The 53,196-nt window shown below is 70.2% G+C and carries 61 protein-coding genes (2 of these 61 cut by a window edge); 29 read left to right on the top strand and 32 right to left on the bottom strand.

Annotation, left to right across the window (positions count from 1 at the left end):
- The 6 genes in view from ACWDNU_RS11960 to ACWDNU_RS11985 are tightly spaced (at most 47 nt apart) and all read right to left on the bottom strand, a layout consistent with a single transcriptional unit that may run on beyond the window.
- Nucleotides 1–960, bottom strand: the 5' portion of a protein-coding gene (locus ACWDNU_RS11960) for an ROK family protein (RefSeq protein WP_449668802.1). The gene continues 207 nt to the left of window position 1, outside the view; the window shows 960 of its 1,167 coding nt (coding positions 1–960); it begins with the start codon at nucleotides 958–960; its stop codon lies beyond the left edge, outside the window.
- A gap of 47 nt (nucleotides 961–1,007) precedes the next feature.
- Nucleotides 1,008–1,361, bottom strand: a complete 354-nt coding sequence (locus ACWDNU_RS11965; RefSeq protein ID WP_449668803.1) for a 4Fe-4S dicluster domain-containing protein — start codon at nucleotides 1,359–1,361, stop codon at nucleotides 1,008–1,010.
- The gene (locus ACWDNU_RS11970) at nucleotides 1,358–2,935 is read right to left on the bottom strand and encodes an FAD-dependent oxidoreductase (RefSeq protein WP_449668804.1); all 1,578 of its coding nucleotides are present in this window, start codon (nucleotides 2,933–2,935) and stop codon (nucleotides 1,358–1,360) included. Before ACWDNU_RS11970 ends, ACWDNU_RS11965 begins: the two co-directional genes overlap by 4 nt.
- Nucleotides 2,935–3,774, bottom strand: coding sequence for an ABC transporter permease (locus ACWDNU_RS11975; RefSeq protein WP_370937727.1), 840 nt, complete (start codon nucleotides 3,772–3,774; stop codon nucleotides 2,935–2,937). The genes ACWDNU_RS11970 and ACWDNU_RS11975 overlap by 1 nt, the downstream gene beginning before the upstream one ends.
- Nucleotides 3,771–4,589 (bottom strand): ABC transporter ATP-binding protein, encoded by an 819-nt coding sequence (locus tag ACWDNU_RS11980; protein WP_449668805.1) that lies wholly within the window; start codon nucleotides 4,587–4,589, stop codon nucleotides 3,771–3,773. Before ACWDNU_RS11980 ends, ACWDNU_RS11975 begins: the two co-directional genes overlap by 4 nt.
- Nucleotides 4,589–5,593 carry an ABC transporter substrate-binding protein gene (locus ACWDNU_RS11985; protein ID WP_370937729.1) on the bottom strand — a complete coding sequence of 335 codons (1,005 nt, stop codon included), beginning with the start codon at nucleotides 5,591–5,593 and terminating at the stop codon, nucleotides 4,589–4,591. Before ACWDNU_RS11985 ends, ACWDNU_RS11980 begins: the two co-directional genes overlap by 1 nt.
- A 234-nt stretch (nucleotides 5,594–5,827) precedes the next feature.
- Here ACWDNU_RS11985 and ACWDNU_RS11990 point away from each other — a divergent pair, with 234 nt between their 5' ends.
- Nucleotides 5,828–6,754 carry a TauD/TfdA dioxygenase family protein gene (locus ACWDNU_RS11990; protein WP_370937730.1) on the top strand — a complete coding sequence of 309 codons (927 nt, stop codon included), beginning with the start codon at nucleotides 5,828–5,830 and terminating at the stop codon, nucleotides 6,752–6,754.
- 50 nt (nucleotides 6,755–6,804) lie between these two features.
- On the opposite strand, the gene ACWDNU_RS11995 is transcribed toward ACWDNU_RS11990, so the two are convergent.
- A complete protein-coding gene (locus ACWDNU_RS11995; RefSeq protein WP_449668806.1) occupies nucleotides 6,805–7,746 on the bottom strand; it encodes an amidohydrolase family protein in 942 nt (313 codons plus the stop codon).
- Between the two features lie 71 nt (nucleotides 7,747–7,817).
- Between ACWDNU_RS11995 and ACWDNU_RS12000 the strand changes: the two genes are divergently transcribed.
- Nucleotides 7,818–8,582 (top strand): helix-turn-helix domain-containing protein, encoded by a 765-nt coding sequence (locus tag ACWDNU_RS12000; RefSeq protein ID WP_449668807.1) that lies wholly within the window; start codon nucleotides 7,818–7,820, stop codon nucleotides 8,580–8,582.
- Here ACWDNU_RS12000 and ACWDNU_RS12005 read toward each other — a convergent pair.
- The 6 genes from ACWDNU_RS12005 to ACWDNU_RS12030 are packed head-to-tail and all read right to left on the bottom strand — an operon-like array spanning nucleotide 8,549 to nucleotide 14,559.
- Nucleotides 8,549–9,439: an acyl-CoA dehydrogenase family protein gene (locus ACWDNU_RS12005; RefSeq protein ID WP_449668808.1), complete on the bottom strand. Its 891-nt coding sequence runs from the start codon at nucleotides 9,437–9,439 to the stop codon at nucleotides 8,549–8,551. The genes ACWDNU_RS12000 and ACWDNU_RS12005 overlap by 34 nt on opposite strands.
- The gene (locus tag ACWDNU_RS12010) at nucleotides 9,439–10,506 is read right to left on the bottom strand and encodes an acyl-CoA dehydrogenase family protein (RefSeq protein ID WP_449668809.1); all 1,068 of its coding nucleotides are present in this window, start codon (nucleotides 10,504–10,506) and stop codon (nucleotides 9,439–9,441) included. Before ACWDNU_RS12010 ends, ACWDNU_RS12005 begins: the two co-directional genes overlap by 1 nt.
- Before the next feature lie 5 nt (nucleotides 10,507–10,511).
- A complete protein-coding gene (locus ACWDNU_RS12015; protein WP_449668810.1) occupies nucleotides 10,512–11,300 on the bottom strand; it encodes an enoyl-CoA hydratase/isomerase family protein in 789 nt (262 codons plus the stop codon).
- The gene (locus ACWDNU_RS12020; protein ID WP_449668811.1) at nucleotides 11,297–12,067 is read right to left on the bottom strand and encodes an enoyl-CoA hydratase family protein; all 771 of its coding nucleotides are present in this window, start codon (nucleotides 12,065–12,067) and stop codon (nucleotides 11,297–11,299) included. The genes ACWDNU_RS12015 and ACWDNU_RS12020 overlap by 4 nt, the downstream gene beginning before the upstream one ends.
- On the bottom strand, nucleotides 12,064–13,338 hold the full coding sequence (locus tag ACWDNU_RS12025; RefSeq protein ID WP_449668812.1) for an MFS transporter: 1,275 nt from the start codon (nucleotides 13,336–13,338) through the stop codon (nucleotides 12,064–12,066). Before ACWDNU_RS12025 ends, ACWDNU_RS12020 begins: the two co-directional genes overlap by 4 nt.
- Nucleotides 13,339–13,383: 45 nt before the next feature.
- Nucleotides 13,384–14,559 carry a CaiB/BaiF CoA transferase family protein gene (locus tag ACWDNU_RS12030; RefSeq protein ID WP_449668813.1) on the bottom strand — a complete coding sequence of 392 codons (1,176 nt, stop codon included), beginning with the start codon at nucleotides 14,557–14,559 and terminating at the stop codon, nucleotides 13,384–13,386.
- 97 nt (nucleotides 14,560–14,656) lie between these two features.
- Here ACWDNU_RS12030 and ACWDNU_RS12035 point away from each other — a divergent pair, with 97 nt between their 5' ends.
- Nucleotides 14,657–15,562 (top strand): LysR substrate-binding domain-containing protein, encoded by a 906-nt coding sequence (locus ACWDNU_RS12035; protein WP_449668814.1) that lies wholly within the window; start codon nucleotides 14,657–14,659, stop codon nucleotides 15,560–15,562.
- A gap of 12 nt (nucleotides 15,563–15,574) precedes the next feature.
- Here the strand turns inward: ACWDNU_RS12035 and ACWDNU_RS12040 are convergent, their stop codons facing one another.
- The gene (locus ACWDNU_RS12040; RefSeq protein ID WP_449668875.1) at nucleotides 15,575–16,399 is read right to left on the bottom strand and encodes a DUF72 domain-containing protein; all 825 of its coding nucleotides are present in this window, start codon (nucleotides 16,397–16,399) and stop codon (nucleotides 15,575–15,577) included.
- 76 nt (nucleotides 16,400–16,475) lie between these two features.
- Nucleotides 16,476–16,775 carry a hypothetical protein gene (locus ACWDNU_RS12045; protein WP_370937740.1) on the bottom strand — a complete coding sequence of 100 codons (300 nt, stop codon included), beginning with the start codon at nucleotides 16,773–16,775 and terminating at the stop codon, nucleotides 16,476–16,478.
- Nucleotides 16,776–17,046: 271 nt separating this feature from the next.
- Between ACWDNU_RS12045 and ACWDNU_RS12050 the strand changes: the two genes are divergently transcribed.
- From ACWDNU_RS12050 to ACWDNU_RS12065, 4 genes are read left to right on the top strand one after another with little or no spacing between them, the layout of a single operon-like run.
- The gene (locus tag ACWDNU_RS12050) at nucleotides 17,047–17,481 is read left to right on the top strand and encodes a hypothetical protein (RefSeq protein WP_449668815.1); all 435 of its coding nucleotides are present in this window, start codon (nucleotides 17,047–17,049) and stop codon (nucleotides 17,479–17,481) included.
- Between the two features lie 52 nt (nucleotides 17,482–17,533).
- A complete protein-coding gene (locus tag ACWDNU_RS12055; protein ID WP_449668816.1) occupies nucleotides 17,534–17,737 on the top strand; it encodes a hypothetical protein in 204 nt (67 codons plus the stop codon).
- 44 nt (nucleotides 17,738–17,781) lie between these two features.
- Nucleotides 17,782–18,852 carry an NAD-dependent epimerase/dehydratase family protein gene (locus tag ACWDNU_RS12060; protein ID WP_449668817.1) on the top strand — a complete coding sequence of 357 codons (1,071 nt, stop codon included), beginning with the start codon at nucleotides 17,782–17,784 and terminating at the stop codon, nucleotides 18,850–18,852.
- Nucleotides 18,853–18,856: 4 nt separating this feature from the next.
- Entirely contained in the window at nucleotides 18,857–20,437 is a 1,581-nt protein-coding gene (locus tag ACWDNU_RS12065; RefSeq protein WP_449668818.1) for a phytoene desaturase family protein, read from the top strand.
- A gap of 154 nt (nucleotides 20,438–20,591) precedes the next feature.
- Here the strand turns inward: ACWDNU_RS12065 and ACWDNU_RS12070 are convergent, their stop codons facing one another.
- Entirely contained in the window at nucleotides 20,592–21,059 is a 468-nt protein-coding gene (locus ACWDNU_RS12070) for an SRPBCC family protein (protein WP_449668819.1), read from the bottom strand.
- 133 nt (nucleotides 21,060–21,192) lie between these two features.
- Here ACWDNU_RS12070 and ACWDNU_RS12075 point away from each other — a divergent pair, with 133 nt between their 5' ends.
- A complete protein-coding gene (locus ACWDNU_RS12075) occupies nucleotides 21,193–21,939 on the top strand; it encodes a GAF and ANTAR domain-containing protein (protein ID WP_449668820.1) in 747 nt (248 codons plus the stop codon).
- The gene (locus ACWDNU_RS12080) at nucleotides 21,936–22,709 is read left to right on the top strand and encodes a GAF domain-containing protein (RefSeq protein ID WP_449668821.1); all 774 of its coding nucleotides are present in this window, start codon (nucleotides 21,936–21,938) and stop codon (nucleotides 22,707–22,709) included. The genes ACWDNU_RS12075 and ACWDNU_RS12080 overlap by 4 nt, the downstream gene beginning before the upstream one ends.
- Here the strand turns inward: ACWDNU_RS12080 and ACWDNU_RS12085 are convergent.
- The gene (locus tag ACWDNU_RS12085) at nucleotides 22,706–22,966 is read right to left on the bottom strand and encodes an ANTAR domain-containing protein (RefSeq protein WP_449668822.1); all 261 of its coding nucleotides are present in this window, start codon (nucleotides 22,964–22,966) and stop codon (nucleotides 22,706–22,708) included. The two genes, ACWDNU_RS12080 and ACWDNU_RS12085, sit on opposite strands and share 4 nt — an antisense overlap.
- A gap of 249 nt (nucleotides 22,967–23,215) precedes the next feature.
- Between ACWDNU_RS12085 and ACWDNU_RS12090 the strand changes: the two genes are divergently transcribed.
- Together ACWDNU_RS12090 and ACWDNU_RS12095 are read left to right on the top strand one after the other, a co-directional pair.
- Nucleotides 23,216–24,163 (top strand): Acg family FMN-binding oxidoreductase, encoded by a 948-nt coding sequence (locus ACWDNU_RS12090; RefSeq protein ID WP_449668823.1) that lies wholly within the window; start codon nucleotides 23,216–23,218, stop codon nucleotides 24,161–24,163.
- A gap of 81 nt (nucleotides 24,164–24,244) precedes the next feature.
- Nucleotides 24,245–25,294, top strand: a complete 1,050-nt coding sequence (locus tag ACWDNU_RS12095) for a LacI family DNA-binding transcriptional regulator (RefSeq protein WP_449668824.1) — start codon at nucleotides 24,245–24,247, stop codon at nucleotides 25,292–25,294.
- Between the two features lie 38 nt (nucleotides 25,295–25,332).
- Here the strand turns inward: ACWDNU_RS12095 and ACWDNU_RS12100 are convergent, their stop codons facing one another.
- Complete coding sequence (locus ACWDNU_RS12100; RefSeq protein WP_370937751.1) at nucleotides 25,333–25,800, bottom strand: hypothetical protein; 468 nt, start codon at nucleotides 25,798–25,800, stop codon at nucleotides 25,333–25,335.
- 170 nt (nucleotides 25,801–25,970) lie between these two features.
- Between ACWDNU_RS12100 and ACWDNU_RS12105 the strand changes: the two genes are divergently transcribed.
- The 4 genes from ACWDNU_RS12105 to ACWDNU_RS12120 are packed head-to-tail and all read left to right on the top strand — an operon-like array spanning nucleotide 25,971 to nucleotide 31,000.
- Nucleotides 25,971–27,479 carry an ABC transporter substrate-binding protein gene (locus tag ACWDNU_RS12105; protein WP_449668825.1) on the top strand — a complete coding sequence of 503 codons (1,509 nt, stop codon included), beginning with the start codon at nucleotides 25,971–25,973 and terminating at the stop codon, nucleotides 27,477–27,479.
- On the top strand, nucleotides 27,476–28,414 hold the full coding sequence (locus tag ACWDNU_RS12110) for an ABC transporter permease (RefSeq protein ID WP_449668826.1): 939 nt from the start codon (nucleotides 27,476–27,478) through the stop codon (nucleotides 28,412–28,414). The genes ACWDNU_RS12105 and ACWDNU_RS12110 overlap by 4 nt, the downstream gene beginning before the upstream one ends.
- Nucleotides 28,411–29,244 carry an ABC transporter permease gene (locus tag ACWDNU_RS12115; protein ID WP_449668827.1) on the top strand — a complete coding sequence of 278 codons (834 nt, stop codon included), beginning with the start codon at nucleotides 28,411–28,413 and terminating at the stop codon, nucleotides 29,242–29,244. The genes ACWDNU_RS12110 and ACWDNU_RS12115 overlap by 4 nt, the downstream gene beginning before the upstream one ends.
- 1 nt (nucleotide 29,245) lies before the next feature.
- Nucleotides 29,246–31,000: a dipeptide ABC transporter ATP-binding protein gene (locus ACWDNU_RS12120; RefSeq protein WP_449668828.1), complete on the top strand. Its 1,755-nt coding sequence runs from the start codon at nucleotides 29,246–29,248 to the stop codon at nucleotides 30,998–31,000.
- Here the strand turns inward: ACWDNU_RS12120 and ACWDNU_RS12125 are convergent.
- The 6 genes from ACWDNU_RS12125 to ACWDNU_RS12150 form a co-directional block, all read right to left on the bottom strand.
- Nucleotides 30,987–31,577 (bottom strand): dihydrofolate reductase family protein, encoded by a 591-nt coding sequence (locus ACWDNU_RS12125; protein ID WP_449668876.1) that lies wholly within the window; start codon nucleotides 31,575–31,577, stop codon nucleotides 30,987–30,989. The genes ACWDNU_RS12120 and ACWDNU_RS12125 overlap by 14 nt on opposite strands.
- A gap of 115 nt (nucleotides 31,578–31,692) precedes the next feature.
- Nucleotides 31,693–32,910: a hypothetical protein gene (locus ACWDNU_RS12130; protein ID WP_449668829.1), complete on the bottom strand. Its 1,218-nt coding sequence runs from the start codon at nucleotides 32,908–32,910 to the stop codon at nucleotides 31,693–31,695.
- Between the two features lie 35 nt (nucleotides 32,911–32,945).
- Entirely contained in the window at nucleotides 32,946–33,425 is a 480-nt protein-coding gene (locus ACWDNU_RS12135) for a DoxX family membrane protein (RefSeq protein ID WP_370937757.1), read from the bottom strand.
- A 109-nt stretch (nucleotides 33,426–33,534) separates the two neighbouring features.
- Nucleotides 33,535–34,002 (bottom strand): DUF3291 domain-containing protein, encoded by a 468-nt coding sequence (locus tag ACWDNU_RS12140; RefSeq protein WP_449668830.1) that lies wholly within the window; start codon nucleotides 34,000–34,002, stop codon nucleotides 33,535–33,537.
- A 32-nt stretch (nucleotides 34,003–34,034) separates the two neighbouring features.
- The gene (locus ACWDNU_RS12145) at nucleotides 34,035–34,679 is read right to left on the bottom strand and encodes a helix-turn-helix transcriptional regulator (protein WP_449668831.1); all 645 of its coding nucleotides are present in this window, start codon (nucleotides 34,677–34,679) and stop codon (nucleotides 34,035–34,037) included.
- Nucleotides 34,680–34,710: 31 nt separating this feature from the next.
- Nucleotides 34,711–35,211 (bottom strand): MarR family winged helix-turn-helix transcriptional regulator, encoded by a 501-nt coding sequence (locus ACWDNU_RS12150; RefSeq protein WP_449668832.1) that lies wholly within the window; start codon nucleotides 35,209–35,211, stop codon nucleotides 34,711–34,713.
- A gap of 128 nt (nucleotides 35,212–35,339) precedes the next feature.
- On the opposite strand from ACWDNU_RS12150, the gene ACWDNU_RS12155 reads away from it, so the two are divergent.
- Nucleotides 35,340–36,269 (top strand): NADP-dependent oxidoreductase, encoded by a 930-nt coding sequence (locus tag ACWDNU_RS12155; RefSeq protein WP_449668833.1) that lies wholly within the window; start codon nucleotides 35,340–35,342, stop codon nucleotides 36,267–36,269.
- A 38-nt stretch (nucleotides 36,270–36,307) separates the two neighbouring features.
- Here ACWDNU_RS12155 and ACWDNU_RS12160 read toward each other — a convergent pair whose 3' ends face one another.
- Entirely contained in the window at nucleotides 36,308–37,564 is a 1,257-nt protein-coding gene (locus ACWDNU_RS12160; protein ID WP_449668834.1) for an alpha/beta hydrolase family protein, read from the bottom strand.
- A gap of 95 nt (nucleotides 37,565–37,659) precedes the next feature.
- On the opposite strand from ACWDNU_RS12160, the gene ACWDNU_RS12165 reads away from it, so the two are divergent.
- The 4 genes from ACWDNU_RS12165 to ACWDNU_RS12180 are packed head-to-tail and all read left to right on the top strand — an operon-like array spanning nucleotide 37,660 to nucleotide 39,838.
- On the top strand, nucleotides 37,660–38,097 hold the full coding sequence (locus ACWDNU_RS12165) for a MarR family winged helix-turn-helix transcriptional regulator (protein WP_449668835.1): 438 nt from the start codon (nucleotides 37,660–37,662) through the stop codon (nucleotides 38,095–38,097).
- Nucleotides 38,098–38,146: 49 nt separating this feature from the next.
- Nucleotides 38,147–38,803, top strand: a complete 657-nt coding sequence (locus ACWDNU_RS12170) for a TetR/AcrR family transcriptional regulator (protein WP_449668836.1) — start codon at nucleotides 38,147–38,149, stop codon at nucleotides 38,801–38,803.
- Nucleotides 38,804–38,810: 7 nt separating this feature from the next.
- On the top strand, nucleotides 38,811–39,317 hold the full coding sequence (locus tag ACWDNU_RS12175) for a pyridoxamine 5'-phosphate oxidase family protein (RefSeq protein WP_449668837.1): 507 nt from the start codon (nucleotides 38,811–38,813) through the stop codon (nucleotides 39,315–39,317).
- A gap of 26 nt (nucleotides 39,318–39,343) precedes the next feature.
- The gene (locus tag ACWDNU_RS12180; protein ID WP_449668838.1) at nucleotides 39,344–39,838 is read left to right on the top strand and encodes a nitroreductase family deazaflavin-dependent oxidoreductase; all 495 of its coding nucleotides are present in this window, start codon (nucleotides 39,344–39,346) and stop codon (nucleotides 39,836–39,838) included.
- 21 nt (nucleotides 39,839–39,859) lie between these two features.
- Here the strand turns inward: ACWDNU_RS12180 and ACWDNU_RS12185 are convergent, their stop codons facing one another.
- Nucleotides 39,860–40,321 (bottom strand): Asp23/Gls24 family envelope stress response protein, encoded by a 462-nt coding sequence (locus ACWDNU_RS12185; protein ID WP_449668839.1) that lies wholly within the window; start codon nucleotides 40,319–40,321, stop codon nucleotides 39,860–39,862.
- Between the two features lie 184 nt (nucleotides 40,322–40,505).
- On the opposite strand from ACWDNU_RS12185, the gene ACWDNU_RS12190 reads away from it, so the two are divergent.
- Nucleotides 40,506–40,715 carry a CsbD family protein gene (locus tag ACWDNU_RS12190; protein WP_037812879.1) on the top strand — a complete coding sequence of 70 codons (210 nt, stop codon included), beginning with the start codon at nucleotides 40,506–40,508 and terminating at the stop codon, nucleotides 40,713–40,715.
- Nucleotides 40,716–40,772: 57 nt separating this feature from the next.
- On the opposite strand, the gene ACWDNU_RS12195 is transcribed toward ACWDNU_RS12190, so the two are convergent.
- The 5 genes from ACWDNU_RS12195 to ACWDNU_RS12215 form a co-directional block, all read right to left on the bottom strand.
- Entirely contained in the window at nucleotides 40,773–41,645 is an 873-nt protein-coding gene (locus ACWDNU_RS12195) for an alpha/beta fold hydrolase (protein ID WP_449668840.1), read from the bottom strand.
- Between the two features lie 149 nt (nucleotides 41,646–41,794).
- Nucleotides 41,795–43,186: a glycoside-pentoside-hexuronide (GPH):cation symporter gene (locus ACWDNU_RS12200; RefSeq protein WP_449668841.1), complete on the bottom strand. Its 1,392-nt coding sequence runs from the start codon at nucleotides 43,184–43,186 to the stop codon at nucleotides 41,795–41,797.
- A gap of 37 nt (nucleotides 43,187–43,223) precedes the next feature.
- Nucleotides 43,224–44,246: an ADP-ribosylglycohydrolase family protein gene (locus tag ACWDNU_RS12205; RefSeq protein WP_370940475.1), complete on the bottom strand. Its 1,023-nt coding sequence runs from the start codon at nucleotides 44,244–44,246 to the stop codon at nucleotides 43,224–43,226.
- Between the two features lie 14 nt (nucleotides 44,247–44,260).
- Entirely contained in the window at nucleotides 44,261–45,190 is a 930-nt protein-coding gene (locus tag ACWDNU_RS12210; protein ID WP_449668843.1) for a carbohydrate kinase family protein, read from the bottom strand.
- The gene (locus ACWDNU_RS12215; RefSeq protein ID WP_370937771.1) at nucleotides 45,187–45,906 is read right to left on the bottom strand and encodes a GntR family transcriptional regulator; all 720 of its coding nucleotides are present in this window, start codon (nucleotides 45,904–45,906) and stop codon (nucleotides 45,187–45,189) included. Before ACWDNU_RS12215 ends, ACWDNU_RS12210 begins: the two co-directional genes overlap by 4 nt.
- Nucleotides 45,907–46,094: 188 nt before the next feature.
- Here ACWDNU_RS12215 and ACWDNU_RS12220 point away from each other — a divergent pair, with 188 nt between their 5' ends.
- Nucleotides 46,095–46,568, top strand: a complete 474-nt coding sequence (locus ACWDNU_RS12220; protein ID WP_449668844.1) for a hypothetical protein — start codon at nucleotides 46,095–46,097, stop codon at nucleotides 46,566–46,568.
- Nucleotides 46,569–46,686: 118 nt separating this feature from the next.
- Nucleotides 46,687–47,271, top strand: coding sequence for a helix-turn-helix domain-containing protein (locus ACWDNU_RS12225; protein WP_449668845.1), 585 nt, complete (start codon nucleotides 46,687–46,689; stop codon nucleotides 47,269–47,271).
- A gap of 43 nt (nucleotides 47,272–47,314) precedes the next feature.
- Here the strand turns inward: ACWDNU_RS12225 and ACWDNU_RS12230 are convergent, their stop codons facing one another.
- On the bottom strand, nucleotides 47,315–48,481 hold the full coding sequence (locus tag ACWDNU_RS12230) for an LLM class flavin-dependent oxidoreductase (RefSeq protein ID WP_449668846.1): 1,167 nt from the start codon (nucleotides 48,479–48,481) through the stop codon (nucleotides 47,315–47,317).
- Between the two features lie 208 nt (nucleotides 48,482–48,689).
- Here ACWDNU_RS12230 and ACWDNU_RS12235 point away from each other — a divergent pair, with 208 nt between their 5' ends.
- From ACWDNU_RS12235 to ACWDNU_RS12260, 6 genes are all read left to right on the top strand, one after another.
- The gene (locus ACWDNU_RS12235) at nucleotides 48,690–50,057 is read left to right on the top strand and encodes a purine-cytosine permease family protein (RefSeq protein WP_449668847.1); all 1,368 of its coding nucleotides are present in this window, start codon (nucleotides 48,690–48,692) and stop codon (nucleotides 50,055–50,057) included.
- Nucleotides 50,054–50,461, top strand: coding sequence for a RidA family protein (locus ACWDNU_RS12240; RefSeq protein WP_449668848.1), 408 nt, complete (start codon nucleotides 50,054–50,056; stop codon nucleotides 50,459–50,461). Before ACWDNU_RS12235 ends, ACWDNU_RS12240 begins: the two co-directional genes overlap by 4 nt.
- A gap of 23 nt (nucleotides 50,462–50,484) precedes the next feature.
- Nucleotides 50,485–51,273: a creatininase family protein gene (locus ACWDNU_RS12245; protein WP_449668849.1), complete on the top strand. Its 789-nt coding sequence runs from the start codon at nucleotides 50,485–50,487 to the stop codon at nucleotides 51,271–51,273.
- 33 nt (nucleotides 51,274–51,306) lie between these two features.
- A complete protein-coding gene (locus tag ACWDNU_RS12250) occupies nucleotides 51,307–51,879 on the top strand; it encodes an NADPH-dependent FMN reductase (protein WP_449668850.1) in 573 nt (190 codons plus the stop codon).
- Nucleotides 51,876–52,490: a 3,4-dihydroxy-2-butanone-4-phosphate synthase gene (locus ACWDNU_RS12255; protein ID WP_370937779.1), complete on the top strand. Its 615-nt coding sequence runs from the start codon at nucleotides 51,876–51,878 to the stop codon at nucleotides 52,488–52,490. Before ACWDNU_RS12250 ends, ACWDNU_RS12255 begins: the two co-directional genes overlap by 4 nt.
- Nucleotides 52,491–52,814: 324 nt before the next feature.
- On the top strand, nucleotides 52,815–53,196 hold the 5' portion of the coding sequence (locus tag ACWDNU_RS12260) for a twin-arginine translocation signal domain-containing protein (protein WP_370937780.1). It continues 350 nt past the right edge of the window; only the first 382 of its 732 coding nucleotides appear in the window; the start codon lies at nucleotides 52,815–52,817; its stop codon lies off the right edge, out of view.

Consider the following 53,196-nt stretch of genomic DNA (forward strand, 5'->3'; position numbering starts at 1 on the left):
CACCTCGGGGTTGACCACGTCGAACAACAGCGCCGCGGCCCGGCCGATCGTGCGGGCGCGGCCGAGCAGGACGTCGAGCGCGACCCGATCGCCGGACCCGGCCGCCTCGACCAAGTCCACAATGGACACTCGCCCGGCGCGAGCGGTGACCGCCCATTCGGCCGCGTCGGCCTCGAAACAACCGGACCGGCCGCAGGCGCACCGCGTGCCCGGCGCGCCGAGCGGGAGGTGCGCGACGGTGCCCGCCGCCGAGCCCGGGCCGCGGTACAGCCGGCCGCCGGACACGATCGCGGCGTCGACCACGTTGCCGACGAACAGGTGCACCAGCGATCCGCACCCGCGCGCGGCGCCGAACATCGCCTCCGCCGAGGCCAGCGCGCGGGCGTGCCCGTCGACCCGGGTGGGCAGGCCGGACAGCTCCGCCAGGATCGGCCCGGCGGGCACGTCGTACCAGCCGAGCGAGGAATGCTCGACCAGCACGCCGGTGTCCGGGTCGACCCACCCGCCGCTGGCCACGCCGAGCCCCACCGGGATCCGGCCCTTCTCGTGGTGCTGCCGGAATTCCCGCAGCCGCGCCGCTGTCCCGGCGAGGATCCGCCCGGGTTCGCCGCCGGGATGCGGCACCTGCTCCGAGGCCAAGACCCGCCCGCGCAGGTCCAGTGCGGCGAGGGTGGCGAAGTGGTGGGCGATGTGGACTCCGAACACCACGTGCCGGTCGGCGGCGATGTCGAGTTCAGTCCGGGGCCGGCCGGCCCGGCGGTCCGGAGGCTGAGCTGCCGGGCGCGCGGCGAGGAGGCCGAGGCCGGCGAGGCTCGCGCACTGCCTGCTGACTCCGGCCGGGCTGAGGCCGGTCAGTTCCGCGATGGCGTCGCGGGCCAGCGGGCCGCGCGCGAGCACGGTCCGGAGCACGGCCGCGGCGGAGGTGCTGCCGTGGTCGCGCGCTAGAACACTCGTCGTCATCGGTCAGCTCCCGGCTCGCTCTTCACGTCCGGCGCCGGTCTCGCCGGTCAGCTTGTGATCGGATCCGCGCCCGGGTGCAGCGGCGGCCCGATCGCCAGGCTGGACGCCGGAGCCCGTCCCTTCCCCCACCCGAGCCGTTCCCGGTAGCTGCCCAGCAAGCCGCCGTCCGTCAGCAGATCGGCGTCCTTCGCCAGCGCCCCCTCCGGTTCCGGGGACGTCCGCGGCGAGACGAACAACGCGTCGACCGGGCAGTTCGCCTCGCAGTGGAAGCACGTCTGGCAATCGTCGTGCCTGCTGATCACCGGAATGCCGTCCGCACCGCGATCGAAGACGTTCGTCGGGCAGACCGTGATGCACTTGTCGCACGCGATGCAGCGCTCCGCGGACACCAGTTCGATCACGACACCGCCTCCACGACTGTCCTTTCCGGACGAACCCAAACCGTGTCGAGACCGCCGGTGTGCAGCCGATGCTGCTGCGCCGGGTCCTGCGAACGGAAATCGAGCCGCTTCGCCATCCCCCGCGTCTCCGTACGAGCCAGCGCCGACCGGTACATCCAGCGCGCGTGCGCGGCCATCGCCGCCGCCTGCCGGGTGCGGACGGACAGTTCGCCGGTGCCGCCCAGCGACGTTCGCAGCCGCGTCCAGATGTCGTCCAGCGAGGCGAGCGCCGGGGTCAGGACATTCCCGTGGCGCAGGTAATTCTTCTCGTAGGGCAGGACTTCGCGCTGAATCGCGGCGATCACCTCGCGATGGTCGCCGTCGCCTCGCCCGCCCGGCCGAAGCCCGGCCTCGCCGAGGGCGAGCGTCCGGCGGCCGTGCGCGCGGGAACCGAGCGACCGGGCGTAACGGGCGGCTCCCCGTCCGGCCCAGGTGCCCGACGACATCGCCCAGGCGGCGTTGTGGCTGCCGCCGCCGGTGAAACCGCCGCAGATCAGTTCGCGAGTGGCCGCGTCGCCCGCGGCGTACAGGCCGGGAACTGTGGTGGCGCAGTCGTCCGAGACAATGCGGATGCCGCCGGTTCCGCGGACCGTGCCCTCGGCGATCAGGGTGATCGGGAACTTCTCGGCGAACGGGTCGATGCCCATCCGGTCGAAGGCGAGGAAGAAGTTCGGCTGGGCCAGCCGCATCGCCGCGCGGGACTGCTCGTCGGCCCGGTCCAGACGGCAGTACACCTTGCCGCGCAGCAGTTCCCGCGCGATCGGCGAGCGCCGGACGCCGCTGGCTCCCTCGAGCACGCTGCCGTCGGCCCGGAAGAACGTGGCGAAATGGTAGAACGCGGTCTTGGTGACCGACGTGCCTTCCGGCGCGATGCCGTAGGCGTTGGAGAACTCCATGCCGGACAGGTCGGCCCCGGCCTCGGCGGCGAACAGCGCGCCGTCCCCGGTGTTGACGTCGCAGCCCAGCGCCTTGGACAGGAACGCGCAGCCGCCGGTGGCCAGCACGACCGCGCCGGCCCGCACCCGGTAGTCCTGCCTGCCGTGGCGCTGGTAGCCGGCCGCGCCCGCGACCGCCCCGGAGGGATCGGCGAGCAGTTCGGTCACCGGGCTGTGGTCGAGGATCCGCACCCCGGCGCGCCGGACGAGCGCCCGCATGCGGCGCAGGTATTCCGGGCCGTGCAGCCCGTTGCGGAGCTGGCGTCCGTCCGGGCTGACGGGGAACGGGAACCGGGCGGCGACCGCGAGTTCGTTGACCCGTTCGTAGGTCTCGTCCAGCACCCGGGCCGCCCACCGCCGGTCGGCGAGCCTGCCGCCGAGCTCCTCGCGGGAGTCCATCGCCGCCTCCCGCGCGGCCGGGTCCGGGGGCACGTACCAGACGCCGGTGCCCGCGGCGGCCGTCGCGCCGCTGGTTCCGCAGTAGCCTTTGTCCGCCAGTACGACATCCGCGCCGTCGCGGGCCGCGTGCAGCGCCGCCCACGTCGCGGCCGGGCCGCCGCCCGCCACGAACACGTCGGCGGTCAAGTCGAGCGTTTCCATCAGACGGTCCCTTCCGTGCGCCAGGACGTGAACCGCCGTTCGACGGTCACGAGCAGCTGGTTGAACGCGACGCCGAGAACGGAGATCGCGACGATTCCGGCGTACATCTGCGGGATGGCGAAGTTGTACTGCGAGAAGTTGATCAGGTAGCCGAGCCCGGCCTTCGCGCCGACCATCTCCGCGGCGATCACGACGACGATCGCCGCCGCGCCTGCGAGCCGGATCCCGGTGAAAATCGTGGGCACCGACGCGGGCAGCACCACCCGGGCGAACAGCCGCGGCGCGGACAGGTCCAGCGAACGCGCCAGCTTGAGCAGGGTCGGGTCGACCGAGCGCACCGCGCTGATGGTGTTGAGCAGGATCGGCCAGGTGCAGGCGTAGAAGACGATGGCGATCTTCGACGTCTCGCCGATGCCGAGGATCAGCACGAACACCGGCAACAGCGCCAGCGCCGCGGTGTTGAGGAACACCTGCACCAGCGGGGTCAGCACGTCCGAAACCGGTTTGTACCAGCCGATCAGGACGCCGAGCGGCACCGCAGTCACGACGGCGAGGGCGAATCCGGCCAGCGACCGGGTGAGGCTGGCCCCGGCGTTGGCGGCGAGCTGCCCGTTGCCCGCCAAATCCGCCAGCGCGCCGAGGACGGTGTGGAACGGCGGCAGGAAAACCGGGTCCACCAGGCCCGTGCGCGGGGCGATCTCCCACGCCGCGAGCAGCAGGATCAACGCGATGCTCTTCACGAAGACGGCTTGGAAACGGCCGCGTCCGGCGCGGGGCCGGGTTGCCGCGGGCTCAGTCCGCTCGGTTCTCGTGGTCTCCGGGACAGTAGTGACGCTCATGCTCCGACGGCCTCCTTCTCCAGTTCGTGCGCCCGGGCCACCTCGTCGTGCAGCAGTTCCCAGATCGCGTGCCGGTACCGGGCGAACTCGCCGGTCGAGCGGACGTCCGCCACTTCGTCGCGCCTCGGCAGATCGATCTCGACCACGCTCTTCACCTGGCCCGGCCGCGACGTCAGGACCACGACGCGCTGTCCTAAATAGACGGCCTCGTCGATGCTGTGGGTGATGAACAGGACAGTTTTCCCGGTACGCCGCCAGATCCGCAGCAGCTCGTCCTGCAGCGACTCCCGGGTCTGGGCGTCCAGCGCGGCGAACGGCTCGTCCATCAGCAGCACGTCCGGGTCGTAGGCGAGGCTGCGCGCGATGGCGACGCGCTGTTTCATGCCGCCGGACAGTTCGTGCGGATGCCGGTCGGCGAATTCCAGCAGCCCGACGAGATCGAGGTACTCCCTCGCCCGCCGCGCCCGGTCGGCCCGGCGCACCCCGGTCGCCTCCAGGCCGAATTCGACGTTGCCCTGCGCGGTGCGCCACGGCAGCAACGCGTACTGCTGGAACACGATCCCCCGGTCCCGCCCGGGTCCGCGCACCGGCGCCCCGTCGAGCTGGATCAGCCCGGTGTCCGGTTCGGCGAGCCCGCCGAGCAGGTCCAGTAGCGTCGATTTGCCGCAGCCGCTCGGCCCGACGATCACCGCGAACTCGCCCGCTCCGATCTCCAGGTCGATCCCGGCGAGCGCGGTCAGCTCGCCGCCGGATCCCCGTGCCGGAAAGGTTTTGCCGACGTCGGCGAACCTGATTCCGCTGTGCACCCCGCTCATCACTGGCCCTTCGCGTACGAGTTGAACTTGTTGGTGTAGAGGTCGCCCGCCTTGACCGAGCCCGGCCGGATGTCGCCGCGCCCGCCCAGCCAGTCGATCCAGAGCTGCAGTTCCTTGTCGGTGATCACGCCGCCGTTGTCCGCGACGCCCCAGGAATCCCAATACTTCAGCGGGTCGGTGTCTTCGTTCCGGTTGCGGCCCTTGACGATCTTCGTGAAGCGTTCGATCACCTTCTCGCGCGGCGTGGTCTTGCTCCATTCGATGGCCTTGGCCACTCCGCTGACGAACGTGCGCACGGTGTCCGGATTGCGTTCGATGAAGTCCTTTCGCAGCACGTAGGTCCCGGCGGTGAACGCGCCGAGCAGCTCGTAATCGGTGAACAACGGCCGGATGCCGCCGCGGGCGAGCGCCTTGTCGCGCAGGATGCCGTCCAGCACGGCCACCTCGATGTTGCCTTGGCGCAGCGATTGTTCGGTGTTCACCGGGGGCAGCGCGACCGGTTCCGCCTTCGCGATGTCCTCTTTGGACACTCCGTGGCGCTGGAGGTAGATGTCGAGCATCGCCTCGGAGTGCGCGCCGAGGGTGTTCATGCCGATCTTCTTGCCCGCCAGGTCGCGCGGGCCGCGGATCGGGCTGTTTTCCAGCACGTAGAAGCCGTTGAACTCCAGCTTGTCCACGCCGTAGTAGCCGAGCACCGAGGTGATCGGGGCCCCGGCCGCGGCGAGTTTGACGACCGCTCCGTTGAACGCGCCGCCGAAGTCCACCTGGCCGGTCGCCGCGGACTGGATGTCCTGCGGCCCGCTGATCGTGTCGCCCACCCACTGCAGCGTCACGTCGCCGAGGTAGCCCAGGTCGGCGGCGAGTTCGGGCGGCGTGACCTGGCCCGCCCAGCCCTGGTAGCGCAGGGTTTTCGTGGTGCCGCCGCTCGCCGCGGCGCAGCCGGCCGCCGTCGCCGCGAGCCCCGCGAGGGCAAGTCCCAGAAAGTTCCTTCGGCTCGTGGTCACGGTGGCACGTCCTTTTTTCGACCAGGGGAAAAGGGAGCACGGAATTGCCGGAAGCGGCGTGCGGATCAGGCTGGCAGCAGGATTTCCGGCAGGCAACGACGTCCCACATCCCGGACTCGGGCCCGCTGCCCGGATTCTGGGACGAATTTGTTTCACCCTGAGCGCAATCTTGCTTTCCGGGCTCGCGGCCGCCCAGTCTTGAAGGCAGCCGAGCACACCGAATGGGAGTACCTGATGACCCTCGCCGACGCAGTGGACACGCGCCTCGCCGTGCACAAGATCGGCGCCGACATCGGCGCCCGCATCGACGGAATCCGGCTCGGCGGCGATCTGCCCGCCGACACCGTCGCGCAGATCCGTGCCGCTTTGCTCGCGAACAAAGTGATCTTTTTCCGCGAGCAGCACCATCTCGACGACGAAGGGCAGCAGGCGTTCGCCCGGCTGCTCGGCGGGCTCACGCAGCCGCATCCGACCGTCCGCAGCACCGGGCTGGGGAACATCCTGCCGATCGACGCGCAGCACGGAAAAGCCAACAGCTGGCATTCCGACGTCACGTTCGTCGACCGGATCCCGGCGATCAGCCTGCTGCGCGCGGTCACTCTCCCCGCCTACGGCGGCAGCACGACGTGGGCGAACACCGCGAACGCGTACGCCAAGCTGCCCGCGTCGCTGCGGGCGCTGGCGGAACGGCTGTGGGCGGTGCACACCAACGCCCACGACTACGCCGGCCGCGCGGACGAATACCGCGTCGGCGGGGTCGACGTGAAGGAACAGTCCTATCGCGACGAATTCCGGTCCGAGATCTACGAAACCGAACACCCGGTCGTCCGCGTGCACCCGGAAACGGGCGAGCGGGTCCTGCTGCTGGGGCACTTCGTGAAGCGCCTGGTCGGCTTGTCCAGCACCGAATCGGCGGCGATCTTCGAACTCCTCCAAGCCCGCGTGACCCGGCTGGAGAACACCGTGCGCTGGCACTGGGCGCCGGGCGATGTCGCGATCTGGGACAACCGCGCGAGCCAGCATTACGGGGTCGCGGATTACGACGATCTTCCGCGCCGCCTGCACCGGGTCACCGTGTCCGGCGACGTGCCGGTCAGTGTCGACGGGGTCCGCAGTACCGCGCGGGTCGGCGACGCGACGGCGTATTCACCGGTGGCCTGAACAGACGTCCGGCCGTGCTGTGGTTCAGCACGGCCGGAAGCGTTCGTTTTTCAGCCCAGTCGCGGGAAAAGCGAGCGGGCGTTGCCGAAGTCGATCGCGCGGGATTGCTCCGGAGCCAACCCGCTTTCCTCGTCCAGGATCTCAGTGAACCTCGTGCCCACTTGCGGTGGCGCGTAAGGAAAGTCGCTCCCGTAGAGAATCCGCCCAGGATCGGCGAACCGGGCAAGCGCCCCGAACGCGTACTCCCCCGACGACAACGCCGTGTCCCAGCAGAAGCTCCGGAACCGCGCCAGGAAGTCCTCGGCCGTAGGCCCGGCAGGCTCCAGCGCGGCCTGGATCTGGCAGAACCGCAACGCCGCGAACGGCACGAAACCGCCCGCGTGCGAAAGGATGATCCGCACGTTCGGGTAGCGCTCGGTGATCCCGTGGAACACCATGTGCACCGCGTTGCGGGTGGTGTCGAAGGGATAGTCCACCAGCGGCCCCGGAATCCCGGGCAGCAGCGGGACGAGCGGATGCGCGGGATGGATGAAGACCACCGCGCGCTGCCGGTCCAGTGCTTCCCACAGCGGCGTGTAACGGTCGTCGCCCAGGTAGACGCCGTCGTAGTTGGACAGCAGCACCACGCCGTCGGCCTGGAGCGCTCCATACGCGTGGTCGACCTCCGCGACCGCGCCGTCCGCATCGGGCAGCGGGACCGTGGCGAACAACCCGAACCGGTCGGGGCGTTCCCGCACCAGGTCGGCGGTGTATTCGTTGACGCGGCGGGCCGTCTCGCGACGCGCCGCGCCCGCCCAGCCCGTCACGCTCGGGGCGGTGAGCGACAGTAGGCTCGTGGCGATGCCGTTGGCGTCCATGAATTTCAGGTGGTCGTCCGGCGTCCACGGCGGCAGCGTCCAGCCTGACGGGTCGCCGCCGTGCTGTGCGAGGGCCTCGCCCCAGAACGGAGGGACCAGGTGGGTGTGGACGTCGATGCGTGCGCGGTCGGTCATGCCTCCACCGTGCGCCGCGAGCGCCGGGTCCGGGAGGGGAAGGATCCGATCCCCCTCCCCCGGAGCCGCTGATGGCGCGCGACCCCCGGCTTACCCAGCTCGGAGCGTTCCTGCACGCCCGCCGCGACGAGGCCTCGCCGCCCGCCTCAGCCGATCCGAAGCGGCGGCAGGTGCCGGGCCTCCGGCGTGCCGAGGTCGCGGCGCTGGCCTTCGTCAGCGACGAGTACTACACGAGGATCGAACAGGGCCGGGTCCTGCCGAGCACCGACGTGATCCGCCGCGTCGCCGCCGCGCTCGGGCTCGACGCCGACCAGACCCGGTACGCCCTGGACCTCGTCGCCGCCCCCGACGCCCCGCCGGCGAATCCCGAGCCGAGCGATCCGCTGCGCCGCCTCGTCGACCGGATGGGCGAGGTGCCCGCGCTCCTCGTCGGACCGGCGACGACGGTCCTGGCCTGGAACGCCGCCGCGGTCCGGCTGCTGACCGATTTCGGCGCGGTCCCGCCGGAGCGCCGCCGGTACGTGCAGATGCTGTACTCCGATCCGGTGCTCCAGTGCCGGTTCGCGGACCTGGAAGCGATGCGGCGCACCGTGATCGGCATCGTGCGCGCGAGCACCTCGGCGGGGCCGCCGACCGGAGAGTGGCTCGACGAGTTGCTCCGCACGGATCCCGGTTTCAAGACCCTCTGGGAACGCAACGACGTCGTACTGCCGCACACCCGCCTCCGGGTGCGACTCCGCCTGCCGGACGGCGTCGAAGAGACGCTGGACCAGATCGTGCTGCAGGTGGTCGACGATCCTCATCAGCGGCTGATCGCGTTCGTCCCGGCTGAGTAGGGAGCGGTCAGCGACCACAGGGCCGTCTCCTCGACCGGCACCGCGTCGGCACCGTCGTCGCCCCAGCGCGCGCCCTCGTCGCAATCCGCCCAGAGCAGCCTGGTCCGCCAATGCAGTGCGGCTTCGTACGTGACACCCATCGCGCCGTGCAGCTGGTGCGCGGTTTGGGCGATGCGCGGCACCACAGTCGCGGCGACCTCGCGGGCGGTGGCCAGCGCGAAGGCAAGTGCGCGGCTGTCGCCGGAAAGGCGGAGCCTGACCTCGTGCGTAACCGTTTCCAGTTGCCGGACATCGACTTTCAGCTGTCCCAGCGTCGTCCGCACCGCGGGGATGGCGGCGAGCGGCTTGCCGAACTGGACGCGTTCGGTCACGTACCGCCGGGCTTCGGCGACCGCGCCCTGGGCCGCGCCGAGCATCTCCTGGAGCCGGAGGACTTCGGACAATGCGGTGCGCCGCAACGGGACTTCCGCCGGTGGCACCAGGGAATACGGCCGGTCCGCGAGGTCTCGTCCGGCTTCTTCGAACGCGCCGGCGTCCGCGATCGGCGCCCAGATGCCCTGTGCGGCCGAGTGCACGGCGATGGCGTCCACTGTGGACAGCGGCGTCCCGGCACGGGCGACCAGCGTCTGGCGGAGCGGGAGCGCGATCCCGCCGCGCCCGAGGGCGGTGACCGCACCGCAGGCCGCGTCGATGAGGTCCTGCTCCGGTGCGTCGGCGCGGAGGTCGTCCAGAATGGTCGTCCAGCCGAGCTCCGCAGCGATCCGCCACTGCTCGCGCAGGTCGCCGGGTCGTTCCCAGCCCGCGATCACCTCGCTGACCGAGGCGTCCAGGTCGGCTTCCAGGGTGGGTGTGGCCATCAGTTGTCCCTAGCGATCATCGACAGCATGACTGGGGCGGCGCCGCCCCGGATGCCTGAGGCGGGTGAAGCGGCGAGCGCCTGGTCGTAAAGCGCGCGGACGGTGGGAGTGGCTCTAGGCATGAGCGGCCGCGCCCAGTCGATGACGCTCAGCTCGAACTGGTGGCCGAGGTATTTGCTCGTCGCGGCGGGCACGACCGGGGAGCCGCCCGCGTCGAGCACCTGCGCGGTCTCCAGCACCCAGGCTCGCAAGATCTGCAACCGCGCGGCCAGCGCGCGCAGTCCCCGCCGGGCAGTGTCGTCGACGAGTCCCGCGTCGAGCACGGCGGACAGCAGTGGATAGGTCGAGAGGAACCGTTCCGGGCCGCCCCGTTCGAAGGCGAGCTGCCCGACGACCTGCCGCCAGCCCTCGCCGACGCGGCCGATCGCCCACCGGCCCGGAACAGCCACCTCGTCCAGGACCACCTCGTTGAAGTGGTGCTCGCCGCGCAGGTCCAGGATCGGCGTGACGGTGATCCCTGGGGAATCCAGCGCGACAACGAACTCCGTGAGCCCGTCGTGGCGGTCGGCTTCCCGGGAGGTGCGGGCGAGGACGTACAGGTGGCTCGCCCGGTGCGCACCGCTGGTCCAGATCTTGCGTCCGGTGATGCGCCAGCCGTCGCCGTCCCGGACGGCGGACGTGCGCAGCGACGCCAGGTCCGAACCGGCGTCCGGCTCGCTCATCCCCAGCGCGAAGGTGCACTCCGCGCGCGCCAGCGGCGGGCAGAATTCCTCTTGCAGCTCGGGGCTGCCGTGCCGGAGCAGGGTCGGTCCGATCTGCCGTTCGCCGACCCAGTGCGCGGCCAGCGGGGCGCCGGCGCGCAGCAGTTCTTCGGTGACGACGAGCCGGTCGACAGCCGTACCGCCACCGCCGCCGAGGCGCTCGGGCCAGGAAACGGCCAGCAGCCCGGCTTTGCCGAGTTCGCGGCTGAAGTCCAGGTCGTAGGAGCCCGCCCAGGAATCGCAACGCGGGGTGAACGGGTGCGCGGCGAGGAAATCCCGCACCCGGCGGCGAAGGTCTTCGGTCATCTGGCTCACTCTCCGAGGTACTGCGCCGAACGCTTGCCGACGAACGCCGCGAGCGCTTCGGCGGAGTCGGCGGTCGACTGGACGACGGCTTGGTGCGAGGCGATCAGGTCCAGCGAGGTCCGCAGGTCCGCGTGTTCTCCCGCCCGCACCGCGCGCTTGATCAGCTCGACGGCGACGGGCGGCCGGGACGCCAGTGTCGCGGCGAATTCCCTGGCCCGCGCCGGAAGCTCGTCGTGCGGGCAGGTCTCGTCCGCCAGCCCCCAGGCCAGCGCCTGGTCCGCGTCGACGAACTCGCCGGTCCACAGCAGCCGCAGCGCCCGAGACCGGCCGACGATCCGCGGCAGGTAATGGCAGCCGCCGTCGCCGGGGACGAGGCCGACCCGCACGTACCCTTCCGAAAACCGCGCGCGCTCGGAGGCGATCCGGTAATCGCACATCAGGGCCATGTCCATGCCCGCGCCGACCGCGGCCCCGTTGACGGCGGCGATCAGCGGTTTGGCGAGGTCTTCCGCGGCCATGGCCACCGGGTGCACGTGCTCGGTCATCAGCCGCCTGCTGCCCAGCGGGGTGCGTGGCTGGCCGAGGTCACCGAGGTCGGCTCCCGCACAGAAGGCGTCGCCGGTTCCGGTGACGACTACGGCGCGAACCTGGTCGTCGGCTTGGAAAGCGCGGTACGACTCGGCCCAAACACGCAGCATTTCGCCGGTGAAGGCGTTCTTCTGCCGCGGCCGGTCCAGGACGATCCAGCCGACATGGTCTTCGACGCGGACGTCGAGACCAGGTGTGGACGTCATCGCGACTCCTTCCTGATGGTGAAACGGGTTTCCGCCCAAGCAGGGCTTCGGCGTTCGAGAAAGGACGCGATCCCTTCTTTGGCCTCGGCACCGTCGCCGAGCCGCGCGGCGAGCGCGGCCAGCTCGCTCGCGTGGGTGCCGAAGAACTGCCGAGCGGCTGTCGTGGTCAGGTGCTTGGCGGCGGCGAGTGCCCCGGGTGCGGCGGCGCGCAGCCCGGCGAGTACCGGGTCGAGCGCCTCGTCGACGTCGTCCGCGGCCAGCGTGATCAAGCCGATGCGGGCGGCCTCGGCGGCGTCGAAGCGTTCTCCGGTCAGGTAATAGCGAGAAGCGGCCCGCGGATCCAAGCGCGGGAGCACGGTGGTCGACAGGACGGCCGGGGCGAGCCCGATGCGCACTTCGGTGAACGCGAAACTCGCGGCCGGGCTCGCCGCGACGATGTCGCACGCGCCGAGCAGCCCGAGCCCGCCCGCCCTGGTGTGCCCGGTCACGCGAGCAACCACCGGTTTCGGCATCTCGACCACCGTGCGCAGCAGACCGGTCAGCTGCTCGGTGCTGAGCCCGGTGCCGGCGCGGGCTTCGGCCAGGTCGATGCCTGAGCAGAACGTCTCGCCGGTGTGAGTGAGCAACACCGCGCGGACCGCCGGATCCTCGGCGGCGCGGCTCAGCTGCGCAGTGAGTTCGCCGACCAGCCGGACCGACAGGGCGTTGCGGTTGTGCGGCGAGTCGAGGACAAGGGTGGCGATTCCATCTTCGTCGGTACGCTTCATGCGGCACTGACACTTTCCCGGGACAGCGCAGGCAGCCGCCGCTGGTCTCGTTCCGGATTGATCAGCACCGTGCCCACGACCGCTCCCGCCAGCAACAGCGCGCCGCACACCCCGAACCCCGCCGCATAACCGTTTCGCGCGGTGAGGAAACCGCCCATCACCAGCGGCGCGAACACCCCGGCCGAGGTGGCGATGGCGGTCGTCGCGGCGGTCACGGCGAGACGGCGTTCGGGCGGAACCAGCTCTCCGATCAGCAGCCACACCATCGGATAAAACGCGCTCGGCAGACCGAACGCGACCGCGATCAGCACGATCGCCGTGGCCTTTTCCGTGTGCGGAAAGAGAATCATGGCGACTCCTGAGACGGCGAGCAGCGCCATCCCGGGCAGGCAGTACGCGCGGCGACTGCCCGCTCCCCGGCGGCGGAACCGCGTGGAAACCGCGCCCATCACCAGGATCACGACGGTCGCGAACAAGGACGGCAGCGCGGAGAGCGTGCCCGCCTGCTGAGGCCCGATCCCGAGCCCGGACGACAGGTAGCGGGGCAGGAAACCCAACGCGGTGGTAGTCGCCCAGAACGCGACGAAACCCGCGAGGACCGCGCCGAGCACCGTTCCCGACCGGAAAAACACGCGGTACGGCACCGGTTCGCGGCTCACGCCGGAGGACACAGTGGACTTGGCGTAAGGACCGTCGTTCGCGAATAACAGCCACGCGCCAGCCCACACCACCGACAGCGCGAACAGGACGCCGAACGCGGTCCGGTAGCCGAAGTCCGCGATGATCCAGCTGAGCAGCGGCGCGCTCGCCACGACGCCGAGGGTTGGTCCAATGTGGACCAAAGCGTTGGGCAGCGCCCGGTCGCGGGTGGCGAACCAGCCGTAGACGGTGTGCGTCGCCGCGGGCACCGCGGGCCCTTCCGCCGCGCCGAGCGCGATCCGCGAAGCGAGCAAGGCGCCGAAGCCGAGCCCGGCCGCCATGGGCAGCGCGGTCAGTCCCCAGACGAGGGCGAGCACGGCCATGACCCGGGTTGTGCGGCGCTTGGCGGCGGCGAACCCGACGACGATGCCGGAAACGCTGAACAGGAAATAGAAACTGGACTGGACGAGGGCGTAATGCTCCTCGCCGAGGCCGAGGTCTTTCATGATCGGCTCGGCGGCGAGCCCGACCACGGTCTTGTCCGCGTAGTTGATCAGCAGGAACAGCAGCACGAGCGCGGTGACGGTCCACGCCCTCCCGGGGCGCGGGGCGAGAGGTTCGGACGGTGCCATGGGTTCTCCTCGGGACGACGGCGTTGTCGCTGGGACAGAACAGGTTCAGTCGAGCCGGGCCGGGTCGAAACCCGCTTCGGCCAGCACTTCGGCGGTGTCCGCGCCGACGGGCGGGAACTGTCGGTAGATCCCCGGCGGGGTGCGGGAGTAGCGCACCGGCGGGGCCACGAGACGGCAGGCGCCCTCGGTCGGATGCTGAACCGTCCGGACGAGACCGCCTTGCCGGGCGTACTCGCTCTCGGCCGCCTCCTGGAGGCTGTACACGGGATGCGCGGGAATGCTGACGCGGTCGCAGAACTCCTGCCACTGCGCGGAAGTGAACTGCGGGGTGAGTTCGCGGACCTGGCTATACAGCTCGTCGGCGTGCGCGACGCGGGCAGGCATGTCCGCGAAGCGCGGGTCGGCAGAAAGCTCGGGACGGCCCGCGCGGGCGAAAAAGTCGCGCCAGTTGCGGTCGTTATAGGGCAGGATGCACATCCACCCGTCGGCCGTGCGGCACGCCCGCCGCTGCTTGCTCAGGACGCGCGGGTAGCCGTATCCGGGCTCCTCCGCCGGTTCCAGCGAGGCTCCGGCGAGGTGCTCGACGAGGTTGAACGCGATCATGGTGTCGGCCATCGGCACCTCGACGTGCTGGCCCTCGCCGGTGCGGTCGCGATGGCGCAGCGCGGCCAGCACGGACTGGACGATGAACAGGCCGCACACCTTGTCCGCCAGCACGGTCGGCACGTAATAGGCCTCGCCGGTGACCTGTTCGTTCAGCCAGACCAGCCCGGAGGCGGCCTGGAGGATGTCGTCGTAGGCGGCGTTGTCGCCGAGCGCGGAATCGCTCCGGAAACCCTGCGCGTTCACGTAGACGAGCCCGGGGCGGTCGGCTGCCAGGTCGTCGTAGGCCAGCCCGAGCCTGCGCAGCGCGCCCGGCCGGACATTGGTGACGAACGCGTCGGCAGTGTCCAGAAGCGCGAGCAACGCGTCCCGCCCGGCTCCGGTCTTCAGGTCGAGGCACACGCTGCGCTTGTTGCGGTTGAAGTTCAGCGCCGCGCCCGCCATCCCGTCGTGCCGGCGCGGTTCGAAGTGCCGGGTCGGATCCCCGCCGGGCGCCTCGACCTTGACGACCTCCGCGCCGAGGTCGGCCAGCTGCGCGCCCGCGTACGGGCCCATGATCACCGTCGCCAGCTCGACGATCCGCAATCCGGTCAGCGGCCCGGTGGGCGTCCCGTCCATCCCTCGTACCTCCTGCGTCCTCGGCTGCACTCAGTCAAGTCGAGGTCATTCATCTGCCGCCAATACTTCTTGACCCGTTATCCATATGCTTGGGGATATGGATCTGACGACTCGCCTGCTGGAGCAGTTCGTCGTGCTGGCCGAGGAGGAGCACTTCGGCCGGGCCGCCGAACGCCTTTCGATCAGCCAGCCGCCGCTGAGCCAGGCGATCCAGCGCCTCGAACGCGGCCTCGGCGTGCGGCTGCTGGAGCGCAGCACCCGCGCCGTGCGGCTGACCGCGGCCGGCGCCGCGTTCGCCCGGGACGCCCGGCATCTGCTCGAAGCCCAGCAGGCCGCCGTCGGCCGCGCGCGGCGGATCGCCGACGGCGCCGAGGGCGAACTGCACCTCGGGTTCATCAGCGGCATTTCCTACACGTTCCTGCCGCGCGTGCTCCGGCTGACGCGGGACCGTTTTCCCGGGCTGCGCCTGCACCTGCACCAGAACACCTCGGCCGAACTGGCGTCGATGGTCCGTTCCGGGAGACTCGACCTCGCCTTCGTGCGCGGCCCGCTCGCCGACCCGGACGGCCTGGACCTACGCACGGTGGCGGCCGAACGGCTCGCCGTCGCGCTGCCCGCCGGACATCCGCTGGCCGAGCGCGCCACCCTGCGGCTGACCGACCTCGCGGGCGAAAACTTCTCGCTGCCCTCGCTGACCGCGCTGGCCGGGCTCGCCGAACAGGTCGCCGCCGCGTGCCGCGCAGCCGGTTTCGCCCCGCGCGACGGCGCCCGCGCGGACAGCCTCCCCGGCTTGACCAGCCACGTCGCCGCGGGAAGCTGCGTGTGCCTGGTGCCCGAACAGGTGCCTGCCGGAGCGCTGCCCGGGGTGGTGTTCCGGACGCTGGAAACCACCCGCCGGGACGACGACCTGGCATTGACCGTCGTCGCGGCCGTCCGTGCGGGACAACGGGATCCGGCCGTGGAACGGGTTCTGGCAGTGGCACGGGATTCCGCGCCGGGCTGATTCCGCCCTCGCTCAGAACAACGTCGCGGGCTCGATCGGCTCCGGTTCGGGCAAGGCGTCCAGCTCAGGCGCCAGCGCGCGGACGTCGTCGTGGAACCGGCGGGCGAGCGCCGGTGCTTCGTCGTTGTCGGGCGTGTGCAGGAAAACCGTCGGCGAACGACCTTCGCGCAGCCAGCCCGCGACCACCTCGGCCCACGGCCGCCATCCCTCGACGGTCTCCTCCACCGAGTCCCGGCCCAGGTAGCGGACGACCGGCCGGTCGGTCAACGCCCGCGTCCGGCGCGGCAGCCGCGGCTTCTTGGCCCAGGCGTCCTGTTCGGCCTCGCTGGCCGGCGGGCGCTGGAAGAAGACGGTGGTGTCGAACGGCACCCACTCGGCGTCCGCCGTGGCGAGCGTCCCCTCCAGCGCCGACGTCGCGCTGGCGTCGGCGAAGAACTCCGGGTGCCGCACTTCCACCGCGCGCCGGAGATTGGCGGGAAGACGGCGCAGGAACCGGCCGAGCGCGTCGACGTCCGAAGGGCCGAACGAGCCGGGCACCTGGGTCCACAGCACCGCCCGCTCGCCGAGGGGCTCGATCGCGTCCAGGAACGCCCGCATCTCGGTCTCGACCCCGGCGAACCGCCGCTCGTGCGTGACGGTCTTGGGCACTTTGACGACGAACCGGAAATCCGGGCCGGTCTGCTCCGCCCAGGTCTCGACGGTGGTCCGGGCGGGAGTCGCGTAGAAGGTGGTGTTGCCTTCGACCGCGTTGCACCAGCCGGCGTAGGCCCGCAGGCGTTCCTTGGCGGGCAGCGACTGCGGCAGGAACCGCCCCGGCCACGCCTTGTGCGTCCACATCGCGCAGCCGACATGAAGACGTGCCACTTCTCGTCCGCTCCCCTCGCTCGCAAGGGAAATTACTACCCGCGTGCGGTCACCCGTGGGTCCGGGGCCGGTAGTCGCCGTACTGCTGCCGGCGCGCGGGCCCGCGGCGGCGAAGCAGGTGCGCGGGCACGTAGTGGCTGACCGGCCGCGACCACTGGTCGTCGGCGGTGACGAGCTGGTAGGTGACCCAGCCGAGCAGCCCGCCGTCCTCGCGACGCGCCCATTCGAACAGCAGCCCCGGATGCTCGGTCTCGATCCGCAGCCCGGCCCGGTTCCGCGGCGCGAGGAGGTCGGTGCCGAGCACGAGCAGCTTGCGCACGCCCACCCACACCGGAATCGGCGGATCCACTCTCCGCACGGTCGACGGCCACTCGCTCACCTCAGGTCACTCGCTTCCACGTTCCCGGGCCGCCCCGGTTCCCGGCGACCCGAGACGGGAGTCGAACATGTGTTCGGGTGAGAAGTCAAATGGGACTGGACGACCTGTGACGGGCGTCTTAACGCGCGCGGTTTCTGCCGCCGCGCCGAACCACGAACCCTGACCGCGTTCCTTGCCCCTGTAACCCTGTCGCGTATCGACAGGAGCAGCCAATAAATTGCTGAGAACAGGGAGGATTCCCTTGCGGTACAAGCACATTGCGGCGACCACGGTCGTCGCTGGTTTGCTCAGCCTTGTCGTCACCGGGAACGCCGAGGCCAGCCGGCGGTGCGGTCCCACCTCGGAGGCCGACGGCGCCGGGAGCATGGGAACGTCGTGGACGCTGAAGTCCAAGCACGACGACGACGGGCCCGGCGGGAGCTTCGTCGTCGGCGAGGAGTTCGAGATCCACACCAACGTTCCCGGCCAGGTGTGGTCGATCACGTTCGCCGACAACGGGCAGATCTTCTTCACCGGTGACGACGTCTCGACCGCCACCGGGATCAGGGAGCAGCACCCGACCGCCAACCACCCGGGCACCAACCAGCACATGACCGCGCACGCGGTCAACCACACCACGGGCGAGGTCATCGACGCCGCCGTGGACGTCGCCCCAGTTCCCGCCTGCGGCGGCTGACCGGGGGTCCCTGCCGCCACCGTCCCCTCAGCGGCAACCCGCTCCGGGGACGGTGGCGGCCGCCCTTCGCACGCTCCGGCAGATCGGCGCCGACGAGGCGTTGGCCGTGCTCGTCGAGCCGTCGCAGCGGGAAAACGTCAAGGTCCGCGCCCTCTCGGCCCGATCCCTCGCCTACGCGACCGGCGCCTCTCCCCAGGCCAGCACCGAAGCCGCGCTCGACGTCGCGCCTCCCGAGGCAGGCTCAGCCGGGCGGTGACCAGCGCCGCGTTTCCGCCGGTGCGGAGCGGGTAAACGGCCCGCATGCGGATCGTGATCACAGGCGCCAGCGGCAACGTCGGCACGGCACTGCTGCGCGCCCTCGGCCCCGGCCACGAGATCACCGGCGTCGCCCGCCGGACGCCGGATCGCGCCGCGGAACCGTACTCGCGCGCGGAGTGGCATTCACTCGACATCGGCGCGCCGGGCGCCGCGGAGTCGTTGACGAAGGTTTTCACCGGCGCGGACGCGGTCGTGCATCTCGCCTGGGCCATCTCCCCCGCCTGGAGCGACCCGCCGATGGCGCGCACCAACGAAGGCGGCACCGCGAACGTGCTGAAAGCCGTCGGCGACGCAGGCGTCGAGCGTCTGCTGTGCGCGTCCTCGGCGGCGGCCTACGCACCGGAACCGAACGACGAAAAAGTCACCGAGGAATGGCCGTGCCGCGGGATCGCGGAAAGCGCGTACAGCCGGGGCAAAGCGGATCTGGAAGAGGCGCTGGACCTGTTCTCCTCCGCGCATCCGGACGTCGCCGTCGCGCGGATGCGGCCGTGCGCGATCCTGCAGCGGCGCGCTGCGGGGGAATTCACCCGGTGGCTGCTCCCGCCGGTGCTGCCGCCGAACCTGATCGGCGGCCGGTTCTCGCCGATCCCGCTGTGGCGGGGACTGCGACTGCAGGCCGTGCACACCGACGACGTCGCCGAAGCGTTCCGGCTGGCTCTCGAACAGCGGGCGGTGGGCCCGTTCAATCTCGCCGCCGACGACGTGCTGGACGCGTCGGCGTTCGCGCACGCGGTCGGCGGCACCCGCGTGCCGGTTCCGAAGGCGGCCGCGCGGACCGTCGCTCGCGCGGCGTGGCTCGCCGGGCTTCAGCCGCTGCACCCGGGCTGGCTCGAACTGGCCGACCGCGCCGCGCTGGTCGACACCTCGCGGGCACAGCTCGTGCTCGGCTGGACGCCCCGGTACAGCTCGGCCGAAACCGTCGAGGACCTGGTCGCCGGGATGCGCCGGAAGGAGGGCGCGGCGTCGGCTCCGCTCGCCTCGTCGCGACCCGGTCCGCTCGACCGCGCGCGGGCGCTGGGCCGGGGCCGGCCGACCCGCCAGTCGCAGGCCTGAGCCCGTGCACACCGCCGACGCGATCGTCGTCGGGGCCGGGCACAACGGCCTCGTCGCGGCCAACCTCCTCGCCGACCGGGGCTGGGATGTCGTCGTCCTGGAAGAACAACCCGCCCCGGGCGGGGCCTTGCGCACCGAGGAGATCACCGCCCCCGGCTTCCGCTCGGACCTGTGCGCCGCCTTTTTCCCGCTCGGCGCGGCGTCCCCGGTGCTCCGCGGACTCGGCCTGACCGAGCACGGCCTGCGCTGGCGGCACGCGCCGGACGCGCTCGCGCACGTCTTCCCGGACGACCGCTGCGCCGTCCTCTCCCGCAACCTCGACCGCACCGCGGAATCGATCGCCCGGTTCGCCCCCGCGGACGCGGCATCGTGGCGAGAGCTTTTCGCGCAATGGCAAGGGTTCCGCGACGAGTTCCTGGACGCGTTGTTCACTCCGTTCCCGCCGGTCCGGGCCGGCGCCCGGTTCCTGCGGCGCACCGGAACCGCCGAACTGCTGCGGCTCGCGCGGATGCTCACGGCTCCCGCCCGCCGGTTCGCCCGCGAACGTTTCGCCGGCGAGGGCGCGCGGCTGCTGCTGTCCGGAAACGCCGCGCACAGCGACCTTTCCGTCGACAACGCCGGAAGCGCGGTGTTCGGCTGGCTGCTGGGGATGCTCGCCCAGGACGTCGGATTCCCGGTGCCCGAGGGCGGCGCGAGCGAACTGGCGGCCGCGTTGGCACGCCGGCTCCGCGCCAACGGCGGTTCTGTCCATTGTGGAGTCTCGGTGACCGAGGTGCTCGTGGCGCGCGGCAAGGCGGTCGGCGTGCGCTGCGCGGACGGCGAGCCGATCCGGGCCCGCAAGGCGGTGCTGGCCGACGTCGCCGCGGACACGTTGTACGGCAACCTCGTCGCGCCGGAATGGCTGCCCTCGCGGTTGCTGGCGGATCTCCAGAAGTTCGAATGGGACAGTGCGACGGTGAAGGTCGATTGGGCGCTGTCCGAACCGATCCCGTGGACCGCGAAGGACGCACGCGGCGCGGGCACCGTCCACTTAGGCTGCGACGAGGACGGACTATCCGCTTTCGGCGCGGACCTGGCCCGAGACCGCGTGCCCGAACAGCCGTTTCTCCTGCTGGGCCAGATGACGACCGCGGATCCGAGCCGCTCTCCCGCCGGGACGGAATCCGTCTGGGCCTACACGCACATCCCGCGCGGCAGCGACCGCGACACGGTGCGGCGGCAGGCCGAACGCATCGAGGAGACAGTGGAGCGCAACGCACCCGGGTTCCGGGACCTGATCCTCGCCCGCCGCGTGCAGGGCCCGGCGGAGCTGGCCGGCCACGACGCGAACCTCGTCGGCGGCGCGGTCAACGGCGGCACGACGGCGATCCACCAGCAGCTGTTCTTCCGCCCGGTGCCGGGCCTCGGCCGGTCCGACACGCCCGTCGACCGGCTGTACCTCGCCGGCGCCGCGGCCCATCCCGGCGGCGCGGTCCACGGCGGGCCGGGCGCGAACGCCGCCCGCGCCGCGCTGGCCCGCGACCACGCGCTGGGCCCGGGATACGCCGCGGTGATCCGCGCGGCGAACCGTGCCGTCTACGGCTGATCCGGCTCGGCCCCGGCACGACGGCAATCCCTCGGCCGCCGTGCCCCGGCCCCCGGCCGAGCCGACTCCGTCCGGCGGAGCAGGCCGCAACGGGAACGCCGCCCCACGCCGCAATCGCCCGCTCAGGCCCGGGATACTCGGCGAACCGGCCCGGCTACGGCTGCCCCGGCGCCTGCCCGGTCCCCCGCCAGCGCCCGAGCGCCAACGCCGACAGCCGCGCCAGCGACTCCTTGTTGCGCGGCCCGAGCACCAGCGCCTGCAAGCTTTCCGGCAGCAATGCACCCGCCCCGCCGGTCACCCGCTCGGCCATCCGGACCGTCGTCTCCCCCGCCCCGTTCGGCGCCAGCGAAAGCTCGATCTTCGCGGTGCCGAGCACGCCGCCGCGAGCCTCCAATTGCAGGGACGCCCCCGGTTCGACCGCCAGCACCGCCGTCGTGTCCTCCAGCTGCAGCGGCCATCCGCCGACGCTGTGGTGGATGCGCGCGCCGACCTGGGGCCAGCTCGCGTCGACGTCGCGGATGTGGCAGCTGCCCACGACCCAGCCGGAGTAGGACCAGCCGTCCGCCAGGACCTCGAACACCGCTTCCGGCGGCGCGGGCACCGTCCGGCTCACCTCGACCATGCGTCTCCTCCTCGCGTCCCCGCCGGATTTCCCTCGTACGGGGCGGGCAAACTCCCGGCCGCCGACAAGGTTCCGCGAGGCGGCCCGCCGGGCTGCCCGCGCGCGAGGCGTCTCGTAGGGTGGAGGGTCTGGGATGTCCGGCGGCGCGAAGGGGGCCACGAGGGTGGAGGGCCAGCACCGGCAGCCGCTGTGGAAGGCGATCGCCGCCGCGCCCGGGGCTCCGACCAGCCGCGACAGCTGGGCGCAGCGGGTGTGCCTCGCCTGCGTGGAGACGATGGACCAGGTCGACGCGGCGATCCTGTCGCTGCGGGCGGACCCGCGGTCGGAGGAAGTGCTGGGAGCGAGCGACCCATGGGCGGCGAGATTGGCGGAACTGGAGTACACGGCCGGGGAAGGACCCGGTGCGGAAGCCTTCGACACCGGGAGCCCGGTGCTGGTCGCGGACCTGACCGCCGACCAGGTGCGCTGGCCGGGATTCGCCCAGACCGCGCTCGCGGCGGGGCTCGGCGCGGTGTTCGCCTTCCCGCTGCAGTTCGGCGGCATCCGGCTCGGCACCCTCGAGCTCGTCCGGCGCCGTCCCGGAGGACTGACCAGCGAGGAGACGAGAGACGCCGCTCTCGCCGCCGACCTGGCGACGGCGGCGCTGCTGCGGCAGTCCCGCGAGGCCGAACGCGCCGGCCTCGAATTCGCCCCGCGCACGGTGATCTCCTACCAGGACGTCCACATCGCCACCGGCATGCTCGCGGCCCAGCTGCGGATCAGCCTCGACGACGCGTTCGCCCGCCTGCGCGCCCACGCCTACAGCACGAACCGGTCGCTCCTCGACGTGGCCAAAGACGTGCTGGAGCGCCGCATCACCCTTGAGGAGTCGTCCGAATGAGCCATCCCACCGACGAAAACGCCGGCCGCCGGACGACGGACAGACACGTCGGCCTCCTGCCCGCGGCGGTCCCCTCGGCGCTGGCCGCGATCACCTCCCGCCTGGTCGGCAATCCGGACAACGCCGCGGTGCTGCGCCTGATCACCGAGGTCGGCACCGGGCTGCTCGGCGCGCAAGGCACCGGGGTGCTGCTGAAGGACCCGCGCGGCGAGCCCGTCGTCGTGGCGGCCTCGGACGAGACCGCGCAGTTCGTGGAGCTGCTGCAGACCGACCTGCGCCAGGGACCGTGCGTCGACTGCATCGCGACCGCGGCCGTGGTCGTCGCGCCCGACCTGAACCGCGAGCGGGACCGCTGGCCGGGCTTCACGACGGCGGCGCTGTCGGCCGGGTACCAGGCCGTGGTCGCGGTGCCGCTGAAGCTGGACGGCGAAGCGGTGGGCGGGTTCAACCTGCTGTTCGCCGCGCCGACCGAACCGCAGCCGTGGCAGTCGGCGCTGGCGCAGGTGGTGTCGGACCTCGCGGTGCTGGCCCTGGTCCAGGAAACCGGCCCGCGGCGTTCGGACCGGCTGTTCGAGGCGACCCTCGCGTCGCTGAACGACCGGGTCCAGCTGAGCCAGGCCGTCGGGATGGTCGCCGGAACCCTCGGCACCGCCCCGGAAACGGCCCGCTCCCTGGTGAACGACTACGCGACCCGGCACGACCGGCCGCTGCGCGAAGTCACCCGCGCGCTGATCGACCGCACCCTCGACCCGGCCGACCTCGCCAGCTAGGCCCAGCCCCCGTAGTCCGGATCGGCGCGTCCGTCGGCGGCGGCGTCGGCGACCTCCGCCAGCCGCGCGGCTTCGGCCCCCGCTCCGTGCGCGCCCGCGTCGCCGGTGAGGACGCGCAACGCCTCCTCGGCGCCGCATCCGTGCGTGCCCTGGAGAATGCCCACCGCCTCGTCGATCGTCGTCCGTCCCGCCACCGCCGCGCGCAGCAGCCAAGCCGCCGCGATGCTCGCGGCGTCGTCCGGACGCTGAGGGGACATGCTCCTACCGTCCTCTCCCGTTCCGGCGCACGCCAGTGCCGCGCTGTGCTGAGACGGCGGGCGAATTCGCCCGAGATCGGCGGCAGGCTTCCGAATGCCACGAATGCGAGGACCGCGAGCTTCGCGCAACGGGACCGCAGGTTGCTCCGAAGTGATGAACCTTGGCCCCTATCGCCTGACTGCGCGGGGGCGCACCATGGAGCCTGGCACCGACCGGACGCACTCCCCCGACTCCAGCGGGAAGCAACCATGCCGAATTCGCGGGTTCCCAGCCCCGCCGCCGTCGAGGCGGCGGTGGCAGCGGCACTTCTCGCCCCAGGCGCCTCCGACGCCCCGCTCTGGCAGTGGCGCATCGGCTACCGCACGCTGCACCTGTGCGCGGGGCGAGCCGCCGACGACCCCGCCGGGCAATGGCAGACGTTCAGCAGCGGCGCGGCACTGCACCATCTCCGGGTCGCCTTCGCCGGTCTCGGCTGGGCCTGCGCGGTGGACCGGCTGCCGTCCCCTGGCCAGCCGGACTGCCTTGCCGTGGTGACGCCGCGGCCGGGCGAACCGCGTTCCGGGGAAGTCGCGCTGGCGACGTCGATCTCCCGGCGCCGGGAGGACCTGCGGCCGTGCGGCGGCCGACCGGTGCCGTCCGATTGCCTTGACCGGCTTTCGCACGCGGCGGCGCGCGAAGGCGCGGTACTGCACCCGGTGGAAGACCGCGCGGTCCGCGGATACCTGATGACCGCGGTCGGCGACGGCACCAGGGTTCCCGCGCAGATGCGCCGCGAAGGGGCGTACGCACGCAGCGCATCTCTCGTCGCTTCGCAGGGTGTTCTCGTTCGTACGGCCGTGGGAAACCAGCCGCCGCTCGCGCGAAGCGAAGCGGAATCTCGCCGCGACGGCGCTTCGCTGCTGGTGCTCAGCACGCCCGGCGACGATCGCCTTGACTGGCTGCGCGCGGGAGAAGCGCTGAGCTCGGTGCTGCTGACCGCGACGGGGTACGGATTGTCGTCCGGACGGCTGCGCCGAACCGGGCCGCGGCTGCGCGAGACTCTCGCGGAACGCGTCACGCTCGGCAGGGCCCCGCAAGCGGTGTTGTGGGTGGGACGGCCGCCTGTCGGTGTGAAGCGGCTTCAGATGACGAGGCCGCACGCGACCGTCGACGATGTGCTGGAACCGCTTCAGGCACCGGCGAAACATGGCTTCTGACCGGCGGCGCTGACTCGTCGGCGCGGTCGTCCACTTCCCACAGTGCCGAATGGACGCCGTCCGGTGCTTTAGAGTGGCACCGTGGCAGCGGAAACCGGGGAAGTTCGTAACGGCGGGCGCCGGCCGGTCCTTTCCGATGTCGCGCGGCTGGCCGGAACCTCCACCGCGGTGGTCAGCTACGTCCTCAACGACGGGCCGCGTCCGGTGGCCGACAAGACGCGGCGCAAGGTCGAGGACGCCATCCGGATGCTCGGCTACCGGCGCAATCCGCTCGCCGGGGCGTTGAGCGGCGGCCGGTCCAATTTGGTCGGACTGCTGGTGCCGGACACCGCGAACGCGTTCTACGGCGAGATGTCGCGCTGCCTCGAAGCGGAGGGCCGCCGCCGGGGATTGCTGACGCTGCTCGGCAACACCGATTACCGGCCGGGGCTCGCCGACGAATACGGCGAGGCCTTCTCCGAACTGCGCCCGCGCGGGATTTTCGTGACGACCGGCGAAAAACCGCGCTTGTCCGCCGAAACGCCGTGCGTGTTCCTGCAGTGGGCCGCGCCGGACGACAGTTCGCCCAGCGTGGTGTTCAACGACTTCGACGGCGCGCGGCTCGTCACCGAGCATCTGCTCGGGCACGGGTACGAAGACATCTTTTGCGTGGCAGGCGAAATCGCGGTGGGGCCGGCCGAAGGCCGCGAAGGCGGCTGGCGCGAGGCGATGGCGGACGCCGGTCTGCCCGCCGAGGGCAGGCTCGTCCGGACGTCCTTCGACAAGGTCGAGGCGGGCCGCGCGGTGCGCGACGTGCTGACGAGCGGCCGCCGGATCCGCGCCGTTTACGCGACCACCGACGAACAGGCGCTGGTGACCATCCGCATCGCGCACAGCCTGGGTCTGCGCGTGCCGGAAGACCTCGCCGTCGTCGGCTTCGACGGAACGAGAGAAGCCCGCCTCGGCAACGTCCCGCTCACCACGGTCCACCTGCCGCTGGAGGAATTCGCGGTGCGCGCCTTCGCCGCCCTGGACGGCCGAGCCGATTCTTCGACCGTCCTGGACGGAACCCTCAGCATCGGCGTGACGTGCGGCTGCGAACCCGGAACCGCCGAGGAAGCCGCGCACGCCGCAGCAGCCGTCAGCGGATAACCGCCCCGCCACGGCGAATCCGCGACGGGGCGGTCTCGCTACCGCGCGAGAGTGTTGTGCTCGTCCGAGGCGTACTCCGAATTCAGCGACAGCGCGCTGAACCGGAACGGCCGGTCCACCCGCGTGAAGCCGAGCGGGCAATGCCGGGTGCCCGCGGGCAGGTAGACCGAGCCGCTCGTGGTGATCGCATGCCGGACGCCCTCGACGTCGAGGTAGATCTCCGCGCCGAGGTCGTCCGGGTCCGCCGGGTTGTTCCCGTGCCAGATCAGGACCTCGTCGTAGTCGTGCTGATGCTCCTTCACCCACTGCACCGGAGTGTCGCATTCGCTGATCCACGTGTAGGTGAGGTGGATCTTGCTCTCCGGCACCTCCTTCGCGCGCATGAGGGCGAGCGATTCGCCGACGTTGGGCGGTTCCACGACGCCTGCCGCGGCGCCCTCGTTGACGAGGTCGTCGAGACAGTTCGGCATTTTCCTCACGAACAGGTGCTCGTACGGACTGGTCATGCGGCTGCTTCCTCCTCTGCTCCCGGACGGGGCCGAGCCGGTCGCCGCTCACTCTAAACGATTAGCTTCTCCACTTGTAGACTCTTCCCTCGTGCCGGAACTGGCCGTACCCTGTGGCGACGCCGGGCAGATCTAACGGCTTAGATTTCTGGCTTCCCTGGAGGTTCCCAGTGTCGCGCAGACCCCGATGCCTGCCAACCCTCCTGCTCGCCGCCGCGCTGCTCGCCGGCTGCGGCCGTCCCGACGACGCGGCCGCGGGCGCAGGTGCGGGCGGCACGCTCCGCATCTCCGTCTCGACCGACGCGGGCGAGGTCCTCAACCCCTACGCCAGCAACCAGGGCCCGATCCAGGAGCTGCGCAGTTCCCTGGTCTTCGAGGGGCTCACCGCGCTCGGCCCGGACGGCCGGACCGAGTGGCGGCTGGCGACCGGCATGACGCCGAACGCCGACCGGACACAGTGGACGATCACCCTGCGCCCCGGCGTGAAGTTCAGCGACGGCACCGAGTTCACCTCCGCCGACGTCGTCTCGAGCATCAAGTACCTGCGCGATCCCGCCCACGCCGCGCAGGGCCTGGCGCTGATCCAGATGATCGACCCGGCCACCGTCCAGGCGGTGGACAAGCTCACCGTCCGGGCAGGGCTGACCGAACCGTTCAGCCCGTTCAAGGACATCTGGACGAGCGTGCTGCTGCCGATGACCAAAACCGGGTCGGCCCCGGCGAAGCCGATCGGCACCGGGCCGTTCGCGGTCAAGTCGTTCGCCGCGGGCCGGGAGTCGACAGTGGAGCGATTCGACGGCTACTGGGGCAGGAAACCGAAGCTCGCCGCCGTGCGGCTGATCGAATACCAGAGCCAGCAGGCGCAGGCGAACGCGCTGCTGTCCGGCCGGGTCGACATCGCGTCGAACACGACCCCGACGATCGCGAAGTCTCTCGTCGGCCGCAGCGGCATCCAGTTGCTCGACAGCAAAGGGACTTTCAGCCTGCAGATCGGGCTCGACACGGCCGTCGCGCCGTTCCGCGACGTCCGGGTGCGCCAGGCCCTGCGGCTGCTGGTGGACCGGCAGCAGATCGTGTCCAATGTGTTCAGCGGCTACGCCCGGATCGCGAACGACTACGAGACCACCACTCCGCAGTGCGCCGCGCCGAACCTCCCGCAGCGAGCCCCGGACATCGCCGCCGCGAAACGGCTGCTGGCCGAGGCCGGGCAAAGCGACCTGTCGTTCGCGATCACCACCGACGGCCTGCTGCCCGGCATGTCGGAGCTGGCGCAGGTCTTCGCGCAGAACGCCGCGCTGGCGGGCGTCAAGGTGACCGTCAACGTGGTCCCGACGCCGGAACTGCTAGCGAAATGGGGCCAGTGGCCTGCTTTCGTCGACTACAACCCGGTCCCCTACCTGCCGTCCGTGCTCGGTGGGCTGCTGCCGGACCGGGTCGGCAACGCCGCGCACTGGAACGACGCTGCTTTCACGGGCCTGGCCGGTGAACTGTTCCGGTCGCCCGAGCAGCAGCAATGCCCGCTCATGAACCGGATGCACGAAATCGAGTACACGAACGGCCCGTACATCATCCCCGCGTTCTCCGACGTGCTCCTGCCGCACCGCGCGGCAGTGCAGGGTCTGGTGCCGGATGTGAACGGCCGTCCGCTGTCGTTCCTGACCGACGTGACCGTCGGATGACCGCGCGCTGGCTCGTGCGGCGGCTCGCGCTCGGCGTGCTCGTGCTGTTTCTGGTCTCGGTGCTGGTTTTCCTGGTGACCCAAGCCTTGCCGGGCGACGTGGCGCGCATCGTCCTCGGCAAGGACGCCACCGTCGAGCAGGTGGCGGACCTGCGTCACCAGCTCGGGCTCGACCAGCCGCTCCTGGAGCAGTACGGCCGCTGGCTGGGTGGACTGCTCACCGGGCATCCGGGAGTGTCGCTGCAGAACAAGGAACCCGTCGCGGAAATCCTCGGGCCGCGGATCGTGAACTCGTTCACCCTCGGCTTCGTCTCGATGGTGCTGATCCTGCCGCTCTCGGTGGTCGCCGGGGTTCTGAGCGCCGCGCGCCGCGACAGTTTCGCGGACAAGGCGTTCGTCGCGGTCACGTCGCTGAGCATGGCGCTGCCGCCGTTCGTCGTGGGGATGCTGCTGATCGCGCTCTTCGCCACCTCGCTGCTCGGGGTGCTGCCGGGAGTCTCGGACATCCCGCCCGGCGACCTGCCGTGGTGGCATCCGGCCGAACTCGTGCTGCCGGTCGCGACGCTCACGTTCATGGGGGTGATGTACTTGGGCCGATTGGTGCGCGCTTCGGTCATCGACGCGCTCGACAGCGAATACGTGCAGATGGCAGTCCTCAAAGGACTCAGCCGGCGGCGCATCCTGTTCCGGCACGCGCTGCCCAACGCCATCGCCGCGAGCCTGCCCGCGGCCGGTCTGGTCGCGGCCGTCACGATCACCGGCGTCGTGGTGGTCGAATACGTCTACTCGTATCCCGGGCTCGGCACCGCTCTGGTCAGTGCGGTGAACGCGCACGATCTGCCGGTACTGCAGGCGTGTGTGCTCATCCTCGCGGCCACGTACTACCTGTGCAATCTCCTCGCGGACGTCCTCGCCGCGGCGGGGCGGACCCGATGAGCGTTTCGGTGGTGCGCCGTGCGGCCCGGACCGGTCGTGCGCGGCTCGGGCTCGGGTTGCTCGCCGCGATCGCCTTCATCGTCGTCTTCGGCCCGCTGCTCGCACCGTGGCCGCCGACCGCCATCGTCGCGCCTCCGCTGGAGGGACCGAGCGCGGAATTCCCGTTGGGCACCGACCTTTTGGGCCGGGACGTGCTCAGCCGCCTGCTGTCCGGCGGCGGCACCCTGACCTGGATGACGCTCCTCGCCACCGGCATCGGCGTGGTCCTCGGGGCGCTCATCGGCTTGGCCGCGGCCTACCGGGACGGCCTCGCCGACACCGTCCTCATGCGAGCGATGGATATCGTCCTGAGTTTCCCGGAGACCATCTTCGTGCTGGTGTTCGTGGCCGCGTTCGGCCGCCATCCGCTGCTCACCGCGTCGCTCGTCGGAGTCGCGTTCGCCCCCGGCGTCTCCCGCGTGCTGCGCGGCGCGGCACTGCCGGTGCTCGACAGCGAGTATGTGTTGTGGGCCAAGGCGAACGGCCTGCCCGGGCGGCAGATCGTCCTCGGCGAGGTACTGCCCGGCGTGACGTCGCCGCTGATGGTGGAAACCGGGATGCGGCTGGTGTGGGCGGTCACCGCGATCGCGTCGCTGAACTATCTCGGGTTCGGCATCACGCCGCCCGCGCCGGATTGGGGGCTCATGGTCAGCGAGAACCAGGACGGCCTGGCCGTCGCGCCGCTGCCGGTGCTGGCGCCGATCGTGCTGATCCTCATGATGGCGCTCGGCGGCAACCTCGTGGCCGAGTCCGTCGCCCGGACGGTCAGCCGCACGGAAGGAAAGAGCTGACGTGGCCAAGGAAGTCGTGGTGTCGGGCGTGACCGTCGAAGCCGCCGGACACGCCATCGTGCAGGACCTCGGCTTCGAACTCGGCCGCGGCGAAGTCCTCGGCGTGGTCGGCGAATCGGGTTCCGGCAAAAGCACCCTCGCGCTCGCGTTGCTGGGTTTCGCCCGCACCGGCGCGACGATCACCGGCGGCCAGGTCGTCGTCGACGGAGTAGACCTGCTTTCCTTGCCGCCAGCGGAATTGCGCCGCGCACGAGGCCGGAAAGTCGCTTATGTACCGCAGGATCCGGCGACCGCGCTCAACCCGAGCCTGCGCGTCTCGACCCAACTGACCGAAGGATTGGACCCGCCCGCGCTGCCCCGGGTGCGGCAGTTGCTGGACACCGTCGGGCTGCCCAGCGACGACGCCTTCCTGCGCCGCCGCCCGCGCCAGCTTTCCGGCGGCCAGCAGCAACGGGTCGCCATCGCGATGGCCATCGCCGCCGGTCCGCGGCTGATCGTGCTCGACGAACCGACGACCGGACTCGACGCCTCCACCCAGTCCCGGGTGCTCGACCTGGTGCGCGAACTGTGCCGGACCCGCGACCTGGCGGCGATCTACGTCTCGCACGACCTCGCGGTGGTCGCCGACGTCGCCGACCAAGTGATGGTCATGTACGGCGGCGAAGTCGTCGAACACGGCGCCGCCCGCGCTGTGCTCACTCGCGCCGCGCATCCCTACACCCGCGCATTGCTGGCCGCCGTGCCGTCCGCGACCCACCGGCACCGGCTGGTCCCCATCCGCGGCCGGGCCCCCAGTATCGACGACGCCCGTGCCGGGTGTTCCTTCGCGCCGCGATGCGACTACGCCACTTTATCTTGCGACACAACATATCCAGTGTTGTCACTCGCGCCCTCCGGAGCCCTCGCACGGTGCCTTCACGCCGAGGAAGTCGCCCGGAATTTCCTGAGCGTGCCGCGCGCTCCCGAGCCCGTCGTGCCTCCCGCGGACCAGGCCGCCCTGTTGTCGGTCTCCAGGCTGAACGCCAGCTACCACGGACGACAGGTCGTCTTCGACGTCTCCTTCGACCTGCGGCCAGGCCAATGCCTCGCCGTGGTCGGCGAATCAGGCAGCGGCAAGACCACCATGTCCCGCTGTCTGGCCGGATTGCACTCCGAGCAGCACGGCGACGTGACCTTCGACGGCAAGCCAGTCCCGCCCACCGCCGCCCGGCGAGACTCCCGCACCCGGCGCGAACTGCAGTACGTCTTCCAGAATCCTTATGGCTCGTTGAGCCCACATCGGACCGTCGAGGACGGCCTGCTGATCGCCCTGCGCCACTACTTCGGCGTGACCGCGCGCGAAGGCCGCCGCCGGGCCCGCGCCGCACTCGACCGCGTCGAAATCCCGTCGCGGCTGGCTGACCGCTACCCGTCGGAACTGTCCGGCGGACAACGCCAGCGAGTCGCCATCGCCCGGGCCCTGGTGTGCGAGCCGAAGCTGATCATCTGCGACGAGGTGACGTCCGCTTTGGACGTTTCCGTGCAAGCGTCCGTCGTCGAACTCCTGCGTTCCCTGATGGACGACGGCCCGTCGATGATCTTCGTGACGCACAATCTCGCGGTGGTGCGCAGCATCGCGGACGAGGTCGTCGTGCTGAGCGAAGGCCGGGCCGTCGAATCCGGACGAACCGACCAGGTGCTCACGTCGCCGTCGCATGCGTACACGAGAAGCCTGCTCGCAGCGACGCTGGACGTCCCAGAGATCAGTCCTCGCTGACCCGGCGGTAGCGAATGTGCGTGGTCAACGGCGAATGCAGCACCTCGACAGGCTCGAAGCCGAAGGACTCCACCCCGTCGAACATGCGCTCGCCCGACCCGAGCAGAACAGGCGCGATGTCGAGCGTGAGCTCATCGATCACCCCAGCGTTCAGCGCCTGCCGAACGGTCGACGCCCCGCCAGCGATGTCGACGCCTTTGTCCCCCGCAACCTCGGACGCTGCCGCATAAGCAGCATCGAAGCCGTCGGTGATGAAGTAGAACGTCGTCCCGCCCTGCATCGGGATCGGCTCGTGAGCGTGATGAGTCAACACGAAAACCGGCGCGTGATACGGCGGTTCGGCACCCCACCAGCCGGACCAGTCCTCGTCCCAGTCGCCGCGGACGGGGCCGAACATGTTCCGCCCCATCACGTACGCGCCGCGAGGACGCATGAGCCAGCTGGTGGCGGTCTTGTCGGCGTCGTTCGCCCGGGGATCGCCGATGTGCCAGCCGTGCAACTCCCGCCCCCGCACCCCGAGCGGCTCGTCCCGGCTCTGCCCCGGCCCGGCGACGAAGCCGTCCAGCGAAATCGACATATGGCAAGTCGTGTCCGGCACGGCGGCCTCCCGAGTGATTGCGATTTGCAAGCGGTTGGGAGGACGATAGCAGGGAAGGTGCGGCGAACGCTATCCGTGGCGGATTCTCCGCAGGTCAGCCCGCCAGGTGACGCAGGAACGTGGTCGTGCGATGCCACGCGAAGTACGGTTCGGACGCCTCCCGATGTGCTCCGCAACGGCGTCCGGCCAGATGCCGCATGCGGAGTTTCAGGCTTCCGGCGGGAAGCTCGTCGAGCCGCACGGTCTGGATGCGCCCGGTTTCGTCCACGGTGACCCAGCCGGATTCGTACAGGAGATCGCAGCCTAAGCCGCAGGCGAGCATGGCGATGTCGCGGAGGTTCCGTCGTTCAGCATCGGTGCAGGCTGCGCGTTTCTTCACGTGCGCGGCGACGAGGAACTCCAACGGGAACTCGTCGCCGCACAACGCGCAGGGCGCGGAGGTGCGTCCGTCGGCGAGCAGCTTGCGGAGCCGGGCCTGCTCAGTCCGGACCTTGACCTGGGTCTTCACGTCCAGCTCGCCGAAGTGGACGTCCGCCTCGGGTGCGGCGCCGGAGCTGTCCAGCGTGAGCGTCGTCGGGGACTCGACCCTGCTGACGTGCGGTAAATTTTCCAGCAGCGCCTCGACGAAAGCACTCCCGTGATCGAGTCCTTCAACCGAAACCTCGAGTGCGCCTCCCAGGGCGAGCACGTCGAGCCCGCGCTGGACCTGGTCGAGGGGGACGGGTTGCCCTTCCGGCGACTGGTCGGTTCCTACCAGCACTGACTCGTCATCGACCTTGAGGATCCGGTTCTCCTCGCCGACGGCAGACGAGATCGTCTCGCCAGTGAGACCCCGGAGCAGGTCCTTTGCGTGCAGCACCGGGGCGGGCTCTGCCAGGTCGGCCGCGAGCCGGGCCGCATCGTCCGGCCCGTAGCCCGGAACTTCCAGCCGCAGCTCGATCCGCTTCTGGTTGTTGCCCTCCTTTGCACCGTCTTTCAGGCCGATCTTCCCCTGTGCCCGAGTGATCTGCCGCCGCACCTGCTCGATGTCCGGCTCATCGGCCAACACGATCGGAGCCGGGACAATGCTGCGCTCTTCCTCGGACAGGTGAGCGGTCGGCCTTGACGCCACGACGCCGGAAACCACGACCGCCTGCCGGTCGCGAAGGCGCTCGAGCAACAGCTCCAAGGCGGCGTTGTACTGGTAGTTCCGCGGCTTCGGCCCGGCACTCTGGCCGCCTGCGCTCTCCATGACCAGGCTCAACCGCCCGCTGTCGGACGCCACGGAGAACCCAGCGTTCAGCTCGACACCCTTGTCATCACGTGCAAACACCAGCCCAGCCTGCCAGACAGGCCAGCCGCCCACGGTCAGAAAAGCGATCCCACCGCCACAGCCGCACAAACCGACAGGAACAGCCCGCCCACCGCGAAGCCCAGCGGTTTCTGCCGCCAAGCCGTGTGGCGGTCCAGCGCATACCAGCCGGGGCCGGTCAGCAGCAGGGCCAACGCCATCGCCGCGAGGGTCAGTTCCAGTTCGAATCCCGGGCCGGTGCTGCCGAACAGGCCGCCCTCCCACTTCACGCGGACCGCGCTCAGTGCCACGCCCAGCAGGCCGGCCGCGGCGAGCGGGGTCAGCAGGCCCAGTGCCAGCAGGACCGCGCCGCCGACCTCGGTGATGCCGGTCAGCCACGTCAGGAACTCGATGTTGTGGCTGAACCCGTAGCCCCGCAACAGGTTCTCGAAGTGCGCCATTCCCGCGCCGCCGAACAGGCCGAAGACTTGCATCAGCCCGTGCGCTCCCATCGCGACCGACAGCATCAGCCGCAGCACCAGCAGACCGAAGTCCAAGCCGCCATTCTCATCCGACCAACGGGACATGTTCGCCACGCCGGACACCCTAGCCATCCCGCGCACCGGTCCGGGCGACCCACCGGACGTGTCGCGCGACGAGACCGCCTCACGGCGCGGAGGCGGCGCCTTCGGGCAGATAGCTGTCCCGGAAACCGAACGCGCTCGGCGAGGGCCCCTTCCCCCGCAACAGTTCCAGCCGCTCGACGGCCTCCTCGACCGTCGGGACGTGCCCGGCGGGAACCCACCACAGCACCTGGAACGGGGCCTTCGGCAGTTCGAACCACTCCGAGCGGCGGCGCAGCATGTCCAGGTGGCCGCTGCGGTAGACGTAGTCCCACAAGGCGTCGCGGGTTTCCCACACCGACATGTTCACCAGGACGTCGTCGCCGAGTGAGGTCCGGATCGCAGTGGCGTCGTTGCCGCCGTCCTCGACCAGGCGCCACACGAAGCCGGGCGCGTTGTCGGCGACTTCGTTGAGCGTGTCGAGCATCGACGTGAAGCCGTGCATGCGGGCGTCCGCGAGCGGGAATTTCAGGATGCCCACGTTGAGCTGGGCGAGGTGATGTTCCGTCACTCCTTCACCTCACCATCGCCGGACCTTCTATGTCAACTCTCATTATTTTTAGAACGCTCGACGACGACGCAGCACAACCCCGGGCGCGGATCCATCCGGGCAGTCAGGCCGTCGGCGTCTTCGAGCAGTCCCTCCAGCAGCGCCAGATTCATGCCGCACACCAGCCCCGGATGCCGCTGCGAAAGGACATGGAAGGGGCAGTTGACGAGGCGCAGCACGTCGTCGTCCAGGCGTGGCTCGTAGCCGCGGGCGGCCAGCAATTCCTTCGCGGCGGCGAGGTCTTCGACCGGACCCGCGGCGGCGCGGCCCTCCCGCCGGGCGGCGGCCTGCAGTTCGGTGTCCAGCCGGGCGACTTCCGCGACCTCGGCCAGCAGATCCGCGGCGGTGCGGTAGTCGCGCGCCGGGACGGAGAACTGCCGTTCGGCAGCGGACCGGCGGTAGAGCTTCGCTGGACGGCCGGCACCCGGGCCCGAACGTCCGCTCAGCCGCTTGCTTTCCGTCTCCAGCAGCCCCGCGTCCACGAGTTTGTCGAGGTGGAAGGCGGCGAGCGTGCGCTGGATCCCGGCCCCCTCGGCCGCCTCGTTCCGGCTCACGTCGTGGTCCTGGGAAACCACGTAGTCGTACAGCCGCCGCCGGACGGGATCCTGCAGGACGGCGATCGCCTCGATGTCTTCCACGCCGCCAGTCTAAGAACAACGAGGATGCGCGTTAGAGGTGCTCGTTTCTCGCCGAGCTCCGGCGAGTGGCGACCGACCGCGGCGGCTCGGCACGCATGTGGTCGCGGACGCGGGCCATGATGCCGCCCAGCGCGTCCAGGTCCGAAGTGGACAGTGGGGCGACCAGCAGCCGGCGGACGACCTCGACGTGCCCGGGAAGCACCTTCTCGACCAGCTCCCGCCCCGCCTCGGTGACAGCGACGACGGTGGCCCGCTGGTCTTCCGCGCTGGGCCCGCGGGTGACGAGCCCCGCCTTTTCGAGCAAGCCCGCCTGATGGGTCAGGCCGCTGCGACTGTAGACGACACCGTCGGCCAGCTCAGTCATCGTCAGCGGCCCGTCCGAATGAGAGAGCCGGGCGAGCAGCTCGAACTGCACATAACTGAGACCGCCCTCGGCCTGCAGCTGCTGCGTGACGGCGTGCTGCAGCAGGCTCACGGCCTCCATCAGCGAGAAGTAGGTGTTGAGCTGCCCGGGCTCCAGCGCGTCCGCCATGCCGTCAGTCTAGATGCTTCGAAGTCGAATCATTGTGGCCGCCCCCACATCCCCGAGACATTGCTTCGACATCGAAGCATACTCGTTCTCAGGTTGCTTCAACTTCGAAGCACATTCTGGAGGATGACATGAAAGCAGTGCGCTACCACCGCTACGGCGGAAGCGAAGTCCTGGCCTTCGAAGAAGCCGAGCGGCCGGCACCCGCCGAGGGACAGGTGCTCGTGAAGGTGGCCGCCACCTCGTTCAACCCGGTCGACCTCGGGATCCGCGCGGGCGGTCTGCAGGCGGTGTTTCCCTTGGCGTTCCCGCACATTCCGGGCATCGAGGTCGCCGGGACGATCGCCGAACCAGGCCCCCAGGTCGACGGCCATCAGGTCGGCGACGCGGTCGTGGCGTTCCTGCCGATGAACGCCGACGGCGCGGCGGCCGAGTACGTCCTCGTTCCCGCCGAATCACTGGCTGCCGCCCCGCAGACGGTCGACCTGCCCGACGCAGCCGCGCTGCCGGTCGGCGGGCTGACCGCGTGGCAGGCGCTCTTCGACGACGCTCGCCTGGAAGCAGGACAGACGATCCTGATCAACGGCGCAGGCGGGGCAGTCGGCGGCTTTGCCGTTCAACTCGCGCATCAAGCAGGTGCGACGGTGACTGCGACCTCGAGCCCCCGCACCGAAGAACGCCTCCGCGACTACGGAGCCGACCGGATCATCGGGCACCTCGACTTCGCTTCCGACGCGGTCGACGGAGCGCCGTTCGACGTTGTACTCAACCTGGTGCCCACCACTCCGGAAGAGACCGCGGCGCTCGCCGATCTGGTCGCCGACGGCGGAGCGCTGGTCAGCACCACCACTCCCCCGCCGGAAAACCCCGGACGCGGGATCCGCCCGGCTCGGGTCTTCGTCACCAGCAACGCGGGGCAGTTGGCCGAACTCGTCTCCCGCGTCGACGCGGGGACGTTGCGGATCACCGTCGCCGACCGGCGGCCGCTTGCGGATCTCCCGGCCGTGCACGACGAAGCGGCCTCCGGACGACTCGTCGGCAAGACCGTCCTCATCCCCTGAAAATCCGGTTCGAGCGCTGGCTTCAGCGCTCGAACCGCTTAGCTCCGGGCCTTCGCCAAACCAGCCGGAGTCGCGCCGAGCCACCAACGCGGGTCCGCCGATCCGTCGGTGGTGCGGCCGTCCCGGTGGACGAAGAACCGCTCATCCCGGCCCGGCGTGTCGAACTCCCCGTCCAGCCCGCGCATCAGCCATTCCGCACCGAACGCGAAGACCTCCGCCGCCGTCCCGCCCAGCGGATGGAATTCGTCCTCGTAGACGCGCATTTCCTTGGGAGCGCGGATTTTCTCGTAAGTCTCGAGCGCGTTCTCCACCGGTGTCAGCTCGTCGAATTCGCCGATGCCCAGCAGCACGGGGCACCTGATGCCCGTCACCAGGTCGCCCAGCGGCATCTTTTCCTTGAAGTCGCGGTCAAACGCGCACTCGTCGGCATAGCCCGCCATGTACATATAGTTGTTCTTGAAGCTCGGCTGCGCCCGTTCGAAGATCGTCTCGAAATCACCGGACACCGCTTCGAACGCCGCCACCGCGCGCAAACGGGTCCCCTCCACCGCCGCGGCGCGCAGCGCCCAGTAGCCGCTCATGCTGATGCCGAACATGCCGATCCGGTTTTCGTCCACTTCGGACAGACCGGCGAGATACTCCGCATAGGTTTCGAGAGCACGCTCGTAGTTGTCCAGGGTCACCGTCAGCCCGCGCGCCCGGGTCTCCCCCTGCCCCGGCCCCTCGATCGACAGCGCCACGACTCCGCGCGAGGTGTAGTAGCGCTCGGCCGCGAAGATGTAGTCCTCCTTGATCATGTCCATGCCCGGACCGAGAATCACTGCCGGGGCACCGGAAACCGGCTGCGCTGGCAGATGCAGGAGACCGAAGATCTTGCCGCCTTCGAAGTCCAGCTCGACCCGCCGGACCGTGTTCCCGCGAAGTTCCCCCAACCGGGCCACGCACGAATCGCAGCGCTCGCGGAACTTCGCCTTGCGCCCGTCGCCGGAGTCGAAGATCGAGTACTGCGCGCGGCCGTACATCACCGCCGCCCGCAGATACAGGTCCGACGCCGTCCTGCGGTAACCAAGCCGCTCGTGGTGCGTCGCCCGCTCTTCGGCCTGACCAGCGACAACCGCCCACGCCTTCGGCAGCATCGCGCCAGCGCGCACCATCGCGAACACCTTGTCGAAGTCGGCGTGATCGTGCCCGAGCTGTTCGAGCGTGCCCTTGCCTTCCGGGTGCAACGCGTCGAAACCGCCCTGCGCCAGTGCGATGTCCAGGGCCCAGCTCTGCCCGGCCGACCGTGTCGTCATGCTCGCCTCCTCAACTAACTAAGTACTTAGCTAATGTGCCACGGCTAGACTCCGCCCGGCAAGCAATGCGGCGGGCACCACAGGAGAGCGAACCGATGGGCGACGAGGCGATCACCCGGCTCGCGCGAGCCGCTTACCGGCTCAGCGCGGCCGATTCCCGGCTGCGCGGCCGCGCGACCCGCAGCGCCGAAGCCCTTTCGCTCGCGCATGCCCGCGCGCTCAAGAGCCTCGCCGAACACGGGCCGATGACGGTCAACCAGCTCGCCGGGCACGTCGAAACGACCGGAGCCGCAGTCACTCAACTGGTCAACGGCCTGGCCAACGCCGGTTATGTCACGCGCGAACGAGCCGCCACCGGCGACCGCCGCACGTCGATCGTCGCCTTGACCGATGCGGGCCGGCGACGACACGAGGAGCGAGAGCAGGTCCTCGCCGCCGGGTTGCGCGAACTGACCGAGGACCTCGACGGACACGCGATCGACGCCGCGGGCGTGGTGCTCGACCGGCTGGCCGCACTGTACGACCGACTCTGACGATCACGGACTCTATCAACTGATTGAATCGGCTGATAGAGTCCGCGTCATGGGCACCGAAGCCGCGCGGATCCCCGCCAGTCGCGGGGCGGCGACCGAGCAGCGCCTGATCGCCGCCGCGGAACGGCTTTTCGCCGAACAGGGCGTCGGCGCGGTGTCGCTGCGGACCGTCATGCAGGCGGCGCAGACGAATGTCGCGGCGATCCACTACCACTTCGGTTCCAAGGAAGGGCTGCTCGACGCGGTCCTGCGCAGCCGGCTCGGCCAGGTCTCCGGCGAGCGGAACGCGGTGCTGCGGGAGTTCCCCGAAAAGGACGTCACCGCGCGCGAACTGGCCCGCGCGTTCGTGCAGCCGGTGGTCGCGGTGCTCGAATCCGGCGGCGAATGCTGGATCCGGCTGGTCGGCCGACTGCTGGCGACCGGCGGCGACGGACTCGACGCGGTCGCCGAATCGTTCTTCGAGCGCAACGCCGCGTTCGTCGAACTGCTGGACCGGCTGAGCCCGGGCGTCCCCCGCCGGACGCTCGATTTCCGGCTGTCCCAAGCGATGACCGTGACGCTGAACGTCCTCGGCGACGTCGGCCGCACCCGCCGCCTGCACGGCCCGGACGCGGCCGACTGGACCACCGGCCAGATCGTCGACGACCTCGTCGACGTCGTGACCTCCGTACTCGCCGGCCCGCCCGGGGCCCGCCGCAGGAAGTGAGGAACCGATGGGAACCAAGCAGCGAGCGCAGATTGAGATGACGCCCGAGGAGGTGTCGGCCTACCTTTCCGCCCAGCGCACCGCGACGCTGGTGTCGCTCGGCCCCGGCGGGCATCCGCACGCGGTCGCGATGTGGTTCGCGGTCATCGACGGCGTGCTGTGGTTCGAAACGAAAGCCAAGGCGCAGAAGGCAGTCAACCTGCGCCGCGACCCGCGCGTCACGGTGCTGATCGAGGACGGCCTGACTTACGACGTCCTGCGCGGCGTCTCGCTGGAGGGCCGGGCGGAGGTCGTCGACGATCCGGACGCGCTCTGGGCGGTCGGGGTCAACATCTGGGAGCGTTACCACGGCGAGTACACCGACGAGGTGAAACCGATGGTGGAATTCATGCTCCGCAAGCGGGTCGCGGTCCGCGTCGACGTGGAGCGGGTCCGTTCGTGGGACCACCGCAAGCTCGGGCTGCCGCCGATGCCGCTCGCCGGATCGACCGCCCCGCAACCGCCTGCCAGCTGACGCTTCCGCCCCGCCAGGAGGTCACAATGGGACGCTTTTCCCTTCCCGAACAAGCACCGAAAGGCCTGGACTCGCCGGTGACAGCGGCGATGATGAAGTACATGGCCAGGGTCCAGACCAAGGTCTTCACCCTGACCGGCGGCCGGATCGGCAGCAAATGGCGCGTCGGAGCCGGCTTCCGCAAGCCGGTGCCTACGCTGCTGCTGGAACACCGCGGCCGCAAGTCCGGCCGGCTGTTCACCACCCCGCTGCTGTACCTGCGTTCCGGCGACGACCTGGTCATCGTCGCCTCGCAGGGCGGCCTGCCGAAGCATCCGCAGTGGTACTTCAACCTGCTCGCGGAGCCGGAAACCCGCGTGCAGCTGAAGGGCCGCCGCGACGTCCCGGTCACGGCGAGGGTCGCGCCGGCGGACGAGCGGCGCGACCTCTGGCCGCGGCTGGTCGAACTGTACGGCGACTTCGCGAAGTATCAGGAGTGGACGGACCGCGAGATCCCGGTCGTGGTGCTCACTCCTCGCTGACCGCGAGCCTGGCCTCCGGGTTCACTGCACCCGGCCGCTGTCGCCGGACGCGTCCTCCTCGTCGTCGGACGGCAGGTGCAGGTCGCCCACGTTGATGTTGACCTCGACCACCTCCAGCCCGGTCATCCCTTCGACCGCGCTGATCACGTTCCGCCGGATCGAGCGCGCGACGTCCGCGATCGACACCCCGTACTCCACCACGATCTGCAGGTCCACCGCGGCCTGCTTCTCCCCCACCTCCACCGAAACGCCCTGCCCGGCCGAAGCCGTCGCACCCGGAATCCGCTCCCGCAGCGCGGAAAACGCCCGAGCCGCGCCACCGCCCAGGTCGTAGACCCCGTGGATTTCCCGCGTCGCCAGCCCGGCGATCTTCTGCACCACCACGTCCGCGACCGTGGTCGTCCCCTGCGAACTGGTCAGCGGCCCGGCGTTGACCTTCTCCACGTCCTGGGACTTGGCCGCCGCGTCCGTCGTCGAAGCCATCGAATCTCCTCCGGTCGTTTCCGTTGTTGCGGTTCACCGGGTTCGACTCCGCAACGGCGCGAAACTCACTCCCCGAACGAGTGGCGACGATCACATCATCGGGCGAGTGACGATTCCGGATCCGCGCTGTCCTTACCCCTGACGCATTCTCGCGTCCGTTGTTCGGCGATGAAGGAGGACATCCATGTCGATGGGCGACAAGATCGGCGCCAAGGCAGACGACTTCGGCGGCAAGGCCAAGGAGGCGGCGGGTTCGCTGACCGGCGACGAGAAGCTCGAGAACGAAGGCAAAGCCGACCAGGCGAAGGCCGGGATCAAGGAAGCCGCCGAGAATGTGAAAGACGCCCTCGGCGACGCGGCGGGCAAAGTCAAGAACGCGTTGAAGAAAGACTGACTTTCCTCCCGAGGACGCGGGGCCCCGGCACCATTGCCGAGGCCCCGCGTTCGCTTTTCAGCGCAGCTGTTTCAGCAGGTTCTCCACCGCGGTGACGACGACGTCCGGACGGTCGAGCGGGACGTCGTGGGAGCTGCGCTCAGCGGTGACCAGGGTTCGGTTCGGCTCGGCATGCGCGAAGTCTTGCTGGGCTTGCCGCCACAACTGCGCGTCTTCGGGAGTCGGAAACGGCGTCCGGGCGGACACGATCACGGCAGCGGGAATGCCGGACGGCCAGGTCAGCTTGTGGTACGCCTCGTGCACCGGCCCGTAACCGTCGGCTTGGGCGAGCAGCTGACGCGTCTGCCGGGTCGACGGCGCTTTCTTGAGATCTTCGACCTGCTTCTCGTTCAACGCCACCAGCTTCGTCGTCTCGCTCGGGGTGAAGAACTGCGGCAGGTTGGCGTCCACGAGCACCGCTCCCGCTACCCGGTCCGGGTGACTGCGGGCGAAGGAGAAAGCAACTTCGCCCGCCAGGGAATGCGACACTAGGATCACGTTCTTGCTGACGCCCAATTGCGTCAGCCCGGCAGCGAGATCCGCAGCGGCATTGTCCGCTCGCCACGGTCCGGGCGATTCGTCGCTTTTGCCCTCCCCCGCCCGGTCGTAGGCGATCACCTCGGATCCGGTCTTCGCGGCGAGATCCGGGGCGATCTTGCTCCATTCCGCCGAATCCATTCCGCCGCCCGCGTCGAGCACAATCGCGGGCAACCGGCCCGGCGTAACGGAAAACGCCATGGTGCGGCCGTTGACCGGTACCAGGTGCAACTCAGCTGTCGAAGGACCGGCCTCGGCATTGCACGCGGTCAACCCGCTCGCCAGCACCGCAGCCGCTGCCAGAACGGCAACAGGCCGACGGGATCTTCCCCATCGCACACCAGAATCAGTCACCGAATCCCCTCCGCACGCCAGGAACCGCACTCCAAAAGTCCTTTGTGGACAATGGAGCGCGATCAATCCCAGCATCGCGAACAATCCGGTCGAGCGCGATACCGCTGCCTGCCCGAACGCGGTAGGGCCAACCCCACCCAGCGGCTCCCTCAGGACTGCTCCCCGAAGGAAACCGAACGTTCCTCAGCTGCGGCCCGCCGTTCGGCCAAGTCCTTCTCCACCGCCGGGTAGATCCGCTCCAGCCGGTAAGCCCAGAACAGGACGATCAGCAGCACGAACAACACCATCGGCACGTACACGAACAGCGCGTTGATCGCGGCCAGCGCGGAATCCGGCTGCGTGTGGTTCAGGCCGTTGTAGCCCGCCGCGCCCATGACCCAGCCGAGCACGGCCGCGCCCAGGCCGTAGCCGAGTTTCTGCCCCATGCTGCCCGCGCTGTACAGCACGCCTTCCAAGCGGCGGCCGTTCTTCCATTCGCCGTACTCGATGGTGTCGGGGAGCATGCCCCAGATCGCGCCGAAGATCGGGATGCGCCCGATGCCGCGCAGGATCGAGCCGGTGACCGCCAGGGTCATGTTCGTCGGGTCGATCGCGATGACCAGGGAGCCCGCGACGAAGATCGCCGCGCCGACGATCATCGGGGCGATTTTGCCGAAGCGGTGGTACACCGGCTGCATGAACAGCATTCCGAGCAAGGCCGGAATGTAGAGCATGAACGACATCAACGCGGCGAAACCGGCGTTGCCGAGGAAGTACTGGGCGAAGTAGGCGGTCGCTCCGGTGTAGAGCGATTCCGCGACACTGAACACGATGAAGATCGCGAACAGCAGCAGCCAATAACGGTTCCGTGCCGCGAGCTTCAGCGATTCGACGATCCCCGGCTGGTCCTTCGGCAGCGCGGTGTCGACGATGCGCTCCCGCGTATTGCGGAAGGTCACGAAGAACAGCACCGCCGCGAGAGCGCCGAAGAGACAGAAGGTGATGATCCACGCCCGCTGGTCGTCGCCGAGCGCGCTCACCAACGGCAGCGTGAGGACGGTGACGACCAGCGAGCCGAGGGTGGCGCCGAACATCCGGGTGACGTTGAGCCGGGAGCGTTCGGTGAAGTCCCGCGTCATCCGGGTGTTCAGCGTTCCGTACGGGATCACCGCCGCGCTGAGGGCGATGTTCATCAGCGCGTAGGTGACCGCGATGTACACCAGCGTCGGCGTCGCTTCCATGCCCGGCACGGTGAACACCAGGACGAGCGCGATCGCGAACGGCGCGGCGGCCCACAGCACCCAGGGACGCGCCTTGCCCCAGCGGGTCGACGTCCGGTCGACGATCGCGCCCATGCCGACGTCGACCACGCCGTCGAACAGCCGCGCGATGAGCACGATCGTGCCGACCGCCGACGCCGCCGCCCCGATCACGTTGGTATAGAAGAAAACCACGTAGGTGGCCAGCGCGCCCCAGGCGATGTTCGTGGCCAGGTCACCGCCGCCGAAGGAGAGGCGCTCCTTCCAGCTCACCGTGGCGAATTCTTCGCTGCGTGCGCTCATCGTCGAGCGTCCCTTCGGATCGGGGTGGGGAGAGGGGTCAGTGCTGGGTCGCGGCCAGGAGTTCGTCGGCGAGCGCGCCCAGGTCGAGATCGTTCGCGCGTTCCACCTCGGCGACGGCGGCCTCGTCGATCGCCTCGATCCCCCGGTAGGCGCCGGCGATCGCGGCGGCCATGCAGCCGATGGTGTCGCTGTCGCCGCCCGCGTTGGCCGCGAGCCGCGCGACGCGCACTGGATCTCCGCCCGCGGCAACGAAGAACCCGAGCGCGGCAGGCACGGCCTCGGCGGCGGGCAGACCGACGCCGATCTCCCCGGCGATCAGGTCGATGGCGTGCTCGTCGTCGCGAGCCGTGATGGCCAGCGCGACCGCGCGCTCGATCCGGCGCTCGACCGACGCGCCCGGCACGTCACGACCTTCGGTACGACCGAGTTCAGCACCCGCCCGTGCGCCGTTGATGGCGGCGCGGACGATGTCGACGATTTCCGCGCCAGGAGTGCAAGCCCGCGCGACGGCGGCGGCGATGGCCGCGGCACCCGCGACGCCAGGCGGCGTGTTGTGGCTGGGCACGCAGGTGGTGAACGCGGTCCGGACCGCCGCTTCCGGGTCGCCGTGGTGAAACAGCCCGACCGGCCCGACCCGCATCGCGGCGCCGTTGCTGGCGCCCTGGGTCATGATCGTCCCGGTCTTCCCGACCTCGCGCGGGTCCTCGCCGCGCTCCAGGCGCGCGATGGCCTCGCGGGTGGTCGGCCCGGCGAAGTGCGGGAAGTAGTTCTCGTTCTTGGACCATTCGATCAGCAGCCGCGCCATGTCGTCCGGGCTCAGCGCGGCTCCGGTGCGGGCGAGCAGGCGGGTCAGCAGGATCATCTGGCTGGAGTCGTCGGTGATCTGCGCGGCGGCGCGGCCCTTGGCGTAGGGCGCGCCGGGGAGCGGGGCGTGGAATTCGGTGACGTAGCCCCCGAACGCGGCGCGGATCTGGTCCCGGCTCAGTTCCTCGGTGGGCGCCCCCAGCGCGTCGGCCAGGCAGGCCGCGGCCAGACTGCCGTGGATCTTGGAACGCAGCACAGAATTCAACTCGGTTACCTCTCAGTCGTGATGGTGATCAGGTCGTCTGGCCAGTCGCCGCGCTGCGAGCCGGACAGATAAGTGCGACCGCCGACAGCGGTGACGCAACGGGTCGCCTGGGCCACCGCCCGGCGAAGGCTTTCGCCCACTTCGGCCCCGCCGAGCAGCGCGCCCAGGAACGCTCCCGCCAGCGCGTCCCCCGCGCCGGTCGTATCCATGGCGGTGACCTCGCCGTTCAACCGCGCGCGATGGACGACGCCGTTCTTGTCCACAGTGGACGCTCCGCGCGCTCCTTCGCTGATGACCACGAGCTCCGCGCCGAGCTCGATCAGCCGTTGAGCGGCGTCCCGCGGCGTGGCAGCGAGTTTGGTCGCCGAGGCGGCGTTGAGGAAGACGATGTCGCTGAGCCCGAGCAACCGCGCGAACTCCGGCTGATCCGGCTCGAACGCGTCCGGTTCGAGGTCGACGGCTACCCGCGCTCCCCGTGCTAGTTCGGCGACGGCCGCCGCCCACTCGAGATCGTCGGCCAGCGGCGCGACCATGTCCGCACCCGCCAGGACCGACGCGTCGATCTCCTCGATCGCCGGAATCTTGATCCCGGTGTCGGCGCCGGTCAGCGCTTTTTCACCGCTCGCGTCGAGCTGGACGAAACACATCCAGGTCGGATGCGCGAGGTCGCGCAGGGAATGCTCGAGCGAGACCCCGAGCCTGCGCAGTTCGGCCAGCGCTTCGTCGGTGTCCGGTCCCGCTCCGGTCTTCGTGATCAAGTCGACCGCGATCCCGTGCTGCGCGGCCGCGGCGGCGAGGTTGGCGCTCATCCCGCCGCCGTAGACGCCGGACAGGGAGCCGATGGCTTTGTTGTCGTTGCCCGCGATGTGCGGGACCTGGACGAAGTAGTCGATGCTCGCGTCCCCCACGACGACGAGCCGCGGCCGGGCGCTCATCGCTCGCTTCGGAGGTCGATGTCGAGGTGGTAGCGATCGCCGCGCAGGATGTAGCGAGTGAACTCCAGCGGCCGCTGATCCGCGCCGAACGACGTGCGCTCGCGCAGCATCGCCGCGACGCCCGGCTCGACCTGGAGCCGCTCCGCCTCCGCCGCGGAGAGATTGACCGCGCTGACCCGCTCCCGCGCGTGCGTGGGCTGCGCGTCGCGGCCGGAGAGGAAGGCGTACAGCGAATCCCCGGTGAACTCGCCGAAGTCGATTCCGGGCTGCTGCACCAGATAGTGGTCGAGGAAGACGAACGGATCGTCGCCGATCCAGTAACGCCGCTCGATGTGGCTCACGGTGTCGCCGGGTTCGAGGTCGAGCGCCTTGGCGACCGCTTCGTCCGCCGGTTCCTCGGCATTGCTGAGCAGCTCGGGCCGGATCGCGAAGCCGCGCTGCCGCAGCTCGCGGCCAAGACCGAGCATCGGGCTCATCGCGCGGATCTCGTTGGACGCGACAATGCTGCCCCGCCCGTGAAACCGCTCCACCAGCCCGAGCCGCTGCAACTCCTGAAAGGCGCGCCGGACGGACGTCTGGGACACGCCGTACTGCGCCCGGAGCTGACTCTCCGACGGGAGCCAGTCCCCCGGCTTGAGCCTGCCGCTGAGGATGTCGCGCTGGATCTCGCTCTGAATCGTGCGATAGAGCGGCGCACGGCTTGGTCGACCGGTCATGCAACTTAGTGTACTAAGTGTGTCAACCAGCCCGCCTTGGCCTTCCGGGATCACTTTTCGGCGGCGAGCCGGTCCGGCCGAGTAACGGTCCGCTGGCCGCCGCCGACCCGAAGGGCACCACTCGGACTGGTCAGGCGCTCAGCGGAGGACCGATCCGAGTCCCTGACGGCCGAGGAGGTTCAATCGCGATGACGCACCTGGAACGACCCGGCAAGCCCACGCTCCTCGTCGCGCTCTGCGCTATTGCCTGCGCCGCGTGCACCACCTCCGGCACCCCATCAGCGAGTTCGCCGGGCACGCCGTCCTCGTCAGCCGCACCTGCCAGCGCTACGCCGCCCGCCAGCGCGCCGCCGTCTGACCCGACGGGTTTCCCCACTGCCGCGGAAGCACCGGCAACGAGCGTCCCGCAGGCACCGCTGCCGGCTGGCTATCCGAAGGACGTGAAGGTCTCGTCCTTGCCCGGTCAGGTGCGCAATTGGTTCCAAATGCAAGGCACCAACCGAGCAGTGCAGCTAGCACCGGGCGTCTGGACCGCGCTGCAGGATGGCGCGGCCGTCGAGGACGCCGTCAACGCAGAGGTCCTCGACGGCTTCTGCAGCTCGATCAAGGCTTTCGAACGCGTCTACCGAGGCGGACGCACCTACCCTGGGGCCTGCTGGTGAGCTTGCGGCACCGGAGACCCCCGCGGCTGCCGCGTCTTCCCGTCAATTCCCTTTCCCATTACGGCGTTTCCCCGCACAGTCCACTTCGGAACACCCCGGCTCCGGTATAGTCAACCCAATGCGAACCCCTCCCTCCCCCGATTCCGCACCTGCGCCGGATCCGGCGAAGGTGCTCGGGGCGCGGGTGCGCGAACTGCGGCGCGGCCGCGGGCTGACGCTCAAGCAAGTCGGCGAGGTTTCCCGCCTGTCGCACGCTTTTCTCAGCCAGTTCGAGCGCGGGCTGGCCGCCGCGAGCGTCAGCACTCTGCAGCGGATCGCGGTCGCGCTGGACACCACCGTGTCGGCCCTTCTCGCCGGGCCCGCGGAGCAGGGCGTCGGATTGCTGCGGGCCGACGAGGGAATGGTCATGCCGGGGGCCGAAATCCCGACCGGTTCCACGGCGCGGGCATTGTCCCGGGCGGGTTTTCCGGTGCAGCCCATCGAATACACCGGCGGCCCGGCGGAGTTCGGCGAGTATTTCGAGCACGTCGGGCAGGAGATGCTGTACGTCGTCACCGGGCGGATCGAGCTGGACTTCGCCGACGGGCGCCGCGAGCAGCTGGGCGAGGCCGATGTCGCCACCTACCCGGGGTCGCGGCCGCATCGCTGGCGCCGGCTGGGCGACGAACCGGTCCGGGTCCTGCTGATCAACACCGGGGAATGACCGGCCGCGCGGCCCCGGGAGAGCCGCGCGGTCCGGGAGCGGGTCAGCGCAGCAGCGGCACGACCTGTTCGGTGTAGCGCCGCATCTGCTCGGCGGCCATGTCGTAGGTGTGCCCGGGGAAATGCGGGAACACCACCAGATGCTCAAGCCCGAGCGCGTCCTTGTGGTGCTGCACGATCTCGGCCACCTCCTCCGGCGTGCCGACCGCCCAGCACTTCTGTTTCGTGGACTGCTCCAGCGTCGGCACCAAACCAGCCGGAGCCCGGTTGCCGTCGTCGCCTTGATACCCGCTGCTCCAGCCGAACGGCGCGAGCAGGTTCCAGAACTCGTCGTGCCCGATCCGCCCGACGCGCCAAGCCTCTTCGTGCGTGTCGGCGATATGCATGGGCAGTACCAGAATGCGGTTCTGTCCCGGAGCGAGCCGGACGCCGTGGCGCTGCTCGTACAGCTCGCCGTAGCGCTCCCACTGGTCGCGGATGTACCCGTGATATTGGTTCCACCACACGCATCCGTGACCGACCTCGGCGGCGTAGTCCAGGGTCGGCGGGCTGGTGACCGCCTGCCAGATCTCGACCGGGTGCAGCGGACCCGGCACCAGGGTCAGCGTGTCGGCCTCGTGGTCGGGGTCGCGGTTGTCCGGCGGCGGAAGCTCGAAGAACTTTCCGTTGTACGAGAAGGTTTCCTGGCTCAACGCCGTGCGGACGATGTCCATGTACTCGGCGAAAACCTCGCGGTTGTGCGCGTCGATGACCTTGCGTTCCTCGCTGGACGACATCACGCCGATGTCCGCCTGATGCGCGGTGAGGCTGCGCAGTTCGCGAGACACCGTGCCCCGGCCGACGCCGAGCACCGCGCGTCCGCCGGAGAGGTTGAGCAGGCTGCTGAAGTCCTCGGCCAGCCGCAGCGGATTCCACTGCGGCACGATGCTGAACATCGACCCCAGCTGGATCCGCGAGGTCCGCGCCGCCAGATGCGACTCGAGCATCATCGCGTTCGGCACGACCTCGTAGCCCTCGTGCTGGAAATGGTGCTCCGCCAGCCAATAACTGTCGTATCCCAGTTCCTCGGCCAGCACACCCATCCCGACCAGCCGCTCGTGCGCGTGCCACACCTGCTCGCGGGTGGCGCGGCGCCGCGCGGCGGGCACCGGGTTTCCGGCGAGCACGTCCGGCATCTCGACCGAGCCGAAGAAGAACACTCCGTGCCGCACTGGGCCTCCATCCCTCCCGGCTCGGCCGGGCTGTGAGCAGACGCAAAATGTAACTAATATCAACACTGTGCGGCTCGACCTGGGGAGTGTCAAGCCCAAACAGGCTCTTGACATCCAAGGAAGGCTCAGCGCAGGCTGTGGCAGCCGTGTTACCTATATCAACATGGACGGTGAATCCGCCGCAGGGGGTTCTTCCGCTGGAGGACAGATGGTCAAAGACGCCCACGCAGTCCGCGCACCCGCCGTATCCGTCGAGCACCACGGCATCGAAAGGATTCCCGACGACCAGCGCCACGGTTCGCCGCGCTCCGCGTTTTCCCTGTGGTTCGCCGGGAATCTGCAGTACTCGGCGCTCGCGGTCGGCGCCATTCCCACCGCGTTCCTCGGCCTGGGGTTCGGCGAAGCCGTCCTCTCGCTGGCCATCGGCATCCTGATCGGCAGCGTCCTGCTGGGCTTCGCCGCCTCGATGGGCCCGCGCGCCGGGGTGCCGCAGATGATCCAGTCGCGCATCCCGTTCGGCTACTACGGCAATTTCCTGCCGGTCCTGCTCCTGTGCCTGACCGGCCTCGGCTACTTCGCGGTGAACACCGTACTCGGCGCCTATATAGTCCGCGAACTCTTCGGGCTGCCGTTCCTGGTTTCGCTCGTCGCGGTGGCGGCCGTGCAGATCGTCATCGCGATCGTCGGGCACGATCTGGTCCACCAGGCCGAACGTTTCCTCGCGATCGTCGCGTCCGTGCTGTTCCTGATCCTCACCTGGTACGGCCTGGCGAAAGGCAACCTCGCCGCATCCGGCGACGTCCTGCACCGAGGCGCGGGCGGGGTCGCCGGGGGCATGCTGACCACCGTCGCGCTCGCTTCGACCAGGACGTCCGGCTGGTGCATCGGCGGTTCCGACTACACGCGCTACCTGCCGCGCGACACGTCCCGGCGTCGCGTACTGGTCGCGGCGTTCTCCGGCGCCTCGCTGGCCGGGCTGTGGATGGCGGTCGTCGGAGCCGCGATCGGCACTGTGATCACTGTGGACAGTCCGACTGACCTGGTGGCAAAGCTGATCCCGTCCGGTCTGGCCGCTGTGATCCTGGTCGCGCTGCTGGCGGCCTCGATCTCCGGCAGCGTCCTGGACATCTACAGCGCCTCGCTGAGCCTGCTGATGGTCGGCGCCAGGGTGCGCCGCTGGGTCTCCGCGGTCATCATCGGCGTGCTGGGAACCGCAGTCGGTTTCGTCGCCGGGCACAACGCCGGATCCGTATTCGGCACCTTCCAGAATTTCCTGTTCCTGATGGGCTACTGGATCGGCCCCTGGCTAGGGATCGTCGTCGTGGACACGCTGGTCTTCGGCCGCCAGGAGATCGACCCTCACCGGTATTTCGACCACACCCGGCGGTTCCGCCCGGGCCTCGCGGCGTTCGTGCTCGCCATCGCGGTCTCCGTGCCGTTCATGGACCAGAGCCTGTACACCGGCGCGTTCGCCGCCCGCTTCCCGCAGTTCGGCGACCTCACCCCGTGGATCGCGGGCGCGGCGGCCGCCCTGGCCTACTACCTCATCCGACGCTACCGAAAGGCCGACGAGTGACGAAACAAGCGCTTGGCCCGCTGAAGTACGGCACGACGGTCCAGCCGTGGGGAAGAGGAGCCGCGGCGGGCGGCTTCGTCTTCCTCAGCGGAATCGACGGCGTGACCGACGAACACGGCCAGCCCGCCCACGGCGTCGCCGCGCAGACCCTGGTCACGCTCAACCGAGTCCACCGGCTGCTCGCCGACGCGGGCGCGGAGTTCGAGGACATCGTGCAGTTCGACCAGTTCCTCGCCGATCCCGCCGACCGCGCGGAGTACATGCGGGTACGCGACGCCTGGCTCGCCGAGCACGCGCCGAGGCTGCTGTCCGAGCGGTCGTACGCGTCGCTGCTGATCTATCCCCCGCTGGCCACGCCCGAGATGCGCGTGGAAATCCGGGCCGTCGCCTACCTCGGCTCCTGAACGCGTTGGAAGGAGAATCCCTGATGGCTTCCCGGTTTTTCGCCGAGCTGAGGGCGTCCCAAGTCGAGGCCGCCTGCGGGCCGTCCTCGGTCGCAGTGCTGCCCGTCGGTGCCATCGAACAGCACGGCCCGCACCTTCCCTTGGCCACCGACGCACTCGTCGCCGAGGCCGTGTCGAAGGAAGTCGTTGCCACGCACGGCGAAGACCTCGACCTGTGGCTGCTGCCGACGATCAGCTACGGCCGCTCCGTCGAACACACCTGGGCGGCAGGAACCCTTTCCCTGTCCACCGCGACCTTCGCGGCAACCCTCGACGACATCGGACGCTCGGTCGCCGCCGCCGGCATCCGCAGGCTCGCCCTCGTGAACGGGCACGGCGGGAACGTGTCCGAAATCCAGACCGCACTGCGCGATCTGCGCCTCGCCTACGGCCTGCTCACCTTCGCCGTCAACGTTTTCCTCCCCGAGTCGCACGATCCGGCCTGGGCCGCGAGCGAAAACGGGCTCGGGATCCACGGCGGGGCCGCGGAAACGTCCCTGATGCTGCACCTGCGCCCCGACCTGGTCGACCTCGGCTCCGCGGAACGGCGGATCCCCGCGCAGATGGCCGACAACGTCCACGCCCGCTTCGGCGGAAGCGTCAGTTTCGGCTGGCTGGCCAACGATTTCGGCACCGAGGGCTACCTCGGGGACCCGACGCTTGCCAGCGCCGAGGCAGGCGCGCGCGGGTTCAAGTCGCTCGTCGGCACCCTGGGCGACCAGCTCACGGAAGTCGCGCGGTTCGACTTCCCCGATTCCGCCCGGACGCGCTGACCCCGTCCCTTCGCCGCAGGAAGCCGGTCCACCATGCACAACCCCCTGATCGTGGGCATCGGCGGCACAGTCCGCCCCGATTCCTCCTCCGAACGAGCCCTTCGCGCGGTCCTCGAAGACGTGCGGGCGCACGGGGCCCGCACCGAACTGTTCACCGCCCGAGACCTCGGATTCGCCATGTACGAACCGGATCTCGCGCATCGTTCCCCGTCCGCGACCGCGTTCCTCGACGCGATCCGCCGCGCCGACGGCGTCCTGATCTCGACGCCCGGCTACCACGGCGGTTTGTCCGGCCTGCTCAAGAACGCGCTGGACTACCTCCAGGACCTCGCCGGCGACGACCGCCCTTACCTGCACGGACGCGCCGTCGGCTGCATCGTCAGCGCGTACGGGCCGCAGGCCGGGGTGACGACGCTGACGTCGCTGCGCTCGACCGTCCACGCTCTGCGCGGCTGGCCGACCCCGCTCGGCGTCGTGGTCGACTCGACCGGCCAGCCATTCTCCGCCGACGGCCGTGTTGCCGACCGGAAACTCGCCGCACAACTCGCCACCGTCGCCGAGCAGGTCGCACGGTTCGCGACCGCGGAGATCCGGACCGTCGCATGACTACTTCCCTCGAGGTACTCCCGCTCGACGCCTTGCTCGCGCCCGGACGGCCGCTCGTGCTCTCCTCCGCCGACGACGCCGCCCTCGTCCTTCCTGCGACCGAAGCGTCCACGAGCGCCCTGGCGTTCGTCATCCGGCACTCGTCCGGACTGCTGGGCGTCGCACTGCCCGGCGACCGGTGCGACGCGCTCGAACTTCCGCCCATGCGGCCGAGTTTCCGCCGAAGTCCCGGCTGGTGCGTCGCGGTCGACGCCGCGACCGGCGTCACCACCGGAATCTCGGCCGCGGACCGGGCGGAGACGATCCGTCGCCTCGCCGCACGCGCCACCCGGCCTGCGGACCTCCACCGGCCCGGCCACGTGCTGCCCTACGCCACGCACCCGCGAGGGATCCTCGGCAGGCTCGCGATCCCCGAAGCGGCCGTCGAACTGTGCCTTCGGGCTGGCATGCCAGCGGCGGCGGTGTTCGCCGCGCTGGTCAGCCCTTCGGATCCGAGGGAAATGGCCACGCCGGACGAAGCCGCTGCCTTCGCCGCCGCGCACGGGTTGCCGGTCGTCGATACTGGCGCGGTTCTCAGGAGTTGCTCGCGGGTGCCTGAATATGGAGGGTGAATTCGGCGCCGCGCTCACCTCGAGAGTCCTTTATGGACAGCTGCGACACCGTCTTGCGAGCCGAAGTTGCCCTGATGACAGCGTTTTTCGCCGACACTGCGCCGACGGCCCCGCGATGCCGTCTCCCGGTTCTGGCGGGCGACACCCGATCTGACGACCGGTGTCGCCTGTCCGGCTGACCCGGTCCCCCCGGCGCGGTCGCCGTGGGTCATCGACGGCGGACACGACCAGGTCGATCTTCCTCCGGTCTCTGGCCGCCCCGGCTTCCACTACCTTAAATTCAAGCGAGCCAGAGTCTTCGACACGCACCTGCGGAGGTAGAGGATGCCTGCTCCGAACGACGAGAAACCCGAGGAGCCCGGTTCCGGCAAGGACCGCCGGGACTTCTTGAAAGGGGCCGCCGCCGCGGCCGCGCTGGGGGTGGGCGGGGTCGCGGCCGGCGGCCTGCTGGGCGGACAGCAGGCCCAGGCCTTCCCGCAGCAGACCGGGCTGCCGCCGATCGGGGCGGAGATCCCGTGCAGCTGCCTGGCGATCAACACCCCGCTGCAGATCAGGACGTCGCTGGTCAGCGTCGATTTCCGGGGCGGGATCAAGGTCCGGGTGGACGTGAACCCGGACGACCCGGTCAACTCGGTGCGGCTGCGGGTCGTCGGGCACCGGGTGTCGGCCGAACTGCCCGGCGCCGCCGGTGCGGACCAGGGCGGCG

The sequence above is a fragment of the Amycolatopsis sp. NPDC003676 genome (assembly GCF_053587275.1).

Excerpts from the sequence above, each read along its gene's own strand:
- ACWDNU_RS12245 (WP_449668849.1), top strand. The coding sequence starts at position 50,485 with ATGGCTTCCCGGTTTTTCGCCGAGCTGAGGGCGTCCCAAGTCGAGGCC.
- ACWDNU_RS12250 (WP_449668850.1), top strand. The coding sequence starts at position 51,307 with ATGCACAACCCCCTGATCGTGGGCATCGGCGGCACAGTCCGCCCCGAT.
- ACWDNU_RS12025 (WP_449668812.1), bottom strand. The coding sequence starts at position 13,338 with ATGGCACCGTCCGAACCTCTCGCCCCGCGCCCCGGGAGGGCGTGGACC.
- ACWDNU_RS12085 (WP_449668822.1), bottom strand. The coding sequence starts at position 22,966 with ATGTCCCCTCAGCGTCCGGACGACGCCGCGAGCATCGCGGCGGCTTGG.
- ACWDNU_RS12015 (WP_449668810.1), bottom strand. The coding sequence starts at position 11,300 with ATGACGTCCACACCTGGTCTCGACGTCCGCGTCGAAGACCATGTCGGC.
- ACWDNU_RS12215 (WP_370937771.1), bottom strand. The coding sequence starts at position 45,906 with ATGACCGGTCGACCAAGCCGTGCGCCGCTCTATCGCACGATTCAGAGC.
- ACWDNU_RS11980 (WP_449668805.1), bottom strand. The coding sequence starts at position 4,589 with ATGAGCGGGGTGCACAGCGGAATCAGGTTCGCCGACGTCGGCAAAACC.
- ACWDNU_RS12175 (WP_449668837.1), top strand. The coding sequence starts at position 38,811 with ATGGGAACCAAGCAGCGAGCGCAGATTGAGATGACGCCCGAGGAGGTG.
- ACWDNU_RS12165 (WP_449668835.1), top strand. The coding sequence starts at position 37,660 with ATGGGCGACGAGGCGATCACCCGGCTCGCGCGAGCCGCTTACCGGCTC.
- ACWDNU_RS12005 (WP_449668808.1), bottom strand. The coding sequence starts at position 9,439 with ATGGCCACACCCACCCTGGAAGCCGACCTGGACGCCTCGGTCAGCGAG.
- ACWDNU_RS12200 (WP_449668841.1), bottom strand. The coding sequence starts at position 43,186 with ATGAGCGCACGCAGCGAAGAATTCGCCACGGTGAGCTGGAAGGAGCGC.
- ACWDNU_RS12100 (WP_370937751.1), bottom strand. The coding sequence starts at position 25,800 with ATGACCAGTCCGTACGAGCACCTGTTCGTGAGGAAAATGCCGAACTGT.
- ACWDNU_RS12210 (WP_449668843.1), bottom strand. The coding sequence starts at position 45,190 with ATGAGCGCCCGGCCGCGGCTCGTCGTCGTGGGGGACGCGAGCATCGAC.
- ACWDNU_RS12040 (WP_449668875.1), bottom strand. The coding sequence starts at position 16,399 with ATGTGGACGCACAAGGCGTGGCCGGGGCGGTTCCTGCCGCAGTCGCTG.
- ACWDNU_RS12080 (WP_449668821.1), top strand. The coding sequence starts at position 21,936 with ATGAGCCATCCCACCGACGAAAACGCCGGCCGCCGGACGACGGACAGA.
- ACWDNU_RS12125 (WP_449668876.1), bottom strand. The coding sequence starts at position 31,577 with ATGTCGATTTCGCTGGACGGCTTCGTCGCCGGGCCGGGGCAGAGCCGG.
- ACWDNU_RS11990 (WP_370937730.1), top strand. The coding sequence starts at position 5,828 with ATGACCCTCGCCGACGCAGTGGACACGCGCCTCGCCGTGCACAAGATC.
- ACWDNU_RS12030 (WP_449668813.1), bottom strand. The coding sequence starts at position 14,559 with ATGGACGGGACGCCCACCGGGCCGCTGACCGGATTGCGGATCGTCGAG.
- ACWDNU_RS11975 (WP_370937727.1), bottom strand. The coding sequence starts at position 3,774 with ATGAGCGTCACTACTGTCCCGGAGACCACGAGAACCGAGCGGACTGAG.
- ACWDNU_RS12180 (WP_449668838.1), top strand. The coding sequence starts at position 39,344 with ATGGGACGCTTTTCCCTTCCCGAACAAGCACCGAAAGGCCTGGACTCG.
- ACWDNU_RS12185 (WP_449668839.1), bottom strand. The coding sequence starts at position 40,321 with ATGGCTTCGACGACGGACGCGGCGGCCAAGTCCCAGGACGTGGAGAAG.
- ACWDNU_RS11995 (WP_449668806.1), bottom strand. The coding sequence starts at position 7,746 with ATGACCGACCGCGCACGCATCGACGTCCACACCCACCTGGTCCCTCCG.
- ACWDNU_RS12220 (WP_449668844.1), top strand. The coding sequence starts at position 46,095 with ATGACGCACCTGGAACGACCCGGCAAGCCCACGCTCCTCGTCGCGCTC.
- ACWDNU_RS12070 (WP_449668819.1), bottom strand. The coding sequence starts at position 21,059 with ATGGTCGAGGTGAGCCGGACGGTGCCCGCGCCGCCGGAAGCGGTGTTC.
- ACWDNU_RS12035 (WP_449668814.1), top strand. The coding sequence starts at position 14,657 with ATGGATCTGACGACTCGCCTGCTGGAGCAGTTCGTCGTGCTGGCCGAG.
- ACWDNU_RS12150 (WP_449668832.1), bottom strand. The coding sequence starts at position 35,211 with ATGGCGGACGCGCTGGAGCCCGGGCAGCTCAACACCTACTTCTCGCTG.
- ACWDNU_RS12190 (WP_037812879.1), top strand. The coding sequence starts at position 40,506 with ATGTCGATGGGCGACAAGATCGGCGCCAAGGCAGACGACTTCGGCGGC.
- ACWDNU_RS12060 (WP_449668817.1), top strand. The coding sequence starts at position 17,782 with ATGCGGATCGTGATCACAGGCGCCAGCGGCAACGTCGGCACGGCACTG.
- ACWDNU_RS11970 (WP_449668804.1), bottom strand. The coding sequence starts at position 2,935 with ATGGAAACGCTCGACTTGACCGCCGACGTGTTCGTGGCGGGCGGCGGC.
- ACWDNU_RS12020 (WP_449668811.1), bottom strand. The coding sequence starts at position 12,067 with ATGAAGCGTACCGACGAAGATGGAATCGCCACCCTTGTCCTCGACTCG.
- ACWDNU_RS12155 (WP_449668833.1), top strand. The coding sequence starts at position 35,340 with ATGAAAGCAGTGCGCTACCACCGCTACGGCGGAAGCGAAGTCCTGGCC.
- ACWDNU_RS12115 (WP_449668827.1), top strand. The coding sequence starts at position 28,411 with ATGAGCGTTTCGGTGGTGCGCCGTGCGGCCCGGACCGGTCGTGCGCGG.
- ACWDNU_RS12160 (WP_449668834.1), bottom strand. The coding sequence starts at position 37,564 with ATGACGACACGGTCGGCCGGGCAGAGCTGGGCCCTGGACATCGCACTG.
- ACWDNU_RS12090 (WP_449668823.1), top strand. The coding sequence starts at position 23,216 with ATGCCGAATTCGCGGGTTCCCAGCCCCGCCGCCGTCGAGGCGGCGGTG.
- ACWDNU_RS12000 (WP_449668807.1), top strand. The coding sequence starts at position 7,818 with ATGGCGCGCGACCCCCGGCTTACCCAGCTCGGAGCGTTCCTGCACGCC.
- ACWDNU_RS12075 (WP_449668820.1), top strand. The coding sequence starts at position 21,193 with ATGTCCGGCGGCGCGAAGGGGGCCACGAGGGTGGAGGGCCAGCACCGG.
- ACWDNU_RS12255 (WP_370937779.1), top strand. The coding sequence starts at position 51,876 with ATGACTACTTCCCTCGAGGTACTCCCGCTCGACGCCTTGCTCGCGCCC.
- ACWDNU_RS12225 (WP_449668845.1), top strand. The coding sequence starts at position 46,687 with ATGCGAACCCCTCCCTCCCCCGATTCCGCACCTGCGCCGGATCCGGCG.
- ACWDNU_RS12110 (WP_449668826.1), top strand. The coding sequence starts at position 27,476 with ATGACCGCGCGCTGGCTCGTGCGGCGGCTCGCGCTCGGCGTGCTCGTG.
- ACWDNU_RS12010 (WP_449668809.1), bottom strand. The coding sequence starts at position 10,506 with ATGACCGAAGACCTTCGCCGCCGGGTGCGGGATTTCCTCGCCGCGCAC.
- ACWDNU_RS12170 (WP_449668836.1), top strand. The coding sequence starts at position 38,147 with ATGGGCACCGAAGCCGCGCGGATCCCCGCCAGTCGCGGGGCGGCGACC.
- ACWDNU_RS12235 (WP_449668847.1), top strand. The coding sequence starts at position 48,690 with ATGGTCAAAGACGCCCACGCAGTCCGCGCACCCGCCGTATCCGTCGAG.